This window comes from Prosthecobacter sp. (assembly GCF_044232965.1).
Lineage (GTDB): Bacteria > Verrucomicrobiota > Verrucomicrobiia > Verrucomicrobiales > Verrucomicrobiaceae > Prosthecobacter.
Genome location: NZ_JBIIKX010000041.1, coordinates 1 through 52739 on the forward strand (window position 1 = coordinate 1; position 52739 = coordinate 52739).

Below are 52739 nucleotides of genomic sequence, written 5' to 3' on the forward strand. Positions count from 1 at the left end.
GCAACGGAATGTGGATCAGAGAGAATGCCGTGACGTAGCTTTGCCTTGATTCCAATCCCGGCGGCGGCAACGTAGCTTGCCCTCGCTGGAGTGCTGGAACCCTTGATCCTCAAGGGTTCCAGCCTCCGGCAGGCTTGCACGAAAGTGTACATTCACGGCCTTCAAACCGCCTCGGATGAGGCGAAAGAGGTGTTTCGCTTCCACCAGATTCCCGGCAACCATTCTTCACCAGAGTAGAATCTGCTCTGGCAGTTCTTCCGGTGCTTCGCCCTCCTGCGTCGGCTGCCCATGCATCACAAACGATCGCTCCCACTGCGCCCGCGTCACAAAGAGGGCACGCACGCTTCCCTCCGGTGGCAGATGCCCCTTCAGCCTGTCAAGATGCGTTTCCTGGCGGGCAAAGGTCACGCAGGCACGCACATACACACTCCACTGGAGCATCGAATAGCCATCGTCCTTCAGCCATTCGCGGAAGTCGTGTGCGGCCTTGCGTTCCCGTTTGGTGAGAGTCGGCAGGTCAAAGGTGACTAGCAGCCAGCCCATTTTATAGAGTTCGGTGTCCACGGCTTGTAGATCGTGGGTTTGTGTTCCAGCAATGCCCGGCGGAAGGAGCGCACCACGCCCTCGATCACACCGCGAATTTCAATGGTCATGTCCAGGTAATCCACCTTCTCCAAAGGAAAGGCGGTCACCCAACGACGAAACTCCTTGGTCACTTCCAGCGCCGCCGCCGGGGCCTCCCGCTGCTGCTTACGCACCCACTGTGCCACGCGCCAGTCCACGCACGGGCGGAAGGGCTCCATCAAATCATAGGCCAGCGGCGTCGCCTGCTCCCGTGTCACATGGAAAATGCCAAAGGTCGGGTCCAGCCCCACCCCGAAGAGTTTTTGCAGCGTCGTCGAGAGCAGCACCGCATACCCGTAGTTCAGCAATGCGTTCACCCCGTCTTTGGATTGGTCGCGGATGAAATCGGCCAGCCCCAGTGATCTGCCGAAGATACCCCAGTGAATGCGCGCTCCCATCGCCTCCTTGTGCTCGTGGCTGCTGTTCAGCACCGCCTCCAGTTCCTCCAGTTTGCCGTCCTGCGGGGCCAGATGCCGCGCCAGCAGGAGCTGGTTTTTCACCTTGGCGTTCACCGTGCGCCGCCACAGCGTCTCCTTCTCCCGGCCGGTGATGTCCAGTTGTGCCCGCGTGAGGAGCGTGTCCGTGCTGCGGTTGGCCGGGAGCAGGATGCTCACCGGCTGGAAGCTCTCACACAGGATCAGCGCAATCCCGTGCTTGGCTGCTTCGATGAGCAGCTTGCTATGCACCGAGGCCGAGAAGCTGGTGATGATGATGCTCGCCACATCCTCCAGCGGTATCGTGCGCATCTCCTCCTCCCCATCCACGCGACAGGTCAACTGCCCATCCTTGCAGGAAAGTGAGCACTGCGGACTGTCGATGCTGACGATGTGGTAGGACATGCGCGCTCCACTAGGAGCGCAGTACTATAAGCGCACCTGTCAAATCATGGTGTTGAATCGCTGCCTAAGAGATTGTGGTTCAACAACTCCAACCCACCAGCTAAGAGCGACTTAAGGCGGACATTAATCTTGTGTCCTTCCTTTTTATTTTCCAACTTGGTTACATCAGGCCATCCAATGTCGAGCGACATTGCATTCGAATTGTTCTTCACGCTGAATATACGCCAAGTCCCAGGAAAGTTCCCGCTCTTGACCCGGATCAATTGCCCTCCGCGCAGCACCAAGGGGGCCCTTCCCTTGTTTAGCTTGGTCAATTCCAACATCTGAAGCTTCACCTGATGGAACGGAATAATTCGGTAACGTTCCTCTTCATTCACCACAACCGCAGCGTTCAAGATCGCCACTCCATAGTTCTCCCCAATCACCAGTGCGCCTTTCAGCGCGGAGAGCTTCCCGTCCTTGAGGCCGACGAGCTTGCTGGCTCTCTCCTTCGCTTCCTTCGTGGTGCGTTTGCGTGCCCCTGTTTCAAGATCGACATCCTTCGGGCCAAACGTGCGCTGCCGCAGAGTCACTTGATCGCCCTCCGTCTTCACCACGCGCCAAGTGTTCATCTCCAACCGTGCGCCGCTCATGTCGGCGGGAACGTGCTGGACGACGCGGCGCTCCTTGAGCGCATCGACGATCTGCTGCTTGAAGGTCTGCGGCAGGTCCAGCACCTCGAGCCTGCGAGTCCGGCCTTTGTCCGACTCGTTCTTGGGTTCGGCGAGCTTGAGCAGGCCATGCCAGCCGTAGCGGTTGCGGAATGCTTCCTCATCGTGCTTGAGCACTTTCTTGGTGACGATCTGTTCCCACAGCCTGCCGTCCTTCGGCATGAAGTGGGAGGCAAACGCCATGACACAGGCATCCAGGGCATGATGCAGGTGGGTGATGTCACGGATGTCACCTTTGGGGCGGACTTGCAGGCTGAGGCTCGGCTTGCCTTCGGCATCCAGGATGAGCTGGCGCTTGTCGTCCAGCGTCGGAAGCATCGCCATTACCTCGGGGCAAGCCGGGGCGAGACATCCAAGCAGATTCCAAGACTTGCGCACAACACCAGTGACGCTCCCCGGAATGGAAACAATGCGATCCGTGTTTTGCAGATGCTTGAAACGCTTCTCAATCTGCCGTGCTGACAAGCGAACAAGATGCGATGTCACCGTGAGGTCACGCGGAGTGAATTCCTTCTCCTCATAATCCTTGAGCAGCATTTTCTGCTTGCGGCTCCACTGGCGGAGTTTGTCATCCATGGAGCCCGCGCCCGGCGTGAATCGGCTGGGCTTTTTCTCGCCTGCCAGCTTGGTCACAAAGGCCTCATACTGCCGCAGTGTAACGATGGTCAAATCAGGACGGTCTGGGACTTGTTTTCCTTGTTCCTGCTCGACGAACCGCCATGCCGTTCGGTTTCCCTTCCACTTGTTCACGGCATCAAAAGTGACGACCAGGGAATCCATCGAGTCAGAGGGCCGCTGCGAGCGCGGGATGATGTGATCTTTGTCCACTTTGCCGCGTGCCAGTGTCACCGCGTCGTATTCTTTGCCAGTGTATGGGCAGATCCAGCCGAGGTCATCGGCAATGCGAGCTTTGCGGATCAAGCCCGCGCCGATGGGAATCGTAGTGCCTTCCAAGTCTGACACGAGCCGCTTGCTCACATCCTTGAAGTTCTTGAGCTTGATGCCGAGTTCTTGAGCGACCTCCTTGTTCGTCTTGCCGGAGAACTCGACCAAATCCCGAGCCACCTCGATCACGCAGCGGTCCACCTGCTCAGGATTGCCTTCCGCATAGGTCTTGACCATGTCTTCCACGAGGCGGAGCAGGATTTTCAACCGATGGCGCACCAGATGATTGTTGGTGAGTTCATCAATCTCCTTCTGCCTCTCGCGCTCCTTGCGTTCCTCCGTTATTTCGAGCACACCGCCAGCCTCACGCGGATGCTTGCCTTGCTGGGCCTGCTCCACGGCTTGCATCATGACGGCGCGACTGTAAGGCGCTCTTCCGCTGGCGAAGTTCGGCGAGAGACTCTGCTTCACACGATCTTCCCAAGTGGGTTCCGCATCGCCTTTGCGCGGTTTCTGCTTGGTCTCCTGCCATGCGGCCTTGAGTTTGGCCTCTAGAGTTTTCGGGGCGTCTGGTTGTTGCAGCAGCCAGGCCCAAGTCACCCGGCGGTGTTTGTTCCACCGGCCCAACAGCCGCTTTTGCAAAACTTCCGGGAGATCATCCCAGACCGCTTTCATCATGCCATTGGTGCGCACAAAGCGGCGTGCTGGATCGAGCACCAGAGCTTCTTCCGCGTCGGGATGCGTCATCATCAAATCGGCATTCGATGCCTCGGCTCCACTGACCTCCAGCACAGCCTTCTTGAACTCACCCGCCGTAAAGCCGCCAGCATCACGAGCCATCGCCGTGAGTTTGGCGCGTTGCTCCACGGTTAGTGTTTCCTTGTCGCCATCCTTGGCTCGGCGCACGGTCACATTCGCCAGAATCTCCGCCCAGCGGAACTCCAGGAACTCACGGCAGTCCTTCAGCGGGCGCTTCTCTCCTGAAACAGGGCACTCGCCAATGATGCGGTTATCAAAGCGCGGCACTGCTTGGCCAAAAAGAAGCCCGCCGACAAAGCGGCCCGGCAGGCGTGCATCGAGGCCGAGTTCCTTCAGCACATCACGCACGCTCTTGCCATCCTTCGGCGTGTTGTCTTCCGCACAAAGCGCCGTGATAAGCGCGGGCGTGACCTGCGGCAGCTTGCCCACATGCTTTGCCAAGAGGTCCATCACCTCATGCAGCACGATGTCCCGCGGAAAAGCTGCGTTGCTCGTCTTGTAGGCGATGGGCGAGCTTTTCTTGTCGCTGGAAAGCGGATCGATTTGCAGCTTGGCGCAGATGGTCTGGCACATCGTTGGTTTGCCAAGCTTCTCCATCAAAGCGCGGGCGGCTTTTTCTTTCTCCGTGTCCTCGCTGTCCTCCTCATCATCACGGCTCCATTTCCGATTGCCATCGTAACCGCGATTGTGCGCATACCAGCGCAGCACATCCCACAGCTCCCGCCATGACAGCAGCGGTCCACCCGCGTGGACTCGTGCGGCCAGCTTCCACGGCCAAGGGCCACCGGGCTCATCAAGCTGCGCCAGAGAGAGCACGCCGAGATGAGCGAGCAGCTTTTTGATCCGTGCGATGCGTGTGCGTGTGCTGCGGATGTGCCGCCGCTGACGGCGAAGCTGGCGGCGAGTGCTGGCGAGACAGTCATCCGTGGGAAACAACACCGAGCCACAGCCTTTGAGCTGCGGCAGGCGCTCCGCCGTGGTGTCTAGCACCGCCCAGCCAATGCTGGCATGACCAATGTCGAAAGAGAAAAGGAGTTTGTTCATGCGTAGGTCTTGACGTTAGGCGATTAGCTTCTAGCATGCCTCTGGAATCAAGAGCAAAGTTTGAAGTGCAAATCAGCTTCTGTCCGTCACGCGGACACGTCTGGCTTTAAAAGCACTCTCTATTTAAATCAGGCCGCCCAGGACGCTGGGCGGCCTGATTTGTTTTTCAACCCTGGCGTTCCTTCAATCTCCCCCAAGGAACGGGCGGGTCTATTTGATTTATTTTCCGCTATTTGGGGAGGCGGGCGGATGCGAAAAGTCATTTTTTATAGTGAAGTTTACTTTTCAAGGGCCGGGGAGCTGTGCTGAAATAGGCGGCATGAAAGCGACTCTTTCCCCTCGTAAGGAAATGATGCCCACCACAAGTCATCTAGGGCCAGTGCTCAGACGGCACCGTGAGAGACTGGGGCTGACACTGGAGGTGGTGGCGAAGGCAGCGGGGATCACCACGGTGGCACTGCACCGACTGGAAACCCGCCAGTCCAGCTCCAAGGGAGACACCTACGAGCGGGTGGCTGTGGCCATGGATCTGGACTATGACCTCATCGTGCATGAGGCTGCTTTGGAGGCGCGGGACGACCCGGACGATTTATAGCCGAGTTAGCTCGTTTTTCGGACCGTTTTAGGATGGAATAGGCGGCGATGAAACCCGCGCTGCCATGCCTGAGCCACCTCCGCCTGAAGCCGGATTCCGGCGTGGCTTGGCTGAGACTGCCGGGAGCGAGGACGCTTCCCGTCCTGACGAAAAGCGCGCTCCGGCTCCTCAATTCGGATTCCGAACTGGCGGGTCGGAGGCTCGGGAGCCTCAGTTCGGATTCCGAACTGGCGGGTCGGAGCCTCGGGACTCTCAATCCTGATTCCGAATTGGCGTCTCCCAGGCTCGGCATCCTCAGTTCGGATTCCGAACTGGCAGGTCGGAGGCTTGGGACTCTCAATCCTGATTCCGAACTGGCGTCTCCCAGGCTCGGTGGTGCCAATTCGGATTCCGAATTGGCGTGGGGGAGGCTCCGGGGAGCCAGTTCGGATTCCGAACTGACGAGGGGGAGCGCGGTAAAGGCCACGCAGCAGACTGATTTTCAACGAAGAACCCCCTTCCGCTTCTCCATGTTTCCTCGGCTCCATCTCCCCCTTTCTCCAAGTCTCCACCACTCCAAGTCTCGCCCCCATGCCTCCACCAAACTGGGATGAAGGGAGCTGGGACAGCTCGACCTGGGATAGCCCATCAACACCCATTTTTCCGACCCTACCCAAACGCAAACGCGCAACCAACCGACGCACCATGGCCTCCAACCCAACACCCGACAATCCCGACATCCTCCGCGCCGTGGCCGACCGCATCGCGGACGGCTGCCACACGCACGAAGCCACCATCGGCATCCTGCACAACACGGAGGCAGCCATGCGCGCCGCCATCGCTGCCCTGTCCAACGCCGAGACCCAGCTCGGCCTGAAGAAGACCGCTGTGGGACTGGCCTACGATGCGCTGCAAGCGCAGGATGACGCGGGCTACACCTGCATCAACAACTGCAAGCTGCGCCTGCGCCAGGTGCTGGGGGAGCGCTGGAGCATCACGTGGGAGCCGACCGGCTTTCCCGGCAACTCCACGGCGGTGCCGGAGAAGGCTGAACTGCGCTTCACCCTGCTGGATGCGTTGAAGAATTACTTCACCGCCGTGCCAGCCAGCGAGAACGCGGGCATGGGCGCGACGGCCGCCCTGTGCGAAGCCGCCTGGACGGCGATCTCGGATGCGCGGCTGGTGGTGGCGAACGCCGAATCTGCCCAGACCACCGCCTTTGCCGCCCGTGCCGCCGCCACGGACGCGCTGCGCAAGCGGGTGCGCGGCCTGATCAGCGAGCTGGAGTCGCTCATCCCCGACGACGATGCGCGCTGGGAGGCCTTTGGCCTGAACATTCCGGCCAACCCCAGCTCTCCAGAGGCCGTGGCGGGCGTGACCGCCGCCGCGCTGGGCAACGGGCGCATTGAGATCAGCTACCCCTATGCCACGCGGGCCACCCGCTACCGCATCGAGACCTGGATCATCGGCGTGGACACCGAATGGCAGAACAAGGCCAGCGCGAAGGATCTGGAGGTGATCCTCAAAAACTTCACCGCCGCGCAGGTCGTGAAGGTGCGCGTCATCGCCACCAACGACGGCGGGGATGCCGCGCCGAGTCCCGAGGCGCAGGTGACGGTGACTTAGCGCCGCAGGCGCTGTTTGCGGTGGTTGGCCAAACCATCGCAAACCAACCTCAAACCTCCCTGATCGAGTAGGAGTAGGAGTAGGAGTAGGAGTAGGAGTAGGAGTAGGAGTAGGAGTAGGAGTAGGAGTAGGAGTAGGAGTAGGAGTAGGAGTAGGAGTAGGATTCCCAAACCACTGCAAACCACTGCAAACCACTGCAAACCACTGCAAACCACTGCAAACCACTGGAAACAACCGTCAACCATCGTCAACCACTGCCAACTGGCGCTCCGCGCTACCCGCCATGCCCTTCGACCCCACCAAACCTGCGAACAACTCGCCGAACTCCAGCGCGGAGATGCGCGCGCAATTGACCGGCCTCAAGGAACTCATCGACGCTGTGCCTGCGGGTCCGCCGGGAGAGAACGGCACCAGTGTGACGGGTGCGGTGATTGATGGCACGAACACGCTGAATCCCGGTGAACCGGCCCAGGCCAGCGTGAACTGGGACGGGGCCAACGTGCGGTTCACGTTTGGGATACCCAGAGGTCAAGATGGGGTGAGCAGTCCGCCCATCACGAGCTTCATCGTGGATGGCGTGAGCACGCTCAATCCCGGTGAACCCGCCACAGTGCAGACGAGCTTCAATGGAGCGAGTGTGGGTTTCCTCTTCGGTATTCCGCGTGGGAATGACGGCACGAATGGCAGCAACGGGAACGATGGTGGCCCCGGTGCGCAGGGGCCGCCGTTTGCGAATGCGGTGGTGGACAGCGTGACCACGCTGAATCCCGGCGACAACGCCACCGTGCAGACGATTTTCGACGGCAGCAATGTGAGATTTCAGTTCGGCATTCCACGCGGCAATGACGGCTCCGGCTCGGAAGGCCCGCCCGGTGAGGTGACGAATGCGCAGCTCAGCAGCGCCATCGCAGGAACGAGCAACTTCAGCAATGCCGTGGCCTTGCTAGGGATGGCTGTGAGTGATCCACCGACTCAGAGCGAGGTGCAGCAGATCGTGAACAAGCTGGATGAACTGATCAACGCGCTGAGGCGATGATGGGGCTCGCTGCGCGAGCGTTGGCAGTGGTTTACAATGGCTGAAGGGCGCTAACGCGCCGTTGACCGTGGTTTTCAAACAACCGTCAACCACTGTAAACAACCGTCAACCACCGCAAACCGTCTTGAAGGCGGGCGCCCTTCACTTCACGGCGGCCTTGAACACAATCGGGATGATGAGGATGGCGAGGATGTTGACCACTTTGATCATCGGGTTCACGGCGGGACCGGCGGTGTCCTTGTAAGGATCGCCCACGGTGTCGCCGGTGACGGCGGATTGATGGGCAAAGCTGCCTTTGCCGCCATGATTGCCTTCCTCGATGTATTTCTTCGCGTTGTCCCAGGCACCACCGGCGCTGGTCATGGAAATGCCGACGAACAGGCCGGTGACGATGGTGCCGATGAGCACGCCGCCGAGGGCCTCCATGCCGGCGTAGGACATGCCGATGACAAACACGAGCGGCAGCAGTGCCGGGACGATCATCTGCTTCAGCGCGGCGCTGGTGACGATGCTGACGCACTGCGCGTAGTCCGGGAGGTCGGTGCCGTTGAGGATGCCGGGCTTGGCGGTGATCTGGCGGCGCACTTCGAGCACGACAGCACCGGCAGCGCTGCCGACGGCGCTCATGCAGAAGGAGGTGAAGAGGAAGGGCAGCAGACCGCCGACGAACATGCCGATGACGACCTTGTGGTTCATGAGGTCAAAGTACACCTTGTGGCCGACGAAGGCCTGGAGGTCTTCCACATAGGAGCCGAACAGCACCATGGCGGCCAGACCGGCGCTGGCGATGGCGTAGCCCTTGGTGACGGCCTTCATGGTGTTGCCCACGGCGTCGAGCTCGTCGGTGATCTTGCGCACGCTTTCCGGCAGGCCGGACATGACGGCGATGCCGCCCGCGTTGTCGGTGATGGGGCCAAAGGCGTCGAGGGAGATGATGATGCCGGAGAGTGAGAGCATGGACACGACGGCGATGGCGATGCCATACAGCCCGGCGAGGTCGAAGCAGCACCAGATCGAGGCCGCGATGGCCAGCACTGGCAGCAGCGTGGCCTGATTGCCGATGCTGATGCCTGCGATGACGTTGGTGGCATGGCCGGTCTCAGAGGCCTTGGCGATCATGCGCACCGGCTTGTGATGCGTGCTGGTGTAGTAATTGGTGATCCACACGACGAGCAGCGTCATGATCAGGCCCACCGCCGCGCAGTAGAAGATGTTCACGCTGGGCACCTCAAGAGCGCCGATTTTGAGCGAAGCACCGAAGATCGAGGAGGTGGCCCACCAGAACAGCGCCGAGGAGACGATGCCGGAAACCGCCACACCGCAGACCAGCGAGGCCGTGGCCTCCTGCTTCACGAAGTTCACCCAGCCGATGCCGATCAGGGAGGCGATGATGGCCAGTCCGCAGAGCACGAAGGGATAAATCACCGCCGCGTCGGTGCCCACGGTCAGGTGGCCCACCAGCACGCCGCCGATCAAGCTCACCGCGTAGGTTTCAAACACGTCCGCCGCCATGCCCGCGCAGTCACCGACGTTGTCGCCCACGTTGTCGGCGATGGTCGCCGGATTGCGTGGATCATCTTCATTGAGGTTCTGCTCGTTCTTGCCCACGAGGTCAGCGCCGACGTCCGCCGCCTTGGTGTAAATGCCACCGCCGAGACGGGCGAACACGCTGATAAGCGAGCTGCCGAGAGCGAGACCGACCAGAGAATCAATGGCGTGCTTTGCCGCGTGCTCGGTGCCGTGGGTCATGCCTTTGACGATCAAATAGAATACGCCGACCGAGAGCAGGCCGAGTGCCACCACCAGCAAACCCGTCACCGCGCCGCCGTTGAAGGCCACCTTCAGCGCCGCGTGGCTGCTGACCGAGGCCGCCTGCGCCGTGCGCACATTGGCGCGCACCGCGATCATCATGCCGATGTAGCCCGCTGCCAGAGAGCAGACCGCGCCGACCACAAATCCCGCCGCCGTGATGCCGTCACGCAGATACCAGACTGCGGCAAAGATGAGCACGGCGATGAGGCTGACGGCAAAGATCTGACGGTTCAGGTAAGCCTTGGCACCCTGCTGGATCGCGCTGGCGATGGCATGCATCTTCTCATTGCCCGCGTCCGCACCGACGATTTTGCGGATCAGGATCAGGGCAACCACCAGACCCACGATGGCGAGGGCGATGGAGAGAGCGATTCCATTGGTGAGCAGGAATGAGGATGGAGGCATGTGGTTGGTGGTATCGGGTGGTTGGTCCGGGGCGGGTAAAGCCGCGAAGTTTAACGAGTCGAAAAAAGGAGGCAAGAACTTGCTCCGCTTTTGTGCGGCGTTCCCCTACGGTCGAAAATCGGAAACCCTTGCAGTCTTTGGGCCTCTGCACCAACTCCTGCCACATGAAACGCCGCCGCCTGCTCCAAACCGCCGCACTGGCGCTCTGTCCGGCCTCCTGCGAGAAAAAACTCAGCCCGCCCGCGCCCTTCGTCACTCTGGCGGATCTCGATGCCAAGCTGAAGGCGCGGGAAACAACGCCGCTGCTGCTCGTGGAGCACTTCATAGATCGCATCGCCCGGATTGATCGCACAGGGCCCAAGGTGAACGCGATCATGGAACTCAATCCCGAGGTCAAAGCCATCGCCGCATCGTGCAAACCGGGCCTGCTGCACGGTCTGCCCGTCCTCATCAAAGACAACATCGACACCGCCGATGCCATGCACACCACCGCTGGTTCGCTGGCCTTGCGTGGTCACAAGCCGAAACGCGACGCTGCTTTGGTGATGCGATTGCGCGAAGCTGGAGCGATCATCCTTGGCAAAACGAACCTCAGTGAGTGGGCAAACATCCGTTCGCCGAATTCAACGAGCGGCTGGAGCGCCCGCGGCGGCCTCACGCGCAATCCGCACAAGCTCACGCACAGCGCCAGCGGCTCCAGTTCCGGCTCCGCCGCCGCTGTGGCCGCCGGATTGGCTCCCGCGGCGATTGGGACGGAGACCAACGGCTCCATCATCAGTCCCGCCAGCGCCTGCGGCATCGTTGGCTTCAAACCAACCGTTGGTCTCATCAGCGGCGCGGGCATCATCCCGATCACGCATCATCAAGACACCGCAGGTCCGATGACGCTCACGGTTCGCGATGCCGCGCTGCTCATGCAGGTACTGGCGGCGGATTTCACCCTCGAACTGCCTCGTGATGCTCTCAAAGGCGCGCGACTTGGCGTGCTGCGGCAGCAAAGCGGCAAACATCCGCAGGTATTTGCTCTGTTTGAAGCTGCGTTGCAAAAACTACGCGATGCCGGAGCCATCATCGTCGATTCCGTTGAACTCCCGAATGTCCGCGAAGCTGGCTCCCTGTCCTGGAAGGCCATGCTGATCGAACTGCGCACTGATTTGAACGCCTATCTTGAACAGCGTGGCGGTGACGTGCGTTCGCTGTCCGAACTGATCGCCTTCAATGAAAAACATCGCGACGCCGAGATGCCGCACTTCGGCCAGGAATTCTTCGAGCAGGCCGAAAAACTCGGCTCGCCGGAAATCATCGCCGCAGGTCAGGAAGCGCGCAAAATGGCCCAACAACTCGCCGGACCGGAGGGAATCGACGCCGCGCTGAAGGAGCACGATCTGGATGCCCTGATCTGCCCCACCAATGACCCGGTGGGCGTGATCAACTTAAAGACGGGCGACACGAATGATCGTGTCTTCAGCACACCGGCCGCCGTGGCCGGTTATCCGCATCTCACGGTGCCTCTTGGACTCGTGGACGGCCTGCCGGTCGGTTTTTCCTTCATCGGAACCGCCAAAGCCGACGCCCGCATCCTGGCGCTCGGTCATGCCTTCGAGCAAGTCACTCAGGCACGCGTGGCACCGACCTTCAATGCCGGATAAGACATAACTTTTGCCAAGAATGGCATGCCTTTGATGGCAAAGAATGCCGTTTTAGCCCGTAAGCACATTCATACGGATCAAAAGCACTTTCATACCATGCCAAAAACCTCCTCTATTGCACTCCTGGTCGCACTACTCGGCCTGTCAACCAGCAGCCAGGCCGCCAGCGGCATCGAGTTCAACAAAGACATCCGCCCCCTGCTGGCGGATGCCTGTTTCCACTGCCACGGGCCTGATCCAGGAACGCGGAAGGCTGGTTTGAGGCTTGATACCGAGGCGGGCTTCTTCACCGCGAAGAAGGGCGAGGAACCAACTGTCATCAAAGGCCAGCCGGACAAGAGCAGCCTCTATCAGCGCCTGCTTTCCACCGACGAGGACGAGATCATGCCGCCGCCAGAAAGCCACAAGGAGCTGAAGCCCGCGCAGGTCGCGATGATCAAGGCCTGGATTGAGCAAGGGGCGCCCTGGCAGCCGCATTGGAGTCTGATCCCTCCACAAAAGCCCGTGGTGCCCGTCGCGAAGGACAAAGCCTGGGTCAAGACACCCATCGACAACTTTGTACTCTCCAAACTGGAAGCAAAAGGCCTCAAACCCGCGCCCGAAGCCGATGCTCATGCACTCGTGCGCCGCATCTCGCTGGACCTCACCGGCCTTCCGCCTTCGCCGGAGTTGGCAAAACGTTATGCCACGGCGGAAAAACTGACCGATGCACAGGTCGGTCAGCTCATTGATGAACTCATGAAGCTGCCAGCCTACGGCGAGCACCGCGCCCGCTACTGGCTGGACGCCGCGCGCTATGGCGACTCCCACGGCCTGCATTTCGACAAGCCACGCGAGATGTGGCCCTACCGCGACTGGGTGGTGAAGGCCTTCAATCGCAACCAGTCTTTCGATCAGTTCACCATCGAGCAAATCGCGGGCGATTTGCTGCCGAAGCCGACTGAAGACCAGCTTGTCGCCACCGGGTTCCAGCGCTGCAACATCACCACGAATGAAGGCGGCACCATTGACGAGGAAAACCTCGCCAACTACGCGGCGGATCGCGTGCAGACGATGGGCTGGGTTTACATGGGGCTCACCACGAACTGCTCGCAGTGCCACGATCACAAGTTCGATCCCATCACGCAGCTAGATTACTACTCGATGGCCGCGTTTTTCCGCAACACGACGCAGAAGGCCAAAGACGGCAACGTGAAGGACGGTCTCGGCCCCATCCTCGTGCTGCCCACAGACAAAGATCGTCCGCGCTGGACTGCCCTGCCCGCTGAGATCGCTGCGGCAAAAATAAAGCTCGATGAATCACGCAAAGGCGCGAAGCCGAGCTTTGATCAATGGCTCGCCAGCGCGAAGCCCGAGGATCTCGACAAAGATGTGCCCAGCAAAGGTATCGTCGCCCATCTGCCGCTCAATGAAGGTGTGGGCAGTGAAGTCACGGGCGTGTGCGGTGCGCCGAAGAAATTCAAAGCCACCGGCGAAGTCTCGTGGAAGCCCGATGGCAAACTTGGACCTGCACCGGTGATGAAACCAGGCGGCACTTTTGAAATCGGCGACGTGGCCGACTTTGAAAAGAATCACGCCTTCAGCTACGGTGGCTGGGTTCGCGCTGGCCGTGCAGGCGTCTTTGGCGGCATCCTCGCTCGCATGGACGAGAAGGGCGACTACCGCGGCTGGGATCTTTTCCAAAACGACACCAAGCTCAGCGTCCACATCGTCAGCAAGTGGCCCGATGACGCGATCAAAGTCACCACCGCCAAACCTGCGCTGCGGCCCAATGTTTGGCAGCACGTCTTCGTCACCTATGACGGCAAAGGCAAGGCTGGCGGCGTGAAAATCTTCGTGAATGGCGAGGACACGCCCGTGAAAGCTGAAACCAACGCTCTCAAAGGCAGCATCAAGACCACCACGCCCACACGCATTGGTCAGCGCAGCCACACTCAGCTCTTCACCGACGGCGGCGTGCAGGACGTGCGCATCTATGACCGTCAGCTATCCGCTGCGGAAGTGATGACGATCTCCAAAGTCGGCCCGTTGCGCACGATGCTTGCTGCGAAGAAACAAGGCCCAAAACAGCAGGAAGCCCTCTTTGAGCACTACCTCGTCACTCGCGATGCCACGTATCAGGCCGCATCGGCTCAAACCAGCAAACTCACCGCTGAGCAAGAAGCCATCAAAGCCCGCAGCCCCATCACACACATCCAGCAAGAGAAGATGGACGCCAAACCCATGGCCAACATCCTTATGCGTGGTGCCTATGATAAAGTCGGCGAGCAGGTCGATGCCGCTGTGCCAGCCGCGCTCGGCAAGCTGGCCCCCAATGCTCCGAAGAACCGTCTCGGTCTCGCGCAGTGGCTTGTCGATGCCAAGAACCCGCTCACCGCACGCGTCACCGTGAACCGCTTCTGGCAGGAACTCTTCGGCGCTGGCATCGTGAAGACCAGCGACGACTTCGGCATCATGGGCAGCTCTCCCACGCATCCTGAATTGCTCGACTGGCTCGCCGTGGAGTTCCGTGAGAGCGGCTGGGACGTGAAGCGCTTCTACAAGATGCTCCTCACCTCCGCCACCTACCGTCAGGCCGCGCTCATCACGCCGGAGAAGATCGAAAAAGATCGCGACAACTCCCTCCTCAGCCGTGGCCCACGCTTCCGCATGGATGCCGAGATGATCCGCGATTACGCCCTCGCCGCCAGCGGCACCCTTTCACCTCGCATGGGCGGCCCCGGCACCATGCCTTACCAGCCGGAGAACATCTGGGAGGTTGTCGGCCTCGGCACGGAGAGGTACAAGCAAGACAACGGCGAGAACCTCTACCGCCGCACGCTCTACAATTTCTGGAAGCGCATGTCTCCGTCGCCGAACATGGACATCTTCAACGCTCCAAGCCGCGAAGTCAGTTGCGTCCGCCGTGACCGCACCAACACACCGCTGCAAGCTCTCGTCACCATGAACGATCCGCAGTTCATCGAAGCCGCCCGCAACCTCGCGCAGAAAGCCATCGCCTGCGGCTGCAATGACGACGCCAAAGCGCTTACCTACCTCGCCGAACGCGTGCTTTGCCGCCCGCTGAAAGCCAAAGAGCAGCCCATCCTCACCGCCAGCCTCGCCGATCTCCGCAAACATTACACTACCAGCGCCACCGACACCGAAGCCCTCCTCAAAGTCGGCGAATCCAAGATCGACGAAAAGCTCCCGAAAGCCGAACTCGCCGCGTGGACGATGCTGACGAATCAGCTCATGAACCTGGACGAAGTCCTCAACAAATAATCCAACCGCCATGAACATCCTCCAAGAATGGAACACCTTCCAAAATCGCCGTCAGCTCTTCGCTCGCGGGAAAAACGTCGTCGGCGGAGCGGCGCTGGCTTCGCTGTTTGGTGAGGCTTTGGCGAACGCATCGAATGCACATGCGCAAGGGCCGCAGTTTCCGCCGAAGGCCAAGCGCGTCATCTACCTGCACATGGTCGGTGGACCGGCGCAGATGGACTTGTTTGATTACAAGCCCGTGATGCAGAAGTGGTATGACAAAGACCTGCCTGAGAGCATTCGCAACGGTCAGCGTCTCACCACGATGACCAGTGGTCAGGCGCGTTTCCCCATCGCGCCATCGAAGTTCCAGTTCAGTGCCGCAGGTCAGTGCGGAATGATGATGAACACGCAGTTGCTGCCAAACCTCGCCAAGAATGCCGATGACATCTGCTGGATGCGGTCGCTGCATACGGAGGCGATCAATCATGAGCCTGCCATCTGTGCCATGCAGACTGGCAATCAGATTGGCGGGCGTCCCTGCCTTGGTTCCTGGGCATCTTATGGCCTCGGCTCGATGAACTCGAACCTACCCACCTTCGTCGTGCTCATCGCCACGCCGACCAATCGCGAGCAGGAGCAGGCCATCTCATCGCGCCTGTGGTCCAGCGGTTATCTGCCCGGCGAGCACGCAGGCGTGAGTTTCCGCAGCAAAGGTGATCCCATTCTCTACATCAACAACCCTCCCGGCGTGCCCGACAGCGTGCGCAAGCGCACCATCGAAGGCCTGAACGCTCTCAACGAGATCAATTACCAGGAAGTCGGCGATCCCGAAACGCACACCCGCATTCAGCAATACGAAATGGCCTTCCGCATGCAGGCCAGCGTGCCGGAACTCACCGACATCACCAAGGAGCCCGATCACATCTACAAACTCTACGGCGAGGAGGCGAAGAAGCCCGGCAGCTTTGCCAACAGCGTGCTCATGGCCCGCCGACTCGCTGAACGCGGCGTGCGCTTCATCCAGATCTACCACAACAACTGGGACCATCACTCCAACGTCGGCGGACGCATGCCCAGCCAGTGCAAAGACGTCGATCAGCCCTGCCACGCCCTCATTCAGGATCTCAAGCAACGCGGCATGTTCGATGACACCCTCATCATCTGGGGTGGCGAATTCGGTCGCACGATTTACAGCCAGGGCGGCCTCACCAAAGAAAACTATGGTCGCGACCATCACCCACGCTGCTTCAGCATGTGGATGGCCGGTGGCGGCACTCGCGGCGGCCAGATCTACGGCGAGACCGACGATTTCAGCTACAACATCGTCAAAGACCCACTCCACATCAGCGACTTCCACGCCACCGTGCTCGAACTCCTCGGCTTCCACGCCGATCGCTTCAGCTTCAAGACGCAAGGCCTTGATGGCAAACTCATCGGCATCAATCCCGCTAAGCCGGTGAAGGCGCTGATGGCCTGATCATTTCGCGTTCAATCCACGAAACTTTCCCGGTGCCATGCCCGCGTAACGGCTGAAGTGCCGCGTGAACGCACTCTGATCACACCAACCTGTCTCGATGGCGATATCCGCCAGCGATTGATCCGTCTCACGTAGCAAACGCGTCGCTTCATCCAGCCGCAGCTTGTGCAGTAGCTGCAGCGGACTCATTTGAAACAGCCGCTGCACGCGCTGCTCAAACTGATACACACTCAGCCCGGCCTTCGTGGCGATGTCCTCGATGCGCAGGCTCTCGGTGAAATGCTTCTGCATGTGGCGCAGGGCCGATGCGAGTTCAGCAAAGCCACTGGCCTTGTCACTGGGTGCATTCAAATCACGCGAGATGCCGGTCACGCCAATGATGCGGCCCTTGTCATCGCGCATAGCATGCTTCGTGGTCAAACACCAACCAGCCTTGCTGCCAGTATAAATGTGCAGTTCCAACTGATGCTCCACTGGCTTGCCCGTCTTGAGCACATGCTCATCCTGCCGGGCATAACTAGCCGCCAGCGCTGCCGGAAACACTTCCTCCGGCCGCTTGCCGATCAGCTTGGTCTTGTCACCACCCGCACAGCGATTCGCCAGCGTCTGATTCACCCGCACGTAGCGACCCACGGTGTCCTTAATGAAGAAAACCACATCCGGCAGCGCATCGAAGAGCACCTCCGTGGCTGCATGCTGAGAGAAGGGTGCGGTTGAATCCATGTTTTGGCTGAAATGACAGTTTGAAGGGCAAAAAGCAATCAAGACCATCAACGCCTTTCGTTTGATCGTATAACTTATGAACCCATCCACATGGTCCGGCGTATTCCCGGCAGTCCTCACTCAGTTGCACCAAGATCAGTCGCTCGATCTCGATGCTTCGGCCCGGCATTGGCAGGCGCAGATCGACGCTGGCGTCTCCGGTTTGATCGTGTGCGGCTCGCTCGGTGAAAATCAGTGCCTTCAGCCAGATGAAAAACGCGCCGTGGTCAAACACGCTGTCGAAGTGGCCGCTGGACGTGTGCCTGTGGTCAGTGGCGTGGCCGAAATGAACACACAGGCCGCTGTGAGCTACATGAGGGACTGCGAAAAGCTTGGTGCGTCCGGTTTCATGATCATGCCGCCCATGGTTTATAAGAGCGATCCACGTGAAACACAGCACTGGTTCCGCGCATTGGCAAAAGCCACGCCGCTGTCATGGATGCTCTACAATAACCCCGTCGGCTACAACACCGATGTCACGCCCGAGATGTTCGTCGAACTCGCCGACATCCCCAACCTGCACGCCATCAAAGAAAGCAGCTCCAACACCCGCCGCATCACTGAGCTGCGCAATCAAACGGGCGACCGCTACCGCATCTTCACCGGTGTGGACGATCTCTTCCTCGAGTCTGCGATCCTCGGCATTGACGGCTGGGTTTGCGGCAGTGGCATCGCCTTCCCAAAAGAGAACCAACAGCTCTGGGACCTCGCCAAAGCTGGCAAGTGGGACGAGTGCCGCGCCCTCTACCGCTGGAGCCAGCCGTTGATGAAGCTCGATACGCACATCCACTTCGTGCAATACATCAAGCTTCTCTGCCAGGAGACCGGTCTCGGTGCCGAGTGGGTCCGCGAGCCGCGTCTCACCCTCGCCGGAGCCGAGCGCGAGCAAGTGCTCAAGATCATCCGCGATGCGCTGGCGAAACGGCCAGCGTAAGCCAAGGGCATTCCTTCTGATTGAATCTATGTGTTGATAATTCAACACATAGATCTTGACGTCCCTCAGATGTGCTGATATTTCAACACATCTATGTGGGACAACGAAGCCTCCAAAAATGTCAGTCGGCGCGAGCGCCAGGTGCTGGAAATCGTCATGCGGCGCGGCAAAGCCACGGCGCGGGAAATCGAAGAAGATATGCCGGACGCGCCGACGTATTCGGCCGTGCGGTCGATCCTGCGGCTCCTCATCGAGAAAGAGTTGCTCGTGAAGTCGCTCAATGGCCGCACGGACGAGTATTCGCTGCCGATGCCAGCGGAGAAGGCCCGTGTGAAGGCGCTGCATCAGATGGTGCGGGATTTCTTCTCCAACTCCGTCGGCGCAGCGGCCATGGCGCTGCTCGGAGATCGCAAATCAATGCTCTCCAAAGAAGATGCCGACCAGCTCATGAAACTCATCCAGGAGGCTCGCGAAAAATGAACTCGATCCCGGTTTTTTTCGAATCCTGGCTGCTCGGTGGCATGACCTATCCCGCGCTGACTTTTGTGATCACGGCCGCGATGAAGAGCACGGCCATCGTGCTCTTCGCCTGGTCCATCACGTCCTTTTTGAGGCGGAAGCCTGCGCTAATGCGGCTTTCGCTGTGGCGGGCCTGCACCGTGACGTTGCTCAGTGTGTTGCTGTGGGCTGTGGCACCTCGTTTTTTGGAGAATTGGCGGGTGAGCTGGGTGCTGGATCCCTCGCTGCGGATGATGCAGACGGTTCAGCAGGCGCAGCAGCTTGATCTCATCACGAAGGATCAGCCCACAGGACCGCCCGTTGTCGCCACGGTGGCTCCCTTGATCGCCTATGCGGACAGCACGGAGGCAATGGTGCCGTTGGAGACGATGCGTGTGCCGTGGATGGAGCATATCGAGAGGCTTCTTTTTCATGGGTGGTGGAGCATTGCGTTGCTGTTGGTGGTGTGGCGGATGATTCGTGCGGTGTGCGGGCATTTTTGGCTTCGCAAGCAAAGCGCGGGAGTGTTGAGCGGCACGGGGCATCGACTGGTGCGTGGCCTTTCCTCGCCAGTGGTCACGGGATGGCGCAAGGCGTGCATCTGGCTCCCGGAGGAGGCCGCGCAGTGGCCGGAGGCAAAGCTGCGTGCCGTATGCCTGCACGAGATGGCGCATCATGCGCGGCACGATGGCGCGTGGCAGTGGCTGGGCTGGCTGACGGCATCGGTGTGGTGGTGGAATCCGTTCGCCTGGCTGTCGCTGCGTCGTTTGATGGCCGAGGCGGAGCAGAGCGCGGATGAGAGCGCGCTTTCGCAGGACATCGCGGCCACCGACTATGCGCAGGTGCTCGTGGAGATCGCCGCCGGAGGAGATTTGGCCACACCGGCAGCCGGTGTGGCGATGCTGGGCCGCAGCGGCATCGAAACGCGAGTGAGGGCACTTTTGAGCGGCGCAGGCCAGAACGGCATTTTTGGTCGTAAAGCCAAGCTATCGCTCGTTTTGACGGCCTTTGCCGCCGTGATGGCTGCGGGGGTGGAGGTGAGGCACGCTGCCCAGTTACAAAAACTGTCTGAACCACTCTCCGAGGCCGAAAAGGCGCTCGTCAAGGATGCTTTGGCAGTGCTAGAACCGCAGGTTGAAAAGCTTCAGCGCGTGCATCTGAAGATGACAGAGACTTGGAGCATGGACGACGTGACCAGCCCGCGCCCGAGCCAAATCGAAGCGTGGGTAAATGAGCCTGCACGACAAGCCCGCATCGAATACCGGCCAAGGGTGACGCGGTGGACCAACGGGGCGGCACCGTGGGCCATCCGTGATGCTACCGAGGTCACGAACGGAACTCATAGCTGGAGCTACGAACGCGGAGATCATGACGCGCGAATCAGCCCGGCCTCAAAGGATAGCCTGTTCCCTGTGTGTCTCTACCGGCCACTGGCGCGGGAGCTTATCGGAGGGTTGAAAGCGGTTCTAAAGGGAGCCTACAGCTTCCCTGCGCAACATGTTCTGCGGCGGGAGAATGATCGCATCGTGATCGAGCTGCAGTGGGCTGGAGCTAGCAGGTTGGATCGGTGGGAGGTCGATCTGAAACATCGTGGCTTGGCGCTCTATCGATCTGCCTATCCCAAGAGCCCGGAGCCATTTTCGGTGCAATGGTCAGTGGAGAAGTGGGCGCAGTTTCCTGACGGCGCGAGTTATCCAGCGCGAATGGACTGGAAGTATCATCATAGTGACGGGCCGGGCTCCCATACTTTTGAGGTCCAGTCTTTGGAGGTGATTGACGGCGTTTCGTCAGCGATGCTGGCTCCGCCGGAGAAGAAGGCGTCTCCGTTTGTCGCGGCAGACGGGATAGCTCAGCAGGGGCAATGGCTAGAGACGCGATTCGTTCACTCAGAGACCGGAATGCCCGTGCCGGAGGTGAAGGTTCACTTCGAGATCAATCGCGGGGATCGCACGGAGCTCATCAGCGATGCGCAGGGCGTGCTGCGCATCCCGCTGCCAAAAGAGGAGATCAAATTTCTGCGCTACTGGGGCATGAAGGCTGGATTCGTGATGCAGGAGGTGAGGTGGCGGCGTCAGGGTGATCCGCTGAAGCTGCCAGAGGTGTATGAAACGAAGTTGTTTCCAGCCGGGAAGCCCATTGGTGGCACCATCGTCGATGCAGCAGGCCAACCCGTGGAAGGAGCGCCAGTCAGCGCACTCCACACAGGTCGAGTATTTGACTACGATGATGGCGTCTTCCGCGATGTGCATACCAGCGGGAGCTGGAAAACCCGGACGGATGCGAATGGCAAATGGTCCATGCGCGGCTTTGCGGAAGACTTGAGCGGACTGATCATCTGGGTCGAGCACCCGCGCTATAAACGGATCGCGACAGAATATGAAACAGCCTCTGGGCAGCGGCTGGAGTCACTAAGGGATGGCACGAGTCGTTTAGTTTTGAAGTCAGCGGGCCTCGAAGTGAGTGGTGTGATCTCGGATACGAATGGCAAACCGGTCCCGAACTGCGCGGTCACGCTCACGGAGGACCACTGGGGCCGGTTTGATGAGTCGAACGCAAAATCGGACGCTGAAGGCCGCTTTGCCGTGCCGGTGCATGAAAAAGGCAAAGAGTGGTTCACCTTCGAGGCGGCCGGTTTTGCTCCGCAAATGGTGGAACTCGATGTGAATGACGATTCGGCCAAAAGGCTCGTCGTGGTGAAACTGCGGCCCGGCGCGGTTTTCAAAGTCCAAGTAATGGATGAGGCTGGCAAGCCGCTTGCCAGCGTGCGGATGGTCGCGGACCGCTGGCAGGAGAAGCGGACGCTGTGGTTTGAGGGCGTGACGGATGCCGAGGGCCGCCTCGAATGGCGTGGTGCGCCGAACGATGCGGTTAAGTGGACCCTGCTGGGTAAAGATCGCATCGTTCGTGATCTGCCGATCTCGGCCGACGGCACAGAGCAGGTGGTGGTGCTGCGCCCGGCGCTGCGCTTCACCGGCACGGTGGTGGATGCGCAGACGGGATTGCCGCTGAAGACCTTCCAAGTGACGCCGGGGGACTCACGCCGCTCTGCGGCGGACATATTCTGGCAGGAGGAGGACAAGCAGACCTTCCGCTACGGCGAATTCACCTTCGAGAGCGAGTGGATGCGCTTTGATCACAAGCTGCGCATCAGCGCCGAGGGCTACCAGCCGTTTGAGACCGCGCTTTTCACGCCGAAGCAGCAGACGGAGACGCTGATTATTCGACTCAAGCCCCAGCGCTGAGGCATCCGTAAATTCTGGGGTTAGAAAAGCCCTCTGCCTTGCCCATTGCATCCCACGCAGGTTTCCGATAAACAAAGCGCATGGTCCGCCCGCGCAAAAAATACACCGTTCACGATCTCCGTAAGCTCAAAGGCAAACGCTGCCTCACGCACATCCATGTGAAGTCACCACAGGAGGCCATGGCGGCCGAGGCGGCGGGGATTGACCTCATGAGCTGCAGCTTTGACTCGCCGGAGGCGCAGGCACGCCTGCCGCTGCTCGTCGTCGCTGCGCCCACGGCCTTCCTTTCCGGCAGCACGCCGCATGGCATGGCGACGCAGGAGGAGGCCATCCGCACCGGCTTCCGCGCTCTCGAAATGGGTGCCAGCAGCGTCTATTGCTCCGGCAGTCCGTTTTTGATCGAGGCGATGGCGCGCGAGGGCATTCCGGTCGTCGGTCACATCGGCATGGTGCCGCGTCATGTCACCTGGACCGGCTACCGGAGCCTCGGCAAGACGGTCGATGAAGCAAAAGCCATCTACCAAAAGATGAAGGATCTCGAAAACGCCGGTGCCTATGCCGCGGAGATCGAAATCGTGCCGCACAACCTCGCCTCGTGGCTTTCCAAGCAAACGAGCATGCTGCTCATGTCCCTCGGCTCCGGTACCGGCTGCGACACGCAGTTCCTTTTCTCCTGCGACATTCTCGGCGACTACGACGAGCGCATTCCGCGCCACGCGAAGTCCTACCGCAACTTCGCCGAGGAAAACCGCCGCCTGCAAAACGAGCGCATCGCCGCCTTCAGCGAATACATCGCCGACGTGAACGAAGGCCGCTTCCCCGAGCGCTGCCATCTCACCGAGATGGATGCCGCGCTGCTCGACGAGGTGGCTCGCTCCATTCCATGAGATGATTCGTGGCGATTTGAGCGAAATCACGACTCCTCTGCCGGAATCAGCCAAGAAGCGTCTCTTGAGCGGGCCACCGTGCGTCCATGAAGCGCATCCCCATCATCGACTCCCACACTGGCGGCGAGCCCACTCGCGTCGTGCTCAGTGGTGTGACCGCCGATGAACTCGAAACCTACCGACGCGCCATCATCTGCGAGCCGCGCGGGCATGAGGTCATCGTTGGCGCCCTGCTCGTGGAGCCGAAGGACGCTTCGTGTGCCACAGGCGTCATCTTCTTCAACAACGTCGGTCTGCTGGGCATGTGCGGACATGGGATGATCGGCCTCATCGCCACGTTGAAGCATCTCGGACGCATCACCGCAGGCAAGCATCGCGTGGAGACGCCTGTGGGCATCGTCACCGCCGCGCTGCACGACGACGGTCGCGTGAGCATCCGCAATGTGCCGTCCTATCGAAAAGCGAAGGGCGTGAAAGCGGGAGGAGTCACCGGAGATGTCGCCTGGGGTGGCAATTGGTTTTTTCTCGTCTCGGATCACGGACTTGATCTCACGCTGAAAAACGTCCCGCAGCTCACGCGGTCCAGTTTGGCCATGCGCGAGGCCGTGCGAGCGGCTGGATATCCAGAAGTCGATCACGTCGAGCTTTTTGGTCCGCCTAACGATGCCGCGAATCACAGCAGGAACTTCGTTTTGTGCCCTGGAGGTGAATATGATCGCTCACCCTGCGGCACGGGCACGAGCGCGAAACTCGCGTGTCTCGCCGCTGACGGAAAATTGGCCGCTGGCGAGCTGTGGCGACAGGAAAGCATTCTCGGCAGCGTGTTTGAAGGTTGCTACGAGGTCGCCGACGATGGCATCATCCCGACGATCACCGGACAAGCCTTCATCACGGCGGAATCGACGCTTGTGCTTGATCCGGCAGATCCGTTCCAATTTGGCATTGCATGAAAACGCTTCTTTTCCTCGCCTTGGGCCTCTCAGTCTTCGCAGTGGATTTTAATGCTGCGCTCAGCCTGCCGAAGCGGACCGAGAACAAAGTCTTCCGCGACCGCGTGAAGGCAAACTGGCTGCCGGATGGAAAAACGTTCTGGTATCGCGTTCAAACAGGGCCGGGAAAGTCCGAGTTCGTTCTGATCGATGCAACCACAGGAACGCGAAGAACGGCGGAAAGCCTCCAGAAGCTCGGCTTGCCGAAGGCGGAGGCGTGGAAGTCATCTGCGGCCAAAATCGAGTTGAAGTTCACGAAACGCACCGGTGAGGAATCGGGGCTTACGTTCATCAATCAACTCGGTGAGGATGTGGATTTGTTTTGGATCAATCAGGAAGGCGAGCACGTCCGCTATGGCGGTATTCGGGCGGGGGCGGAGCGGGAGCAGCATACCTTTGAGGGGCATGTCTGGCTCATCACCACCCGCACGGGCGAGCACTTGGCGGTCGTGGAAGGCGCGGCTCAAGCGCAGACGCTGATCATCGACGGCAAAGGGCTCACCAAAGCGAAAGATGAGCCGAAAAAGCCCGGGCAGGCAGGCAAAGCGCCGGACGGATCATGCGGCGTCACCAGTGAGGCAGATGCGGTGCCGAAGCGGCAAGTCACCATCGTTGAATCATTGCCGAAAGACGACCTCCAGCCGAAGACGAAGGTGTTCGACTACATCAAGCCCGGCGATCCGCTGCCAAAGCCGCAGTTGGTGATCACACAGACCGCTGGGCGGAAGATCCATGTGCCGCGAGACCTTTATGAAAATCCGTTTTGTCCGGAGGGGCGCATCGACATCACCTGGTCGCCAGACAGCCGCGAATTCTACTTCGACTACAACCAGCGCGGGCATCAGCTTTACCGAATTTTAGCTGTGAATGCGAAGACCGGCTCGGTGCGTGTCGTCGTCGAGGAAATCTCGAAAACCTTCATCCACTACTCCGGCAAAAGCTGGCGTCACTGGCTGCACAGCAGCGGCGAACTCATCTGGATGAGCGAACGCGACGGCTGGTGCCATCTCTGGCTTTACGACGTGAAAACCGGCAGACCCAAGCATCAGATCACGAAGGGCGGGTGGCCGGTGCGCGAGGTGTTGCGCGTTGATGACGCAAAACGCGAGATCTGGCTCCTCGCAAGCGGCCTGAAGGCCGGAGAAGATCCGTATCACCTGCATCTCTGTCGGGTGAACTTTGACGGCAGCGGCTTCAAGCAGCTCACCGCAGGCGATGGCAATCACCACATCGAATTCTCACCGAAGCACGACTTCTTCATCGACACTTGGTCACGAGTCGATCATCCGCCCGTCCACGAACTTCGTCGCAGCGGCGATGGCGGCCTCGTGTGCGAATTGGAGAAAGCCGATGCCTCCACGCTGCTTGCCGCAGGGTGGACAATGCCCGAACGCTTTGTCGCGAAGGGACGCGATGGAAGAACGGACATCCACGGTGTCATCATCAAGCCGTCGAACTTTGATCCTTTGAAGAAATACCCTGTGGTGGAAAACATCTATGCAGGACCACACTCCGCTTTTACACCAAAGGAGTTCGGCAGGCTGCTCGGACATCACACCATAGCGGAACTCGGCTTCATCGTCGTGCAGATGGACGGCATGGGCACGAATCACCGTGGCAAGGCCTTCCACGACTTGTGCTGGAAGAACATCAAAGACGCCGGTTTCCCGGATCGGAAGCTCTGGATCAAGGAAGCGGCCGAAACACGCCCGTGGATGGATTTGAGCCGCGTTGGCATCTACGGCGGCAGCGCAGGTGGCCAGAGCGCCATGCGTGCGCTGATCGATCATCACGACTTCTACAAGGTTGCCGTCGCCGACTGTGGCTGTCATGACAACCGCATGGACAAAATCTGGTGGAACGAGCAGTGGATGGGCTGGCCGGTGGATGACAGTTACATCCAAAGCAGCAACAAGGAGGACGCCCACAAACTCCAAGGACATCTCCTCCTCATCGTCGGCGAGCTCGACACGAATGTCGATCCCGCCAGCACGACGCAAGTCGTCGCCGCGCTGCAAAAAGCCGGGAAGACTTTCGACTTCATGCCCATCGTCGGCACCGGCCACGGTGCGGCAGAGACACCGTATGGCTCAAAGCTGCGGATGGAGTTTCTGGCGCGGCATTTGAAGCCTTAGCTCGGCATCTCATGTGGCAGCGTGATCGTCACGGCCAGCCCGTCGCCTTTGCGGCTTTCCGCTTTCACCGTTCCATCACAAGCCTCGATGCAGCGTTTGGTGATGGCGAGGCCGAGGCCGCTGCCGCCGGTGGTGCGGCCGCGGGCGGCTTCGGGGCGGTAGAAGGGCTCAAACAGGCGGTTGAGGGCTTCTTCAGGCACGCCGGGACCGCGGTCGGCGATTTGGATGAGGACGCGGCCGTTTTCGGCTTTGGCGGTGATTTCGATGTCTTTGGCGTAGCGGATGGCGTTGCGGATGATGTTGCCAATGCCGCGGTCGAGGGCGTTTCGGAGGCTGTGGAGCTGGATGTCGCCGATTTCGAGTTTGAGGCCGTTTTCGGGCGCTTCGCGGGCGAGGATGTTTTGGAGCAATTCGCGCAAATTGATGTCCTCGGGCGTTTCGCGGTCGGGGATGGTTTCGGCCTTGGAGAAGGCGAGGACTTCTTCGACGAGCTTGGCCATGTGCTGGAGCTCGCGGTCGAGTTTTTGCAGGTAGGTGGCCTGATCCGGCGTGCTGCGTTGCTCGACAACGCCGAGAGCCATCTGCATTCTCGCGATGGGGCTGCACAGTTCGTGCGCGACATCGGCGGTGATGCGTTTTTGCTCGCGCATGTAGTCGCCGAGTTGCGCGGCCATGGCGTTCACGGAGGTGGAGAGTTCGCCGAGTTCGTCGCTACGTTCCTTTTCGATGCGTTCGTTGAATTTGCCGTGCGCGATGCGGCCGGCGGCGGTGTTGAGTGTGCCGATGAAGCCGGTGATGCCGCGCACGAAGGGCATCCAAAGTAACGCGGAGACAACGAGCGCGGCTCCTGCGAGTCCGAGCCAGGGCCAGAGGTCGAAAAAGAGGCCGCCGCCGCTGATCGTGTCGGAAACCATGACGAGCGAAAGCGAGCTGCCATCCTGCGTGACCAGATCGAGATGCACGCCGGCCCAGTAACGCGCGGGATCGCCGGCACGCATCATGAAGCGCGGCTTTGGCGGTGCATCGGCGGGACGTTTGGAAACGGGGCGCTGCGGACGGCGGGGCTGTTGCTCGCCCGGCGGACGGCGGTCGATGAGGCGCGGCATAACCTCGCTGGGAGGCGTGATGCTTTTGCCAAAGACCTGCTCACCGCGACTGTTGAAGAGGCCGAAGGTGACGCCATGCTTTTGATCGTAGTCGCTCAATCGGGCGGGCCATTCGGACTCCGGCAAACGCGAGAACTCGAAGGTGATGGTTTCGCCGATGGCGGCGATGCGGTCACCGGGCTCGCCGGAGAGCATCCAGTCGAGACCGAGGCGGAATTGCGCTTTGAGGAAAAAGAAGAACAGCAGCGCCAGCACGGCGAGGTTCAGGGCGAACCACGAGAGGATCTTGCCGTAGAGCGGGAGGCGAATGCGGCTCATCGTCCGGGAGTCACGAGTTGGTAACCGTAGCCGCGCACAGTTTTAATGAAGCGCGGTTCCTTCGGGTCATCGCCGAGTTTTTTGCGCAGGGTGGAGATGTGCATGTCGATGGCGCGGTCGAAGACATCCCATTCGCGGTCGGCGACTTCTTCAATGAGCTGCTCGCGGGTTTTGACGCGGCCGTGGGCCTTCGCGAGTGACAAAAGCAGGCCGAACTCGGCGGGTGTGAGCTGCACGGGCTGGTCGCCGAGGACGACGTCGTGGGTTTCGGGATTGATGCGCAGCTCGCCGATGACGAGTTCTTTGATCGGAGCCTGCGGGGCGCTTTCGGCGATCCAGCCGGTGCGCCGCAACACGGCGCGGAGGCGGGCGAGGAGTTCGCGGGAGGAAAAGGTCTTCGGCAGGTAGTCGTCGGCACCGAGTTCGAGGCCGACGATGCGGTCCACCTCCTCGCCGCGGCCGGTGAGCATCATGACGGGCACTTTGGACTTCGCGCGAATGCGGCGGAGGACCTCAAAACCATCGCAGCCGGGCATCATCACGTCGAGGATGACGGCGGCCCATGACTCGGACGTGGCGCGGTCGGCTCCGCGCTCGCCATCGTGCTCCATTTCGACCTCGAAGCCCATGGGCTTAAGGTAATCCGCCACGAGCTGGCAGAGCTCGGTGTCGTCGTCGATGATGAGGAGGCGCATGGGGCCAAAGGTGGTTCAGTTAGCCTGTCCTGCATTCCCATTTACACAATTCCGACAATAATGCCTCAGTTGAGAGGTATTGAGATTCCCCCGACTCCTTTCCACCATGCCGAAGCCCTTTTTCTCCGTCCTCGCGCTCGCGTTTCTGCTTTCTCCTCTCCACGCCGCTGACACCTTCCTCGTCGAAAACGGCCAGCCACTCGCGGAGATCGTCATTGGCGAAAAGCCGGCGCGGATGACCAAACTGGCCGCCAAGGAGCTGCAAAGCACCGTCGCGAAAATGTCGGGTGCGACGTTGCCCGTCGTCACGGAGCGCACAGCGGGCAAAACAGCCATCTTTGTCGGTATCAGCCGATTCACCGAGGAGTTGAAGCTTTCCACCCAAAACCTCAAGCATGGGGCATTTCGCATGGCATCGGGCAAGGACTGGCTGGCGCTGCTGGGCGCGGACAAGGACTTTGTGCCGATCGAGCCTTGGGGACGAAAGCGCGACAAGAACGAAGCCGCCCACGTGAACGCCGAATGGGACAAGATCACCGGCGACACGTTTTGGAACACGGCGAGCGAGCTGTATCAGCTCTACCACCCGGAACTCGATGTGTGGATGACGGATGACGCGGGCACCTTCAATGCGGTGAACGATTTTCTGCGCGGTCTTGGCTGTCGGTGGTTCGCGCCGGGAGAGATCGGCGAGGTCGTGCCCAAACTGGCGACCATCGCGCTGCCGCAGGTGGATCGCACGGTGACGCCGGACTTCGGGCTGCGGCGCTTCGTTTACTACACGCAGCACACGGGCATCGGAGATCGTGCGCTTTGGAATCTACGGCTCGGCGTGAACTTCGGCGCGGAGATCGCGGGCTTTCCGCAGCTTTGCCATGGGATGAAGTTCGTCATCAAGCGCGAGGAGATGAAGAAGGCGCATCCCGAGATGTATCTCACCATCGACGGCAAGCGCGACACCACGCACAAAGGCGACGGCGTGCCGAACCTGCTCTCGCCGATGCTCTTTGAGAAACAGGTGAAGCATGTCCGCGCGATGTTCGATCACTTTCACGAGCCGATGCACAACATCGACCTCGTGGACGGTTATGGCGGTCTCGAAGGCGACGAGCCTGCGTGGAAGGCGCAGCTCACGCCGCAGCGCGGATGGAGCGGCACGATGTCGGATCATGTGTTCGGCTACTTGAACCGCGTGGCGCAGGAAGTGCATCGCAGCCATCCAGACCGGCTTGTGAGCGCCCTCGCCTACAGCTCCTACAGGCAAGCGCCGGAGAAGATCGAGAAACTGAGCCCCAACCTGGTTTTGATCGACGTGCATCATCGGCAAGAGTTTTGGGATGAGGCCAAATGGAACGAGCGCAGGCAATGGCGGGCCGATTGGCTCAAAAAGCTGTCGCCGGGCAACTACATCACTTGGGACTTCAGCACGAATGCACGCCCGGAGCAGGCCGGACGCCCGGTTTACTACACGAAGCAGATCAGCCGTGATCTGCGCGAGCTCAAAGGCGTGAGCCTCGGCGAGCAGGTGGAAATCTACGCGCATCCCGCAAGCCAGGAGCAGTCCTTCGGCTACCACGACCTCGCCATCGAGCACTTCAATCTCTACGTCACCGCGCGGCTCTACTGGGATGCGAATCAGGACGTGAATGCGATGCTCGCCGACTATTGCACGAGCTACTACGGCCCCGCCGCGGAGGCGATGAAGGCCTTCATCAACCACGCAGAGGCCAACTGGATGCACATGAGCACCGACGCGGTCAAAATCGGCGAGTCGCTCGATCTTCTCGCCAAAGCGAAGGCCGCTGCCGAGCCCGCCAGCCTTCCAGGTCGTCGCATTCAGCAGATCGCCGACACCATGAAGCCGCTGGAAGCCCTGCGCGTGCAACTCAGCCGCAAGCGTGAGACCGATCTCGACTACCGCGTGCTCGAAACCGTCAACACCGGTGCCAAACCGCTCAGCAGCAAGCCGCTCGATGGCAATGTGGACAAGGCTTACTGGGGCACCGTGCGCATCGCGCCGCTCATCAAGCTGCGTCCGCAGGACCCGCAGCCGAAGGCTGGCAGCAGCTTCCAGATTCAGCGCGAGGGCAGCACTTTGCACATCGGCATCGTTTGCCAGGAGCCGGACATGAAGGGCCTGCAAAGCCGCACGACGAAGAACGACGATCCCAAGCTGCTGGAAGGCGATCACGTCACGCTGCTCATCGAGACGACCTCGCGCAGCTACTACGAGATCTCCATTAATCCCGCCGGAGCCGTCTATGACCTCGATCATGCCGCTGGAGGCAAAGGCGTGAACTGGACCAGCGGGGCGCAAGTCGCTGTGCATCACGGCGCGGACCACTGGAGCATCGAAATGCGCCTCCCCATCGTCGGCGCGGAGGCCTTCACCCTCGATCCCACCAAGGGCATCGACGGCGCACAGCCCAAAGACCTCTTCCCCTGGCACTTCAACCTCGGCCGCACCCGCCTCCGCGATGGCAAAACCGAGCGCACGGCCTTCTCACCCACCGGCAAAGACGACTTTCACGTCACCGAGAAGTTCGCGAAGCTGTGGGGGAAGTGAGCGTTGCTTGAGTGCGACTACGGACGCGTGAATCGAAATAGCGTTATGCCTTCACCAGTTCATTCGCCTTCCGCCATTTTACGCGGGCGAGGTTGAGTTCGCCGGTGTTGGTTTTGGGGCACCAGGAGCCGTCGGTGACCCAGGATTCACCGGGGCTGGCGTTGCAGATGCCGAAGTTTCCGTCATCGATGACAATGAGGCGCACTTGTGGAAAATGGAGTGAAAGGGGCTTTGAGGCCTGCGTTTCTACGGGACGCTGACAATTGAACGGCGTGAAGCCTGAAAGAATGCTTGCCGACGGTTGCAGGATAGTGCCAAAATTGGCAGTATTTTAGTCATGCGTCAGTCACCCACTTCCAAGCAGCAAAAACTACTCGACCGGGTTCGAGAGTGGGAACGGCTGCATGGTTGTGTCCCTACCCAGACAGAACTGGCCGAGGCATGTGGCTATCGGAGCACGAATGCCGTCCGATCTCATCTTCGCTTGCTGGAAAAGAAAGGATTGATCCAGCGGGAGCCGCACAAAGCACGGGCAGTAAGGCTGACAAAGGGAGGCCGACATGCCTCGCGGATCGGAAAACCAGCCCGGGCAGGCATACCACTCATGGGCACGATTGCTGCCGGACCGTTGACAGAGGCTGTTGAGTCAGCAGAAGAGACTTTGGACGTCGCTCCGGACCTGTTTGGAGGCAGCCAGCTCTTCGCATTGAGAGTTCAGGGAGACAGCATGAAGGACGCTGGTGTGTTGTCCGGAGATATTGCCATTATCCGTCGGCAGGAAGCAGTGAACGACCATCAGATTGCCGCAGTGATGGTCGAGGGAGGGGCCACTTTGAAGAGGGTCATCAAGCGCGGTGCTGAGATCGTGCTTCGTGCGGCCAATCGCCATTTCAAAGACATCATCGTTCGCGCAGATGAAGCCACCTCGCTGCGGGTGCTTGGCATTCTAACGGGTGTCATCAGAAGGGAGGTCGTCTGATGCATACTCGCCTGCGACAACGAACGATTTCTCGCTCAAAGAACGACTCTCATGCCAGTTGTGTCGAAAGACTGCATCCGGTCGCCCAGCGATTTGGCATTTCGAAGCTCGTTCCGTTGGATGTTCCGCTGCATGAGGCGTCCCAGCTTGCCTACCTTGATTTGCTGCCAAAGCAGGCTGCTCACAAGGGAGCGGGCATTCATGCCGTCGCCGAGCATCAGGGGTCTGCGCTGCTGTATCTTGTTGATGCGCGAGGCGGCACCCGAGCCATGGGGCCCAAAAGCATTCATGAATTGCAGCGCCTGCTGGCAAACCGGTCTGACTCTGCCTGGCTGGGAATTGTGAAACCTGGCGAGTTGGATCTTTATCCGGTGCGTTTCTCGGAGGAACCGCCCTTGATGCCTTCAGCGAAGCTCAGGGAGCAGGCGGCGGATGCGCCGTTGTTTTTCCAAAACCTCGTTCATGGCACCTTTCGTCATTCAAGCGAATTGCCAGCGGGTGACCATGTGTATCAAAAGATACTCAAGCTGCTCCAGCATACGACAGAAGCGTTCGTGCCGGACGGTGTTCTCGATGGCCTCGAAGTCCTGTCCATGACGGGTCGCGCGCTCTTCTTCCGGTTTCTCCACGACCGGAAGATTATCGAGAAAGGCGAGCTGACAGATATTTGCCCGAGTGCTGCGGAAGCTGGAGCGGGTTTGACGGATTGCTTTTCCACGGCACGTCGCGCAGCCGAGACGAGCGCCTGGCTCGACAAGACCTTCAATGGGGATTTCCTGCCTCTGCCACTCGTGCCAGCCGACATTCCATCGGAAGATCGCGAGCGCAGGCAGAAGGCTTACCACACCTACTACCGCGAAGTGGAGAAGAAGGCGGGGGCCAAATTCTTCCGTCACCTGGATGCGATCATGAAGGGCTGGGACGTGGCTGGCCCGAGAGACTTCCAGCCCGAGCTTGATTGGAATGATCTTCAGTTTGCCCACATCCCGGTGGGCGTATTGAGCGAAGTTTACGAGCACTTCTCTCATCAGGTTGATCCCAAGCTAGCAGACGAGAAATCCGTCCATTACACGCCACGCTTCATCGCCCAGCTTATGGTGCGGGAGACTTTCGATTCCATGCCGCAGCAGCAGCGGGCGACGGCGCGGGTGCTAGATCCTTCGTGCGGAGCCGGCATCTTTTTGGTGCTGGCCTTTCGGAAGCTCTTTGAGGCTGCATGGCAGGCGAAAGGACAGCGTCCTGACAAACACACCATCCAGGAAATTCTCTACCAGCAGATCAGAGGCTTTGATGTCAGCGAGTCGGCGCTGCGGCTGTCCGCGCTGGCGCTCTACATCACCGCCATCGAGCTGAATGCCACGCAGCGTCCGCCCTCCGAGTTGAAAATGCCGCGCAATCTCCGTGGCGCAGTCCTTCATCACTTCGGTCCCGAGACTGCCGCGCAGGTGCATGACAAAGGACAGGCCGCCGACGATCAGGCCCTGCTCGGCAGTCTGGGTGACCTGCCTGATCGCGATGGCTTGGAGTCATTCGCTTCCGCCTTCGATCTTGTGATTGGCAATCCACCCTGGACCCGCCTCCGGGACGAAGCTCCCGCTCAACGTCGAGTTGATGGTGCGGTGGCAGGACGCCCGAAAAACTCCGCCAGCAAACGTGCCAACAAAGCCTTCACCGCCATCGCGAAGCGCGTTCTGAAAGATCGCGGGCTGGACGATCTCGCCAAAGACTACACCAACCCCGACAAAGCCCCGGACATTCCCTTCCTCTGGCGAGCCGCCGAGTGGGCGAAACCCGGTGCCACCATCGCCTTCGCGATGCACGCACGACTGTTCCTGCACACGCAGGGCAAGAAGGATGTCACCTGGCTCGCAGCGCAGAAGGCGTTCACCTTCACGGGGATCATCAATGGTGCCGATCTGCGAAAGACGGCGGTCTGGGAGGAAATGGATGTGCCTTGGTGCCTGATCTTCGCCAGCAATCGTCCATCGAGCCCTGGTTCCGGCTTCTTCTTCTCGACACCTACTTACGAGCGACCTGTGAACGGTGTTGGCCGCTTCCGCATCGACTACGCATCCGTGAATCCGCTTCGTGGCAGTGACCTCGAATCGAGTCCCTGGCTTCTGAAAACTCTCACGCTTGGCACTTGGCTGGATGTGGAGGTGATGAAACGTATCCAATCGGCCTTCTGCAAGTCGTTAGAGCAACGATGGGAGGAGTGGGATGGAGAAGACAGTGAGCGAACTGGCAAAGGGTATGACATTTCGGCGGGACATAGCGACAAGCCCGCGCCCTTTCTCAACGAGCTTTTAGACTTCAAGCGCTCCGACAAGACACGTTTCGAAATCGAGTGGGAGAAACTTAAAAAGTTTGAAACCAATCATCCCAATGCGTGCCCCAATTTTCCTCGATCAGCTTCTCTTTATGCTGCGCCGCTCGTGGTGATTCCCAAAGCTCCCTGTGACAACCCGCATTCGCCGAAGGCATTCGTCGCTGACAAAAAGCTAGCCTTCAGCCAGAGCTACTACGGCTACTCCTGCAAAGGCCATCCTGAGCAGGATGCCCTCGCAGCCATGATTCATGTGCTCGCACACTCGACCCTGGCGCGGTATTTCGTTTTGATGCGCAGCGCCTCGCTGGGCAGCGACTTCATGATGTTCCTGAAAGCGGACTTTGATGCCATCCCGTTTCCTGAGATGAAGAAGCTGGCCGCGCGGGAAAAGAAGACCCTCCTATCACTCTCAGCCCGCCTCATCGCCGGTGAAGGCGTCATGCCCAAACCAAATCCCAAGGCCAAGACCAAATCAAAGGCACAGCCCGCACAACAAATGTCGCTTGGTTTACCCGAACAAGAGCCAGCACCGCAATTGGATCATCGTCGTGCCGAGGCTTTTTGGGCAGAGCTGAACGACTTTGTCTTCCGCCTTTATGGCCTTAAAGCCGAGGACATCCAGGTGATCGAAGACACCTTGTATGCCGCTGCTCCCTATCGTCGTGCCGGGGAAGACGCCTTTGCCGAAACTGAGCCAGCACATCGCAAAACCTTCTGCGAAGAATTGCAGAAGCGGTTGCAGCCGATGTTCGATGTCACCGGCGAAACCATCCAAGTGGCCGAGCCTCCAGGCTTGCGACAGGATAGCTGGGATCATTCCTGGCGCTTTGTCGCTGCATGGGTCGGGCCAGAAGCACCACGGGTGCCTGGCGGACTCATCGCGGCTGCGATGCGGGATGCGAACGACAATGGAGCTTCTCTCGTGACCATCCGCACCCACGGTCGTGGATTGTTGCTCGGCATTCTGGATGCACGCCGCTGGTGGACTCGCTCGCGTGCGTTGCTGTGCGCGCGTCACATCATTCAGGAAAAGCTCTCCTCCTTCGATCCACCCGCTTCGACTCGTCGCTCGTGAAACACCTCGCCATTGAAAGCTCCCGATCCGGGATGTTTGCCAGGGGCTTCGATGAAGGCTTCGAGGTTGGCTTGCCTCCGGACGAGTTTGACCTGCCGCATCCCGAAGTTCATCCACGCGTGATGCTGTTGCTGCACCAGGTGCTCGGTGTGGCCCTCGAAATGCTGCGGGTCAAGCATGGCAGCCTCGCGGCATTCGGTGAGGACCCGCTCACCGTCCAGATACATAACCTCCTTGAAAACGATCTCCGTCAGCGACGTGCCCGTGGTCGGGCGGATGCCATCCCTGGATTCGATGAAGGCATTTTCGAATCCGTCAGCCGACACTCAGGTGCCACCGACTACACCGGGACAAAGCTCAAAGAAGAACCCGATCTGTATTTCAAGCTCAAGCCAGCTCATCATTTCCGCGTGCTGGCGACCGAGTATGCCATCTTCACCGAATGCAAACCCGTGGATGCCAAGCATGGAGCAGGTTCACGCTACTGCGATGATGGACTGAACCGCTTTGTGGACGGCGAATATGGCTGGGCCATGCGAGATGCTCTCATGATCGGCTATGCCCGCCGCCGCAGCATTGACGCGCATCTCTCTCCGGCACTGCGTCAGCCAAAACGCAGAGCAAAGCTTGGAATCGAAAGCCTGCCGAGACCAATCGCCGGCGCCAAGGTGCCACGCGCCGAAGCGCTACATGTCTCCACACATCAGCGCGGCATTGTATGGCGTTGGAACAAAGGCCCCGCGACCCCCATTCGTGTTTATCACTCATGGCATGACTGCTCTTAAAGACAGTCTTTCGAACAGATAGGCCGCTTCACCCCTTCACCAGCGCATTCGCCTTCCGCCATTTCACGCGGGCGAGGTTGAGTTCGCCGGTGTTGGTTTTGGGGCACCAGGAGCCGTCGGTGACCCAGGATTCGGTGGGGCTGGCATTGCAGATGCCGAAGTTGCCGTTGAAGGCGACGAGGTCGGCGGCGTTGACGCCGTCGCCGATGAGCGGGAGCACGACGCGCTCAGTGGCGCGGATGAGGCGGAGCGTTTTTGGATCGACCTGCGCGACCCACAGTGGTGCACGCCAGCGGATGACTTTTTCGTTGGTGGGGTCGCGTCGCGTATAGACGAGGAAGAGCGCGTCGGAGTGCGTGAGCCAGTGCTGCTGCGTGCTGTTCGTCATGAGCGGCGTGCCATCGTCCCAGGTCCAGGGCTGCTGCGGTTCGTAATTCAGGCCGTCATCGCTCACGGCGACGTAGCCTTTGCGATCCTCGGCGCGGATGGTGAGGTAGAAGCGACCGCCGAACTGCGTGAGCGAGGGCTCCAGCAGGCCACGGCCGACGTTGTTCGTGAGCGCGTTGCCGGTTTGCTTGATGCGCAACTCGTCGCCATCAAAGGAGCAGCGCACGCCGCACACGGAGCGCGTCTGGCCTTTGACGCCGAAGGTGAAGCTCATGAGCACATCGCCATCCGGCAGGTTGATGCGCTGGCCGCAGTTGTTCGAGTAGATCTCGCTGCCGCGCGGGTCATCCCACACGAGTTTGCGTCGCGGACCCCACGCGCCGTCCTTCCACACGGCGTAGATGGGCCAGCGCGAGGGCTGGTCGCGGTAGAAGCCTTTGTTTTTGTAAAACACGTTGTGCCCGAGCGCGAGCACGCTGCCGGTTTGCGCGTGAAACTCGGGCGTGACATCGCACACGGCCTCGTTGTTGCCGTCGCCCATCGGCACCCAGCCGAGCGGCGGCACGGGCGTGAAGTCGCTCCACGTCTGGCCGAGATCGTCGGACGTGGTCCAGTGCACATGGCCGAAGTGATCGGAGCCCATGATGGGCTGCGTGGTCATGAAGGCGCGTTTGCCGATCATGCAGGCCCGCGGATGAAACCACGTGCCCTTCGGCAGCGCGGGCGTCTTCACCACGACCTTCTCGATGGACTCGATGAGCGACTCCTGCGCCTCGGCGGCAGGCGAAACGGCGGGCAGAAGGGCCAAACTGGATGTTTGGAGAAAATGGCGGCGGGTGAGGTTCATGACTGAGTAAGACGCGAGGAACCACGGCGGCTTATCCAAGGTCATTCCGGTTCCCCAAAGGGCGTTTCGTCGCCTTTACACAATCCCGACAAATCTCCCCACATTCGCTGAAGCCGTTTTGACGGACCGGGAGTTAGTAGGTGGTGCTATGAAACGATTCTCTGCCCTCCTTCTGTTCGCGACGAGCCTCGCCGCGCATGATCTGGCCACCAATGACCGGGAGGTGCTGCGAGCGCACATTCTCGAAGAGTGGAAACGTGAGCGTGGCATGACTGAAGTCGCATCCACGGCCTCGGTCGTCCAACTCGCGGCCGCAGCCGTCGCAAATGCCGCGAACGCACCGCAGACGGCGAAGGCCTTCCTGCCCTTCACGAAGCTCGATCTGCGTGCGGATGGCGAGTTTCTCTATGTGGGCTCGAACGGGATGCCGGATCACAACATGATGGTGGGCATCACGGCGTGGCAGCAGCAGGTGCCGCTGCCGCAGCCGTATTTCGATGACAACGCCTGGCGCATCCCGCTGAAGCCGGTCGTGGCGAAGGAACCGGCGATGATCAAAGGCCGCTTCTTGCGCGGCGCGATCGCTTTGGCCGTGAATGGCATCCCTATCTTTAATCCGCAGAACAATCGCGGCGAGGTGAGTTATGAAATCGGCGAGCTGGACGAGTGGGGTGGCCATTGCGGACGTGCGGACGATTATCACTACCACATCGCGCCGCTGCATCTGCAGGCGCAGGTCGGCAAAGGCATGCCGGTGGCGTATGCGCTGGATGGTTATCCCGTTTACGGCCTCACGGAGCCGGACGGCTCGCCGGTGGCGAATCTCGACGAATGCCACGGCCACGAAGACGCGAAGATCGGCTACCATTATCATGCGTCGAACAAGTATCCGTATGTCTTCGGCGGCTTCCACGGCGAGGTCGTCGAGGCTGGTGAGCAGGTCGATCCGCAGCCGCGTGCGCAAGGCGTGCGCGAGGCCCTCACCGCGCTGCGTGGGGCAAAGATCACCGCCTTCGAAAGCACCGGGAAGGACAGCTACAAACTCAGCTACGACGTGAATGGCGACAAACGCAGCGTCAGCTACTCGATCAAGGCCGATGGCACCTATCCCTTCCACTTTGACAATGGTCGCGATGGCACGGCCGATGAAGTTTACACCACACGTCGTCAAGGTGGCGGCGGTGGTGGTGATCGTCCGCCCGGAGGTGGTGGCCCCGAGGGCTTGAAGGGCAAAGGAAAAGGCAAGGGCCAGGGCAAAGGCGGGCGCGAGGGCGAGATGCGCCGCGATGATCCGCCTCCGCCGCGTCCTGGCGAGGAAGGCGGACGTCCTCCACGTCCGCAGGCCGCCATCGAAGGCATCCTCGATGTGAATGGCGACGGCGTCGTCACCGCGCAGGAGTTTGCCGACAACGCGAAGTCGAATGCCGCGAAGAAAGGCGTCGCCATCCCCGATGCGATGGCAAAGGCGAAAGCGGCCTTCACCGACATGGACAAAGATCGCAACGGCCAGCTCGAAGCTAGCGAGTGGCAGAGACAGCCCATCGCGTCGAATGAACCGCGTCAGCCAGCTCCAGAAGGTCAAGATCGTCCGATGGGCGGTCAAGAACGTCAAGGTGGTCCCAAAGGCGGCGGCGGCCCCGGCGGCAAAGGCATGGGCGGCGGTGGTGGTGGCAAAGGGGGCAAGGAAACTTTTGTCGAGCGTCCCGACCAGCCGCGCAGCAGCGATGGCAAGTTTTTGCTCACGAGTCCGGTCATGGAAGACCTCACCGAGATGCCACGCGACTACACTGGCGATGGCGAGGCCGCCACGCTGCCGCTCGCGTGGAAAGGCGCGCCCGCCGGCACGCAGAGCTACGCGTTGATCATGGACCACGCCGACAAGGAGGGGAACATGAAGTGGTATTGGACGATGTATGACATCCCCGCGAATGTCGCCGCGTTGCCAAAGAATGCGCAAGGCATCGGCAAGATGGGCACCGGCTTCAAAGGCGAGGTCGGCTACGAGCCGCCGATGTCGAAAGGTGCCGGCTCACGCACCTACGTCATCACGATGTATGCCCTCAAAGAGCCGCTGAAAGTCGCCGGCACGCCCGGCCGCGAAGAACTCCTTGCTGCGATGCAGGGTAAGGTGATGGCGAGTTCGTCTTTGCGTGTCGTGCATGTGAGTCAGGGCCAGGTCGGTGAAGCTGGTCGTGGTGGTCAAGGTGGCGGCCGAGGCGGCGAGCCTCCGCGTCCCGTGGCCATGAATGACAACGACAAGTCCTTCGTGCGTCCCGAGGTCGAACCCGCGCCCGCTCCCGGCCCCGGTGGCCTTCGCCCGCTCGACAACATTTTCAATCCACCTGCCACGCAGCCGCTTGCACGCACCGAAGTGGCCCAAAACACCGTGCGTCCGCCCGAGCCTCCTCCGCAAGGTCCCGCCGGTGAGCGCCCGAAAGGCCCCGGCGGCGGTGGAGAACCCAAAAAAGGCGGCGGCAAAGGAAAAGGCAAAGGAGGCCCGCCCGGCCTCGTGAAGCCCAGCATCGCCGACACGATCAAACTCAACGTTTATGCCGACAACTGGTTCATGCTCTACGTCAACGGCCGGCTCGTCGCCGTGGACAGCATCCAGTTCACGCCGCACAACGTCGTCAGCGTCGATATCCTCCCCGAGTATCCGATGACCATCGCCGTGCTCGCCAAAGACAACGCTGATCCCAAAACCGGCATGGAATACGGCACCAGCATCGGCGACGCCGGCCTCTGCATCAAATTCGCCGACGGCACCGTCACCAACGCGACCTGGAAGGCCAAAAACTTCTTCCACGGCCCCGTGAACAGCGACACCGCCAATCCCAAAGTCATTCAAGAGCCACTTCCCGCCAACTGGTGGGCCTCCGACTTCGACGACAGCACCTGGAAGAACGCCAAAGAATACACCATCGAAGAAGTCGATCCCAAGCAACCCTACTTCGAGAACGACTTCGAAGGTGCCAAGTTCATCTGGACCGACGACATCGCCCTCGACAACACCGTCATCTTCCGCACCAAAGTCGAAAAGCCCGGCTGGACGCCACGCTGGAACACCAAGCCGGACCTCGATGTGAGCGGTGTGCCTACGAGGTAGCCGTAGCATAGGCTTTCTAGCCTGTGCTCTGAACCCGTTCCGTTAAAACCACAGGCTAGAAAGCCTATGCTACAACTGCCCACGTCATCCTCAATCACTCCGCGCTCATCCTTTGACCATGAAACCTCTCCACTTCCTCTGCTGCCTCCTGTTGATCAAAGCATCGCTCGCTGCGGCTGATCGACCCAACATCCTTTTCATGCTCTCCGACGATCAGGCCTGGAGCGGTCTGTCGTGCCAGATGCACCCGGACATGCCGGACTCGAAAAGCAGCATCGTGCAGACGCCTAACATCGCGCGGCTCGCGGAGCAGGGCATGAGATTCAGCGCCGCTTATGCGCCCGCGCCGGTGTGCTCGCCGACGCGCATCAGCTTGCAAACGGGGCAGAATCCGGCGGCGCTCGGTTGGACCAAGGCCGCTCCGGCTGAGCAGGGCCATCGCTTGATCGAAGGCGAGAATCGCAAAAGCATCCGCGACGACGAGATCACCATCGGGCAGATGCTGAAGTCCGCAGGTTACGCGACCGCCCACTACGGCAAATGGCATCTTTCCGGCGGTGGGCCCGCCGCTCATGGCTATGACGAAAGCGATGGCGATACCGGCAATCAAGATGCCGCACCGCATCTGCCGCCGAACCCCGTGGACATCTTTGGCATGGGCTCGCGTGCGGTAGAGTTCATGAAGCGGAGTCAGGCCGCTCGGAAGCCCTTCTTCATCCAGATGAGCTACAACGCGCTTCATTATCCCGAGAACGCCACACCCGCGCTGCTGGAGAAATATCGGAAGCTCGCCTCCGGCAGAGACGACAAAGAAGTCGGCCGCGCGGCCATCGCGGAAGACCTCGATCGCGGGGTCGGCGAGCTACTGGCGAAACTGGATGCCATGGGCCTCTCGAAGAACACCATCGTCATCTACATGTCTGACAACGGCGGCTCCAACCGCCGCACGCTGAATGGCGGCAAGGGCGATGTGTGGGAGGGCGGCATCCGCGTGCCCTTGATCATTCGCGGACCCGGCATCGCGCCGAACTCGTGGTGCCACCAGCGAGTCGTCGGCTACGACTTCTTCCCGACCTTCTGCCGTTGGGCTGGCGTGAAGTCACCACTGCCAAAACAACTCGAAGGCGGCGACATCACGCACCTGCTCAGCGGCTCCTCCGAACCTATGAAACGCCCACGCGAGCAGCTCGTGTTTCATTTCCCGCATTATCAGGGCGACTCACCGCACTCGGCGATCCTCAGCGGAAACATGAAGCTCATTCACTTCTACGAAACGGGTGAAAACCATCTCTTTGATCTCAAAGCCGACATCGGCGAGACCAAGAACCTCGCCGCAGCCAAGCTCGAACTCGCCGCAACGCTCGCCAAACAGCTCGCGGACTATTTAAAGGAAGTCGGAGCCGAAATGCCGAAGCCCAATCCAGACTACGATCCTAACAAGGAGCCTATGAAGAAGGGCGGCGGCAAAGGTGGGAAGAAAGGAGGCAAAAAGCCATGAAACCACTCTTCATGTCACTTGGTTTTGCTGCGCTCGGCCTTCTGCTGATCGCCTCCGTGCCGGAGGAGAAGCCGAAAGGCGGCGCAGGCCAGGGAGGTCAAGTCGAGCCTGCCGTGGTGCCGCCGTATCTGTTCAACGTGTGGCTTTGCCGACCGGGAGCGGAGTCGGTGACCGTCAGCGTGCTCGCGTGGGACGAAATGGAGGCCTTCATCGAATATGGAGAAGGGTTGAAGACAGCCGCAGTGAAATTGAAGGTCGGCGAGCCTCAAAACATCGTGCTGGGCGGCTTGAAGCCCGACACGAGCTACAACTACCGCCTCATCTATCGCCGCGCCGGTGGCGAGGCGGTGCAGGATGCGATGCGGAGCTTTCACACCCAGCGGAAGGCCGGATCGAAGTTTTCCTTCGTCATGCAGGCGGACTCGCACCTCGACAACAACACCGACGTGCGCGTTTACCAGCAATCCCTGACCAACATGCTGACCGACAAGCCGGATTTCATGATCGACCTCGGCGATACGACGATGGTGGACAAGTTTGGCCGCTTCTACACGCGCTCCGAGTCACAATACAAAGCGCAACGCTATTACATGGGCCGCATCGCGCACAGCGTGCCCATTTTCATGGTCTTGGGCAATCACGATGGCGAACGCGGCAGCGATCCGGAGATGTCGGAGTGGTCGCTCAAACAGCGCCACACCTACTTTCCGAACCCCACCGACGGAAACGACAAGCACAGCTACTTCGCCTTTGAGTGGGGAAACGCGCTTTTCATCGGCCTCGATCCATTTTGGTCCACCATGCAGCGCGGAGCCTCCGGCTGGGACATGACGCTCGGTGAAACGCAGTATCGCTGGCTCACGAAGACACTCACGAGCAGCAAAGCCGCGATGCGCTTTGTCTTCATCCATCATCTCGTCGGCGGCTTGGGCCGCGATGTGCGCGGCGGAGCCAAACCAGCCGCCTACATGGAATGGGGCGGCAAAAACGCCGACGGCAGCGAAGGATTCAAACAGAACCGCACCGGCTGGGAAATGCCGATTCATGAGCTCTTCGTCAAAAATCGCGTGAACATCGTCTTCCACGGCCACGACCATCTTTTCGTCAAAGAAGAGTTGGGCGGCATCATCTACCAAGAAGTGCCGCAGCCTGGTCATCAAAGCGGTGGCACCCGCAGCGCCGAGGAATACGGTTATGGCGGCGTTATCCTCGGCAGCAGTGGCCATGTGCGTGTCACCGTCGAAGAAAACCAGGCCAAGGTAGATTACGTGCGCAGCATCGTGCCCGGCGTTGCAAGCGCCGAACTCGAAAACGCAGCGGTGGAGCACAGCTACACGGTGAAGCCGAGGCAGTGATGCTAAACGGAATTGGCAGGCTATGACTTCGCCTTGATCTCAAAGGCATCCATCCACGGCAGCGTGATCTGGGGCGGCATGCCGCCGAAGGGTTGATAAGCGGGAAGCTGGACGATGCTCATGCTGTGCGGCTGGCTGGCGATAAAGAACATCGCATCGGCGCAGTCGGCGCAGGTGATCATGGCTTCTTTGTGCTTCGCGGAGGGTTGCACGGGGCGCTTTTTGACGAGCGGCGTGTCGGCTTCGCCGGGAGCGTATTCGGAGACGATAATGCCGTGCGCATTGAGCTGCATGCGGGCGGTGAAAAGCATGCCGTGAACGGCCCACTTGCTGGCCGTGTAAGGCACGCCAGCGAAAGAATCGTAGCCATGTCCGGCCGTGGATGAAACCACGACGATCTTGCCGCCGCCATTGGCCGCCATCGGCTTGGCGACGGCCTGGATCATGTTCGCCACACCGATGACATTGATCTCCATGACCCGCCGCCAGCTCTCTTCGCTGGCGATTCGCGACGGATCAGCATGCGCCATGAAGCGATCCGGCGTGTTGATGCCTGCGGTGTGGATCAGCGCGTGCGGCGTGCCTGTTTTTAGGACTTCAGCCATCGCGGCAGCCACGCTGGAGCCGTCTGCCACGTCGCAGACGACAGGGACGATGTTCTTCGACAGCGCGGCGCTTTCCTGGAGCGACTCCAGTGTGCGTCCAAACACAAACGTCTTCGCGCCGGCCTCCGCGAAACGCTTCGCTGCCGCTTGCCCCATTCCACCGCCACCACCGGTGACGATCACGATCTTGTCAGTCCAATTTTGGTCCATGCGCTGATGCTAACGAGCCCACGCGAGGCGTCGAGTCTCCGCTTGGCAAAAATCCGGGCGCTAACCGCCAAAGCATCCAAGACGATTGCCCCGATGCCCGATTAGATGCCTGCTCACATGAGTAAAAAGGTCACCATCCTCGGTGCGGGCGTCATCGGCCTCTGCACAGCGCTTTATTGCGCCCGGCGCGGCATGCGGGTGACGATCATCGACCAAAAGCCGCGTCAGCGTGATGGATGCTCCTTTGGGAATGCGGGGATGATCGTGCCGAGTCACTTCATCCCGCTCGCGGCACCGGGGATGGTCAAACTAGGCCTCAAATGGATGTGTAATCCGGAATCGCCCTTCTACATTAAACCAAGGCTCAATCTCGATTTGATGACGTGGGGCCTCGAATTCTGGAAAGCGGCCACGAAAGGCCGTGTCGATGCCGCCGCGCCGGTTTTGAGAGATTTGAGCCTGCTGAGCCGCCAATGCTATGAAGAGATCGGACTCGACTTCGGCCTCGTGAAGCGCGGATTGCTCATGCTGTGCAAAAAGCAGCAGACACTCGATGAAGAAGCCCACATGGCCGAAATGGCGAAACAACTTGGCATTCCCGCCGAGGTGCTCGATGCCAATGCCACTGCCGCGCTTGATCCTACTGTGACCATGGATGTGTGCGGCAGTGTGTTCTTCCCGAAAGACTGTCACCTCACCCCCGGACGCTTCATTGCCGCTGTCGAAGCAGAGTTGGTGAAACTTGGTGTCGAGATGCTGTGGGAGACCGAAGTGAGCGGTTTTGAAGTGGATGGAGGGGCTTTGCGAGCGGTCCGCACCTCAAAGGGGCAGGTCGAGAGCCACGAAATCGTGCTGTGCAGCGGTGTGTGGTCGGCGGAGCTGGCGAAGGAACTTGATTTGAAGCTGCCGATGCAGGCCGGCAAAGGTTACAGCCTCACGCTCGCGAATCCGAAGCAGCTTCCCGAGCTGTGCAGCATCTGCACCGAGGCGCGGCTCGCGGTGACGCCGATGGAGGGTGCGTTGCGCGTCGGGGGCACGATGGAGATGGCGGGCATCGATGAATCGATCACGCAGCGCCGCGTGCGCGGCATCACGCGGGCCTTCCCGCAGTATTTCCCGGCGTTTGAAGAGAATGACTTCGCCGAAGTGAAGCCCTGGAGCGGTCTGCGGCCGGTTTCGCCAGATGGGATGCCCTACATCGGCCGCACGAAGCGCTGGAAGAACCTCACGGTGGCCACCGGTCACGCCATGATGGGCCTGAGCCTCGCGCCTGCGACGGGCAAAATCATCGCCGAGGTGCTCTGCGGCGAGAAGTCGCCTGTAACGCTCGATTTGATGTCACCGGATCGTTTCGCATGAAAATCACCACACTAACCTTTCTCGCTGTTTCGACGGCCGCGCTCGCTTTGGACCGCCCGAAGCTGCAAATCATCAATGGGAGCGAAAAGGCCGTGGAGGTGTTTTGGCTAGCTCCGGATGGGAAGCGGGTGCCGAATGGCAAAATCGAGCCAGGGAAGCATTCGATCATTGGCACGACATTGGGGCACCGGTTTGTGATCGTGGAGGGTGAAAAGGAAACGGAGGTGGTCAGCAAAGTGCGGGTGCAGGCATTTCGAGTCGGGGGTGTGCCAGCGTTTTACACGCAGAGAGCGAGCGCGGGCGGGTTTCCCATCGTGGCGTCGGCAAAGGTGAGTCCGTTTGCGGTGAAGGAGGCGGTTTATCTCGTGGAACTGATGCTGGCGAAGCGTTCAGATGTGCGGGACGCGATGACGGCCAGCGGGGCGCGGCTGTGCATCCTGGCGCATGATGAATTCACGACGGACCAGCCGGAGTTTGCGCACTTGGAACCGGTGAAGGACTTCCAGATGCTGTCGGCGAAGGAATACTGGGATGCGCGGGCACGCGGTCTCGGCGGCAGCGAGGAGGATCCGTTTTGCTCCTGCGCAGAGGAGAACCTGCTGGCCTACGATGGCGATCCGTATGACACGGAGAACATCCTCATCCATGAGTTCGCGCACAACATGCACCTGCGCGGGCTGACAAATGTGGACGCGACATTTGACACGCGGCTGAAGGCAGCTTTTGACGAGGCGATGAAGGCCGGGCTCTGGCGCGGTGCCTATGCCTCCTCAAATCATCATGAATACTGGGCGGAGGGTGTGCAGAGCTGGTTCGACAACAACCGGCAGAACGACGCGCAGCATAATCACGTCGATACTCGTGATGAACTGATCGCCTACGACCCCAAACTGGCCGCGCTCTGCCGCGAGGTGTTTGGCGACACCGTTTTGAAATACACGAAGCCGCAAACGCGGCTCACGGGCCACCTCGCTGGCTATGATCCGGCGAAGGCACCGAAGTTTGTGTGGCCTGAGCGGCTCATGAAGGCTCGTGGTGCGATCAAGCAGGACCAGCGCAAGAGCTTTGAGAAGGCAACGGGCGCAAAGGATCATGATCAGCGTCTCATCGCGGGGTGGACGGTGAAGATCCACCCGCGCTTGTTTGACGACGCGGTGGCGCTGGAGAAGGCCATGCAACTGCTCCGGGCACAGCTCGATGAGATCGTGCGTGTCGTTCCGGCCAAGGCGGTGACTGAGCTGCGGAAGGTGCCGCTGTGGTTCAACCCCGAGTATCCGAAAGTGCATCCACGCGCCGAGTTTCATCCCGATGCGGGCTGGTTGAAGGACAACGGACGCGATCCGGCGATGGAGAAGGCGGTGGAGTTCACTAACGTGCGCATCTTTGAGGAAGAGACGCGCCGCATGCCGAACTTTGCGCTGCATGAGTTGGCGCATGCCTACCACAACCGCACGGTGCGCATGAGTTTCGGCAATCTGGAGATCAAAGCGGCCTACGAGAAAGCGAAGGCGAGCGGAAAGTATGACCGCGTGGAGCGCAGGGACAGCGAGGGCCGCAGCCGCATGGACCGGGCCTACGCGATGACCACGCCGCAGGAATACTTCGCCGAATGCACGGAGGCCTACTTCAGCCGGAATGACTTTTTTCCCTTCACGCGGGACGAATTGAAGCAGCACGATCCCGAAATGTTCGAGCTGCTGGAGAGGCTCTGGGGAGTTAAACCGGTCACTTCACCATGATCGGGAAGTTCCCCGTGGCGGCGCGTTTGCGATTGTCCGTCACTTGGACGTGTACGCGGTAGTGACCGGGTTTTTCGGGAGCGTGAAAGGTGGCGGCATTGGCTTCGGTTTTGATGACACATTGCAGCATTGGCTTGGTTTTACGCTCGCGCCCTTTTTCATCCCGACCAGCAGACTCAGCGGTAATAGTCCACTGGTAGGTCAGTGGATCGCCATCAGCATCGGACGCTTCGGCTTGCGCGGTGAATTCGGTGCAGGGCGCGATCTCTTTCTTGGCGGCGGTGCTGATCAGACGCGTGAGCACGGGAGCGTGGTCGGTTGGCGGCTGGCGTTTCCAGAACTCGTGCATCACATCGCGCACGGCGGTGGATTCACCGCTTTCGGTGAAGATGCCAAACCACGTCGATGTGGCCTCCTGCTTTTGCCCCCAGAGGAAGACGTAACCACCCCAGCAGTCGCCGCCGGGCTGAATGGTGGCCTGATACGCCTTGCGGATGAACTGGGCCTTTTCGGTGCTCGTTTGCTCGATGGGCGCTCCCCATGGGGCACGCGGGCTTTCCCAGAAGCCTCGCGGACCGTATTCGGTGACCACCCACGGGCGTGTCCAGCCGACTTTTGCGAGGGAGCCGCGCAGGCCATTGAGCGCGGCATAGGTGTTGATGCCGATGAAGTCGAGGCTCGGCGTGTGCGCGTTGAGTCCGGCCGCTTTATCAGACTGGAGACCAGCTACGGCGGTGAAGGTGGGATGAGCAGGGTCCAGCTCCTTCACGGTCTTGGCGAGCACTTCGAGCTGTTTCCAATAAGCGGCGTTCTTGCCATCGCCCTCCGCTTCATTTCCCAGGCCCCAAAACAGCAGCGCAGGATGATCACGATGCTCGATGACCGCCTTATTCACACGCTCCGTCTGTCGGGCGCAGTGCTCGGCATTGGCATACGAGAACCAATTGCACTCCGGCTCCAGCCAGATGCCCGCGCAAACCGTGAGGCCGCGATTTTGAGCATCATCAAGGATCTCGCGCAGGCCGTCGGTGGTCCAGGTGCGGAAGCTGTTGCCACCAGCGGCCACGAGTTCATCGAGATACTTGTCGCCCGCTGCGCCTTTGACAGAATAAGGCTGACCTCCTCGCGTGATGCCGACTCCCGGCACGATTTTTACCGGCACAGCCTCCGCAACTGCATGAGTGGTCGCGATGGCAAAGAGGAGTAGCGAGGTGAGGATCGGGCGGATCATGGGCGATTCATCGTGTGTAGCTTTGACCGGCGCAATACGACACGATCATTGTGCCAGTCGGCGATGCTCTGTCGGCGACATGCCGGTCACGGCTCGAAAAGCCCGCGTGAAGGCGCTGTGGTCTGAGAAGCCGCAGTCGAGCGCGATCTGGGCCACACTGGCGTCCGTCTCACGCAGCAGTCGGCAGCCGACGGTGATGCGCGTCTTCGTGATCAACTGCATGGGGCTGATGCCGTGGATGCGTTTGATCACGCGGGCAAAGCGGGCCGCCGTCATGCCCGCCTTTCGTGCCAGCGAGGAGGGGCTCACGGGGTCATCGTAAGCGCTTTCGAGATAGCGCAGCACCCTCGCGACTTCGGGCGAGACATCGTCACGACTCACGGGCGCCACCAGATCCTTCGAGATGCCAATGAGGCCCGTCACCTGGCCGCGTGCATCGCGAATGGGCAGCTTGCTGGTCAGGCCCCATACCGGCACATGGGGTTTTCGCCAAAACAACTCCAGCCGCTCCACGATGGGCTGCCCCGTGCGCAGCACCTGCTCATCCTGCTCGGTGGGAATGCGTCCGTAGTCGCCGGGGCACACATCGCAGGGCCGCCTGCCTAGCATTTGCGATTTGTCCCTGAGCCCGTGCCGTTCGACGAGCGATTGATTCACCACCAGATAACGTCCTGAGGCATCTTTGATGAAAAAAGCCGTGTCGTGCATGAGGTCGGCGATCTGCTCGATCATACGTGCGTCCATGAGCAGTGCGCCTTTCTGGGAAAGGATGCTTGGAAATGCTGCGGCAGCTTTTTTCATGCGGTGTGGATGCTCTAAAATGGCCGCAGGAGTGCCGCTTGCCACCCGTTTTGTCCTTGTGCGGCTTTTGACGGTAGCGGCGGCCAGAAAGGTCAAGACATCGGAGCTGTCCCTGGCCGATCATGACCAGATCATGCACCGCCGCTTTTGCATCCTTTTCGCCACGTTTCTCATGAGCATTGCCGAGTTATCCGCCGATGAAATCACCGAATTGCAAAGCCGGGCAAAAGGCGGCGATGCCAAAGCTCAGATCGATCTCGCCATTCGTCTCCGCGATGGCAAAGGCATTACCAAAGACGATGCCGAGGCCATGCACTGGGCGCACAAGGCGGCAGATGCCGGAAACGCGGATGCCATGGACTTCGTCGGCTTTGCCTACCTGCGCGGCGCGGTGGTGAAACGCAATCCAGCCATCGCCTTGGCTTATTTCAAAGCAGCCGCGAATGACTCGGCGCAGGCTGCCTTCAACCTCGGTCAATGCTACTTTGGTGCGCAGGGCACCGAGCAGGATTGCGCGAAGGCGCTCGAATGGTGGAAGAAGGCGGCGGAAAGAGGTCATGGCCGCGCCGCAGCCGTCGCGGCGATGGCGTATCATGCGGGTGAAGGCATTCCCGCCGATCCCGTTCTCGCACGAAAGCTGGCCGAGCGTGCGGCGGAGCTGAATGATCCCTCGGGGCTCGTTTTTCTCGGTGAGCTGCATTTTCAAGCAGGCGAGATCGAGGCTGCCAAAGCGAGCTGGACCAAAGCCGCCAAACTCTTCCCCACCACGCCCACAGGTCATCCTGCACAGCCTTCCGGCAACGCCTCCGCACAGCAAGCCGCGGACCTCTTGAAGCTCATCGAGTATCGCCAGCGCAAAAGCGAACCGGGCAAGTTCGCCTTTGTGCAGATGCCGCACATCCTCCAAGGCTACAACAACTGCGGCAGCACGGCCTGCGCCATCTTCGCCCGCTTTCATGGGCACACACTCGGTGGTTGGGATTACAAAAAGCTATGTCCGTCACCGCTCGGCACCGGCACGGACTGGGGCCACTTACTCGATGCATCGGCGAAGATCGGTCAAAAGTGGAAACTCGTCACCTACACACCCGATGACAAAGGTTTCGTCGAAGCCACGAATATGCTCAAAAGCGAACTCGATGCCGGACGGCCTGTGATCGTCGATTTCAAATACATCGGCCCTCAATACCCGAACGGCAGCGCCGGCCACACGCTCAATGTCTGCGGCTACATCGCGAAGGACGACCTCTACATCCTGTGCAATCCCGCCGTGGCCACACCCGGCCTGCAACTCATCACCGCCGACGATTTGAAGAACTTCTGGCGCTCCGATCACTACGGCGCGCTGTCGAAAGGCGTGCTCTCACGGCCAGCTTTCATCATCGACCGCTCATGAAACCCATTCTCCAACTGCTCACGATCTCGGCGCTGCTTTGCAGCCATGCATTCGCTGCGCCAAACATCCTCGTCATCCTCGCCGATGACGTCGGTTGGGGCGATGCCGGTTGCTACGGCGGCACGTTGGTGAAGACGCCTCACATCGACCGCCTGGCCCGCGAGGGCTTGCGCTTCGAGAATGGTTACGCCTCCGCCGCCGTTTGCACGCCCACACGTTACTCGCTAATCACCGGGCAGTATTCGTGGCGGCAGAACGGCGCGGGTTTGAACAAAGGTGTCTCGAATGGCGAGGCACCGCTGCTCATTCCCACCACCATGGTCACCGCGCCCGGTTTGCTCAAAGATGCAGGCTATCGCACCGCGCTCATCGGCAAATGGCACCTCGGCTTCGGTGAAACCAAGCCCGATTACAATGGTGAGCTCAAACCTGGCCCGCTCGAGATCGGTTTCCATGAGTTCTTCGGCATCCCGGCCACGAATGACCGCATTCCGACCGTGTTTGTGCGGAATCACCGAGTGCAGGGCCTCGATCCCGCCGATCCCATCCACATCAGCTACGACAAAACGGTGGCGAAGAGCCAAGGGCTCAGCACCTGGGCCGCCGGCCGCAACCGCATCGGCTGGGGCAAGGGTGGCAAGGCCGCGTGGTGGAAGGACACCGAAATCTCCGACACCCTCACCCGCGAGTGCGTGCAGTTCATCGAGCGAAGCAAGGACCAGCGCTTCTTCCTGCTCTACGCTCCTCACAATGTCCACGCGCCCGCCATTCCCGGTCCGCGTTTTGCAGGCACCAGCGGCCTCACCCCTCGCGCGGACATGCTGCAGGAGCTCGATGCCTCCATCGGCGAGCTTTTGCAGACGCTCGATCGCCTCGGACTCGCCAAAGACACGCTCATCCTCTATAGCAGCGACAACGGAGCCTATCTGAACGACGAAAAAGGCCATCGCCCCACCGGACCGTTTCGCGGCAAAAAATCGCAGCTCTGGGAAGGCGGCGTGCGCGTGCCCTTCATCGTCCGCTGGCCCGCCCGCATCCAGCCCGGCGTCTCCACGGATCTCGTGTCCACGCTCGACATGCCCGCCACCATCTGCGCTGCCGCAGGCATCACCCCGCCAAAAGAGGCCCTGCCAGACAGCCACAATCTCCTCGCCGATCGCGATGCTCCCAAACGCGATCACCTCGTCCTCATGAGCGGGAATGGCGACCTCGCCATCCGCAGCGGACACATGAAATACATCCCTGATCTGGCCCTCGCTGATGGCTGGTATGGCGCTGGCAAAAAGAAAGCCGGCAGCGCCGCCCGTCCCGCTCTCTACGACCTCTCCAAAGACCCCGGCGAAAAAGAAAACCTCATCGAACAACGTCCCGCCGAGGCCAAACGCCTTGCTGAGCAGCTTGCGAAAGACCAGTCCAGCCCAGTCACACGTCCTGAGTAACATTTGGCCGAGTCGTCAACATCCACCCGTCTCATGAAAACAAGCCTCACTGCCCTCACAACGTGCCTCCTCTTGTGCACCCAGGCCTTTGCCGCCACCGCAGACAAACCCAACATCCTCGTCATCTACGCCGACGACCTCGGCTACGGTGATGTGCGCTGCAACAATCCCGAGCGGGGGAAGATCCCCACGCCGAACATCGACAAGCTCGCGTCTCAGGGCATGCGCTTCACGGACGGGCACTCATCGTCGGGCGTATGCTCGCCTTCACGCTACACACTGCTCACGGGGCGTTATCACTGGCGCACGAGATTACAGAGAGGCATCGTCGGCGTGTTTGGCGAGCCTTTGATTGCGCCAGATCGCATGACCATTGGCACACTGGCGAAGCAGCAGGGGTATCGCACCGCGTGCATCGGCAAATGGCACTTGGGTTGGGATTGGCCGGTCACGAAGGAGCAGCGTCCGTTGCTCACGCCTTCGAAGCAGCCCGCCGATGAAGCGAGCAAGCTCGACAAGAAAGCCGCCGCTGCAGGAGCCATCGCCACCGAGCAGCAGATCGCCGCGTGGCGTGACATCTTCTCCAAGCCCATCGGTGGGGGCCCAAGCACGCGCGGCTTTGATCTCTACTTCGGCACCGACATCCCAAACTGGCCGCCGTTTTGTTTCATCGAGAATGACCGCACACTCGGCATTCCCACCGAGTTCCTGCCGCGTGAATACATGGGCAACAATCAGGTCAGCAACCAGGGCCCGGCGCTCAAGGATTGGAAGCTCGAA

36 protein-coding genes and 1 pseudogene are annotated in these 52739 nt (G+C 60.3%); 25 read left to right on the forward strand and 12 right to left on the reverse strand.

Annotation, left to right across the window (positions count from 1 at the left end; translation table 11 throughout):
• Nucleotides 1-225: 225 nt before the first annotated feature.
• The 3 genes from cas2 to cas9 are packed head-to-tail and all read right to left on the reverse strand — an operon-like array spanning nt 226 to nt 4861.
• Nucleotides 226-564 (reverse strand): CRISPR-associated endonuclease Cas2, encoded by a 339-nt coding sequence (gene cas2, locus ACILSI_RS16520; protein WP_395723002.1) that lies wholly within the window; start codon nt 562-564, stop codon nt 226-228.
• Nucleotides 528-1463, reverse strand: coding sequence for a type II CRISPR-associated endonuclease Cas1 (gene cas1 / locus ACILSI_RS16525; protein ID WP_395723003.1), 936 nt, complete (start codon nt 1461-1463; stop codon nt 528-530). The genes cas2 and cas1 overlap by 37 nt, the downstream gene beginning before the upstream one ends.
• Nucleotides 1464-1507: 44 nt before the next feature.
• Nucleotides 1508-4861 (reverse strand): type II CRISPR RNA-guided endonuclease Cas9, encoded by a 3354-nt coding sequence (gene cas9 / locus ACILSI_RS16530; RefSeq protein WP_395723004.1) that lies wholly within the window; start codon nt 4859-4861, stop codon nt 1508-1510.
• A 349-nt stretch (nt 4862-5210) separates the two neighbouring features.
• Here cas9 and ACILSI_RS16535 point away from each other — a divergent pair, with 349 nt between their 5' ends.
• From ACILSI_RS16535 to ACILSI_RS16545, 3 genes are all read left to right on the forward strand, one after another.
• Nucleotides 5211-5456 carry a helix-turn-helix domain-containing protein gene (locus ACILSI_RS16535; RefSeq protein WP_395723005.1) on the forward strand — a complete coding sequence of 82 codons (246 nt, stop codon included), beginning with the start codon at nt 5211-5213 and terminating at the stop codon, nt 5454-5456.
• A 684-nt stretch (nt 5457-6140) separates the two neighbouring features.
• Nucleotides 6141-7061 carry a fibronectin type III domain-containing protein gene (locus ACILSI_RS16540; RefSeq protein ID WP_395723006.1) on the forward strand — a complete coding sequence of 307 codons (921 nt, stop codon included), beginning with the start codon at nt 6141-6143 and terminating at the stop codon, nt 7059-7061.
• A gap of 283 nt (nt 7062-7344) precedes the next feature.
• Nucleotides 7345-8097: a hypothetical protein gene (locus tag ACILSI_RS16545; protein ID WP_395723007.1), complete on the forward strand. Its 753-nt coding sequence runs from the start codon at nt 7345-7347 to the stop codon at nt 8095-8097.
• Between the two features lie 141 nt (nt 8098-8238).
• Here the strand turns inward: ACILSI_RS16545 and ACILSI_RS16550 are convergent, their stop codons facing one another.
• Nucleotides 8239-10314: a sodium-translocating pyrophosphatase gene (locus ACILSI_RS16550; RefSeq protein ID WP_395723008.1), complete on the reverse strand. Its 2076-nt coding sequence runs from the start codon at nt 10312-10314 to the stop codon at nt 8239-8241.
• A 164-nt stretch (nt 10315-10478) separates the two neighbouring features.
• On the opposite strand from ACILSI_RS16550, the gene ACILSI_RS16555 reads away from it, so the two are divergent.
• The 3 genes from ACILSI_RS16555 (at nt 10479) to ACILSI_RS16565 (ending at nt 16686) form a co-directional block, all read left to right on the forward strand.
• A complete protein-coding gene (locus ACILSI_RS16555) occupies nt 10479-11963 on the forward strand; it encodes an amidase (RefSeq protein WP_395723009.1) in 1485 nt (494 codons plus the stop codon).
• Between the two features lie 96 nt (nt 11964-12059).
• Nucleotides 12060-15227 (forward strand): DUF1553 domain-containing protein, encoded by a 3168-nt coding sequence (locus ACILSI_RS16560; RefSeq protein WP_395723010.1) that lies wholly within the window; start codon nt 12060-12062, stop codon nt 15225-15227.
• 10 nt (nt 15228-15237) lie between these two features.
• A complete protein-coding gene (locus ACILSI_RS16565; protein ID WP_395723011.1) occupies nt 15238-16686 on the forward strand; it encodes a DUF1501 domain-containing protein in 1449 nt (482 codons plus the stop codon).
• Here ACILSI_RS16565 and ACILSI_RS16570 read toward each other — a convergent pair whose 3' ends face one another.
• The gene (locus ACILSI_RS16570) at nt 16687-17409 is read right to left on the reverse strand and encodes a helix-turn-helix domain-containing protein (RefSeq protein ID WP_395723012.1); all 723 of its coding nucleotides are present in this window, start codon (nt 17407-17409) and stop codon (nt 16687-16689) included.
• Nucleotides 17410-17485: 76 nt separating this feature from the next.
• On the opposite strand from ACILSI_RS16570, the gene ACILSI_RS16575 reads away from it, so the two are divergent.
• The 6 genes from ACILSI_RS16575 (at nt 17486) to ACILSI_RS16600 (ending at nt 26133) form a co-directional block, all read left to right on the forward strand.
• A complete protein-coding gene (locus ACILSI_RS16575) occupies nt 17486-18382 on the forward strand; it encodes a dihydrodipicolinate synthase family protein (RefSeq protein WP_395723013.1) in 897 nt (298 codons plus the stop codon).
• A gap of 93 nt (nt 18383-18475) precedes the next feature.
• The gene (locus ACILSI_RS16580) at nt 18476-18862 is read left to right on the forward strand and encodes a BlaI/MecI/CopY family transcriptional regulator (protein WP_395723014.1); all 387 of its coding nucleotides are present in this window, start codon (nt 18476-18478) and stop codon (nt 18860-18862) included.
• The gene (locus ACILSI_RS16585) at nt 18859-22122 is read left to right on the forward strand and encodes a carboxypeptidase regulatory-like domain-containing protein (RefSeq protein WP_395723015.1); all 3264 of its coding nucleotides are present in this window, start codon (nt 18859-18861) and stop codon (nt 22120-22122) included. Before ACILSI_RS16580 ends, ACILSI_RS16585 begins: the two co-directional genes overlap by 4 nt.
• Before the next feature lie 80 nt (nt 22123-22202).
• A complete protein-coding gene (locus ACILSI_RS16590) occupies nt 22203-23009 on the forward strand; it encodes a 3-methyl-2-oxobutanoate hydroxymethyltransferase (RefSeq protein ID WP_395723016.1) in 807 nt (268 codons plus the stop codon).
• Between the two features lie 86 nt (nt 23010-23095).
• Nucleotides 23096-23959, forward strand: coding sequence for a proline racemase family protein (locus ACILSI_RS16595; protein WP_395723017.1), 864 nt, complete (start codon nt 23096-23098; stop codon nt 23957-23959).
• On the forward strand, nt 23956-26133 hold the full coding sequence (locus tag ACILSI_RS16600) for a prolyl oligopeptidase family serine peptidase (protein WP_395723018.1): 2178 nt from the start codon (nt 23956-23958) through the stop codon (nt 26131-26133). Before ACILSI_RS16595 ends, ACILSI_RS16600 begins: the two co-directional genes overlap by 4 nt.
• Here the strand turns inward: ACILSI_RS16600 and ACILSI_RS16605 are convergent.
• Both ACILSI_RS16605 and ACILSI_RS16610 read right to left on the reverse strand, forming a co-directional pair.
• Nucleotides 26130-27557: a sensor histidine kinase gene (locus ACILSI_RS16605; RefSeq protein ID WP_395723019.1), complete on the reverse strand. Its 1428-nt coding sequence runs from the start codon at nt 27555-27557 to the stop codon at nt 26130-26132. The genes ACILSI_RS16600 and ACILSI_RS16605 overlap by 4 nt on opposite strands.
• On the reverse strand, nt 27554-28252 hold the full coding sequence (locus tag ACILSI_RS16610; protein WP_395723020.1) for a response regulator transcription factor: 699 nt from the start codon (nt 28250-28252) through the stop codon (nt 27554-27556). The genes ACILSI_RS16605 and ACILSI_RS16610 overlap by 4 nt, the downstream gene beginning before the upstream one ends.
• Nucleotides 28253-28358: 106 nt before the next feature.
• Between ACILSI_RS16610 and ACILSI_RS16615 the strand changes: the two genes are divergently transcribed.
• Entirely contained in the window at nt 28359-30818 is a 2460-nt protein-coding gene (locus ACILSI_RS16615) for a DUF4838 domain-containing protein (RefSeq protein ID WP_395723021.1), read from the forward strand.
• Nucleotides 30819-30861: 43 nt separating this feature from the next.
• Here ACILSI_RS16615 and ACILSI_RS16620 read toward each other — a convergent pair whose 3' ends face one another.
• Complete coding sequence (locus tag ACILSI_RS16620; RefSeq protein ID WP_395723022.1) at nt 30862-31023, reverse strand: hypothetical protein; 162 nt, start codon at nt 31021-31023, stop codon at nt 30862-30864.
• A 132-nt stretch (nt 31024-31155) separates the two neighbouring features.
• Between ACILSI_RS16620 and lexA the strand changes: the two genes are divergently transcribed.
• The 3 genes from lexA to ACILSI_RS16635 are packed head-to-tail and all read left to right on the forward strand — an operon-like array spanning nt 31156 to nt 35986.
• Complete coding sequence (gene lexA, locus ACILSI_RS16625) at nt 31156-31797, forward strand: transcriptional repressor LexA (protein ID WP_395723023.1); 642 nt, start codon at nt 31156-31158, stop codon at nt 31795-31797.
• Complete coding sequence (locus tag ACILSI_RS16630; protein ID WP_395723024.1) at nt 31797-35201, forward strand: N-6 DNA methylase; 3405 nt, start codon at nt 31797-31799, stop codon at nt 35199-35201. The genes lexA and ACILSI_RS16630 overlap by 1 nt, the downstream gene beginning before the upstream one ends.
• Nucleotides 35198-35986 carry a hypothetical protein gene (locus tag ACILSI_RS16635; protein WP_395723025.1) on the forward strand — a complete coding sequence of 263 codons (789 nt, stop codon included), beginning with the start codon at nt 35198-35200 and terminating at the stop codon, nt 35984-35986. The genes ACILSI_RS16630 and ACILSI_RS16635 overlap by 4 nt, the downstream gene beginning before the upstream one ends.
• Nucleotides 35987-36014: 28 nt before the next feature.
• On the opposite strand, the gene ACILSI_RS16640 is transcribed toward ACILSI_RS16635, so the two are convergent.
• Complete coding sequence (locus ACILSI_RS16640; protein ID WP_395723026.1) at nt 36015-37220, reverse strand: sialidase family protein; 1206 nt, start codon at nt 37218-37220, stop codon at nt 36015-36017.
• A 442-nt stretch (nt 37221-37662) separates the two neighbouring features.
• On the opposite strand from ACILSI_RS16640, the pseudogene ACILSI_RS16645 reads away from it, so the two are divergent.
• The 4 genes and pseudogenes from ACILSI_RS16645 to ACILSI_RS16660 all read left to right on the forward strand — a co-directional run.
• Nucleotides 37663-39360, forward strand: a pseudogene (locus tag ACILSI_RS16645) (YHYH protein); the annotation flags it as partial.
• 231 nt (nt 39361-39591) lie between these two features.
• A complete protein-coding gene (locus ACILSI_RS16650) occupies nt 39592-40326 on the forward strand; it encodes a hypothetical protein (RefSeq protein WP_395723037.1) in 735 nt (244 codons plus the stop codon).
• 118 nt (nt 40327-40444) lie between these two features.
• Nucleotides 40445-41824, forward strand: a complete 1380-nt coding sequence (locus ACILSI_RS16655) for a sulfatase (protein ID WP_395723027.1) — start codon at nt 40445-40447, stop codon at nt 41822-41824.
• Nucleotides 41821-43179, forward strand: a complete 1359-nt coding sequence (locus tag ACILSI_RS16660; RefSeq protein ID WP_395723028.1) for a metallophosphoesterase family protein — start codon at nt 41821-41823, stop codon at nt 43177-43179. The genes ACILSI_RS16655 and ACILSI_RS16660 overlap by 4 nt, the downstream gene beginning before the upstream one ends.
• A 20-nt stretch (nt 43180-43199) precedes the next feature.
• Here the strand turns inward: ACILSI_RS16660 and ACILSI_RS16665 are convergent, their stop codons facing one another.
• Entirely contained in the window at nt 43200-43994 is a 795-nt protein-coding gene (locus tag ACILSI_RS16665) for an SDR family oxidoreductase (protein ID WP_395723029.1), read from the reverse strand.
• Between the two features lie 117 nt (nt 43995-44111).
• On the opposite strand from ACILSI_RS16665, the gene ACILSI_RS16670 reads away from it, so the two are divergent.
• Together ACILSI_RS16670 and ACILSI_RS16675 are read left to right on the forward strand one after the other, a co-directional pair.
• A complete protein-coding gene (locus tag ACILSI_RS16670) occupies nt 44112-45353 on the forward strand; it encodes an NAD(P)/FAD-dependent oxidoreductase (RefSeq protein WP_395723030.1) in 1242 nt (413 codons plus the stop codon).
• Entirely contained in the window at nt 45350-47092 is a 1743-nt protein-coding gene (locus ACILSI_RS16675) for a zinc-dependent peptidase (RefSeq protein WP_395723031.1), read from the forward strand. The genes ACILSI_RS16670 and ACILSI_RS16675 overlap by 4 nt, the downstream gene beginning before the upstream one ends.
• Here ACILSI_RS16675 and ACILSI_RS16680 read toward each other — a convergent pair.
• Nucleotides 47079-48323 (reverse strand): glycoside hydrolase family 2 TIM barrel-domain containing protein, encoded by a 1245-nt coding sequence (locus ACILSI_RS16680; protein WP_395723032.1) that lies wholly within the window; start codon nt 48321-48323, stop codon nt 47079-47081. The genes ACILSI_RS16675 and ACILSI_RS16680 overlap by 14 nt on opposite strands.
• A 45-nt stretch (nt 48324-48368) precedes the next feature.
• Nucleotides 48369-49124, reverse strand: a complete 756-nt coding sequence (locus ACILSI_RS16685) for a helix-turn-helix domain-containing protein (protein ID WP_395723033.1) — start codon at nt 49122-49124, stop codon at nt 48369-48371.
• A 133-nt stretch (nt 49125-49257) separates the two neighbouring features.
• Between ACILSI_RS16685 and ACILSI_RS16690 the strand changes: the two genes are divergently transcribed.
• The 3 genes from ACILSI_RS16690 to ACILSI_RS16700 form a co-directional block, all read left to right on the forward strand.
• Nucleotides 49258-50520 carry a hypothetical protein gene (locus ACILSI_RS16690; protein WP_395723034.1) on the forward strand — a complete coding sequence of 421 codons (1263 nt, stop codon included), beginning with the start codon at nt 49258-49260 and terminating at the stop codon, nt 50518-50520.
• Complete coding sequence (locus tag ACILSI_RS16695; RefSeq protein ID WP_395723035.1) at nt 50517-51959, forward strand: arylsulfatase; 1443 nt, start codon at nt 50517-50519, stop codon at nt 51957-51959. The genes ACILSI_RS16690 and ACILSI_RS16695 overlap by 4 nt, the downstream gene beginning before the upstream one ends.
• A 33-nt stretch (nt 51960-51992) precedes the next feature.
• Nucleotides 51993-52739, forward strand: a 747-nt coding sequence (locus ACILSI_RS16700) for a sulfatase-like hydrolase/transferase (RefSeq protein ID WP_395723036.1), incomplete at its 3' end; no start/stop codon positions are given.

Excerpts from the sequence above, each read along its gene's own strand:
- ACILSI_RS16575 (WP_395723013.1), top strand. The coding sequence starts at position 17,486 with ATGAACCCATCCACATGGTCCGGCGTATTCCCGGCAGTCCTCACTCAG.
- ACILSI_RS16535 (WP_395723005.1), top strand. The coding sequence starts at position 5,211 with ATGATGCCCACCACAAGTCATCTAGGGCCAGTGCTCAGACGGCACCGT.
- ACILSI_RS16630 (WP_395723024.1), top strand. The coding sequence starts at position 31,797 with ATGCATACTCGCCTGCGACAACGAACGATTTCTCGCTCAAAGAACGAC.
- ACILSI_RS16675 (WP_395723031.1), top strand. The coding sequence starts at position 45,350 with ATGAAAATCACCACACTAACCTTTCTCGCTGTTTCGACGGCCGCGCTC.
- cas9 (WP_395723004.1), bottom strand. The coding sequence starts at position 4,861 with ATGAACAAACTCCTTTTCTCTTTCGACATTGGTCATGCCAGCATTGGC.
- cas1 (WP_395723003.1), bottom strand. The coding sequence starts at position 1,463 with ATGTCCTACCACATCGTCAGCATCGACAGTCCGCAGTGCTCACTTTCC.
- ACILSI_RS16555 (WP_395723009.1), top strand. The coding sequence starts at position 10,479 with ATGAAACGCCGCCGCCTGCTCCAAACCGCCGCACTGGCGCTCTGTCCG.
- ACILSI_RS16655 (WP_395723027.1), top strand. The coding sequence starts at position 40,445 with ATGAAACCTCTCCACTTCCTCTGCTGCCTCCTGTTGATCAAAGCATCG.
- ACILSI_RS16585 (WP_395723015.1), top strand. The coding sequence starts at position 18,859 with ATGAACTCGATCCCGGTTTTTTTCGAATCCTGGCTGCTCGGTGGCATG.
- ACILSI_RS16570 (WP_395723012.1), bottom strand. The coding sequence starts at position 17,409 with ATGGATTCAACCGCACCCTTCTCTCAGCATGCAGCCACGGAGGTGCTC.
- ACILSI_RS16665 (WP_395723029.1), bottom strand. The coding sequence starts at position 43,994 with ATGGACCAAAATTGGACTGACAAGATCGTGATCGTCACCGGTGGTGGC.
- ACILSI_RS16540 (WP_395723006.1), top strand. The coding sequence starts at position 6,141 with ATGGCCTCCAACCCAACACCCGACAATCCCGACATCCTCCGCGCCGTG.
- ACILSI_RS16690 (WP_395723034.1), top strand. The coding sequence starts at position 49,258 with ATGCACCGCCGCTTTTGCATCCTTTTCGCCACGTTTCTCATGAGCATT.
- ACILSI_RS16670 (WP_395723030.1), top strand. The coding sequence starts at position 44,112 with ATGAGTAAAAAGGTCACCATCCTCGGTGCGGGCGTCATCGGCCTCTGC.
- ACILSI_RS16560 (WP_395723010.1), top strand. The coding sequence starts at position 12,060 with ATGCCAAAAACCTCCTCTATTGCACTCCTGGTCGCACTACTCGGCCTG.
- ACILSI_RS16610 (WP_395723020.1), bottom strand. The coding sequence starts at position 28,252 with ATGCGCCTCCTCATCATCGACGACGACACCGAGCTCTGCCAGCTCGTG.
- ACILSI_RS16550 (WP_395723008.1), bottom strand. The coding sequence starts at position 10,314 with ATGCCTCCATCCTCATTCCTGCTCACCAATGGAATCGCTCTCTCCATC.
- ACILSI_RS16545 (WP_395723007.1), top strand. The coding sequence starts at position 7,345 with ATGCCCTTCGACCCCACCAAACCTGCGAACAACTCGCCGAACTCCAGC.
- ACILSI_RS16600 (WP_395723018.1), top strand. The coding sequence starts at position 23,956 with ATGAAAACGCTTCTTTTCCTCGCCTTGGGCCTCTCAGTCTTCGCAGTG.
- ACILSI_RS16615 (WP_395723021.1), top strand. The coding sequence starts at position 28,359 with ATGCCGAAGCCCTTTTTCTCCGTCCTCGCGCTCGCGTTTCTGCTTTCT.
- ACILSI_RS16590 (WP_395723016.1), top strand. The coding sequence starts at position 22,203 with ATGGTCCGCCCGCGCAAAAAATACACCGTTCACGATCTCCGTAAGCTC.
- ACILSI_RS16595 (WP_395723017.1), top strand. The coding sequence starts at position 23,096 with ATGAAGCGCATCCCCATCATCGACTCCCACACTGGCGGCGAGCCCACT.
- ACILSI_RS16660 (WP_395723028.1), top strand. The coding sequence starts at position 41,821 with ATGAAACCACTCTTCATGTCACTTGGTTTTGCTGCGCTCGGCCTTCTG.
- ACILSI_RS16640 (WP_395723026.1), bottom strand. The coding sequence starts at position 37,220 with ATGAACCTCACCCGCCGCCATTTTCTCCAAACATCCAGTTTGGCCCTT.
- ACILSI_RS16565 (WP_395723011.1), top strand. The coding sequence starts at position 15,238 with ATGAACATCCTCCAAGAATGGAACACCTTCCAAAATCGCCGTCAGCTC.
- ACILSI_RS16605 (WP_395723019.1), bottom strand. The coding sequence starts at position 27,557 with ATGAGCCGCATTCGCCTCCCGCTCTACGGCAAGATCCTCTCGTGGTTC.
- ACILSI_RS16680 (WP_395723032.1), bottom strand. The coding sequence starts at position 48,323 with ATGATCCGCCCGATCCTCACCTCGCTACTCCTCTTTGCCATCGCGACC.
- lexA (WP_395723023.1), top strand. The coding sequence starts at position 31,156 with ATGCGTCAGTCACCCACTTCCAAGCAGCAAAAACTACTCGACCGGGTT.
- ACILSI_RS16685 (WP_395723033.1), bottom strand. The coding sequence starts at position 49,124 with ATGAAAAAAGCTGCCGCAGCATTTCCAAGCATCCTTTCCCAGAAAGGC.
- ACILSI_RS16580 (WP_395723014.1), top strand. The coding sequence starts at position 18,476 with ATGTGGGACAACGAAGCCTCCAAAAATGTCAGTCGGCGCGAGCGCCAG.
- ACILSI_RS16695 (WP_395723035.1), top strand. The coding sequence starts at position 50,517 with ATGAAACCCATTCTCCAACTGCTCACGATCTCGGCGCTGCTTTGCAGC.